Source organism: Pseudocitrobacter faecalis, from assembly GCF_965231525.1.
Classification (GTDB): domain Bacteria; phylum Pseudomonadota; class Gammaproteobacteria; order Enterobacterales; family Enterobacteriaceae; genus Pseudocitrobacter; species Pseudocitrobacter faecalis.
In genome coordinates this window covers 686458-744128 of sequence record NZ_CBDDNJ010000002.1, presented here as the reverse complement: position 1 = coordinate 744128, position 57671 = coordinate 686458, and the positions used below count along the sequence as shown (strand labels likewise).

The window sequence follows — 57671 nt, the reverse complement described above, 5'->3', positions numbered from 1 at the left end:
GGGCGGTGTGTACAAGGCCCGGGAACGTATTCACCGTAGCATTCTGATCTACGATTACTAGCGATTCCGACTTCATGGAGTCGAGTTGCAGACTCCAATCCGGACTACGACATACTTTATGAGGTCCGCTTGCTCTCGCGAGGTCGCTTCTCTTTGTATATGCCATTGTAGCACGTGTGTAGCCCTGGTCGTAAGGGCCATGATGACTTGACGTCATCCCCACCTTCCTCCAGTTTATCACTGGCAGTCTCCTTTGAGTTCCCGACCGAATCGCTGGCAACAAAGGATAAGGGTTGCGCTCGTTGCGGGACTTAACCCAACATTTCACAACACGAGCTGACGACAGCCATGCAGCACCTGTCTCACAGTTCCCGAAGGCACCAAAGCATCTCTGCTAAGTTCTGTGGATGTCAAGACCAGGTAAGGTTCTTCGCGTTGCATCGAATTAAACCACATGCTCCACCGCTTGTGCGGGCCCCCGTCAATTCATTTGAGTTTTAACCTTGCGGCCGTACTCCCCAGGCGGTCGACTTAACGCGTTAGCTCCGGAAGCCACGCCTCAAGGGCACAACCTCCAAGTCGACATCGTTTACAGCGTGGACTACCAGGGTATCTAATCCTGTTTGCTCCCCACGCTTTCGCACCTGAGCGTCAGTCTTCGTCCAGGGGGCCGCCTTCGCCACCGGTATTCCTCCAGATCTCTACGCATTTCACCGCTACACCTGGAATTCTACCCCCCTCTACGAGACTCAAGCTTGCCAGTTTCAAATGCAGTTCCCAGGTTGAGCCCGGGGATTTCACATCTGACTTAACAAACCGCCTGCGTGCGCTTTACGCCCAGTAATTCCGATTAACGCTTGCACCCTCCGTATTACCGCGGCTGCTGGCACGGAGTTAGCCGGTGCTTCTTCTGCGAGTAACGTCAATTGCTGTGGTTATTAACCACAACACCTTCCTCCTCGCTGAAAGTACTTTACAACCCGAAGGCCTTCTTCATACACGCGGCATGGCTGCATCAGGCTTGCGCCCATTGTGCAATATTCCCCACTGCTGCCTCCCGTAGGAGTCTGGACCGTGTCTCAGTTCCAGTGTGGCTGGTCATCCTCTCAGACCAGCTAGGGATCGTCGCCTAGGTGAGCCATTACCCCACCTACTAGCTAATCCCATCTGGGCACATCCGATGGCAAGAGGCCCGAAGGTCCCCCTCTTTGGTCTTGCGACATTATGCGGTATTAGCTACCGTTTCCAGTAGTTATCCCCCTCCATCAGGCAGTTTCCCAGACATTACTCACCCGTCCGCCACTCGTCAGCAAAGCAGCAAGCTGCTTTCTGTTACCGTTCGACTTGCATGTGTTAGGCCTGCCGCCAGCGTTCAATCTGAGCCATGATCAAACTCTTCAATTTAAGTTTGATGCTCGTGAATTAAACTTCGTAATGAATTACGTGTTCACTCAGAGACTTGGTATTCATTTATCGTCTTGCGACGTTAAGAATCCGTATCATTGAGTGCCCACACAGATTGTCTGATAAATTGTTAAAGAGCAGTGCCGCTTCGCTTTTTCTCAGCGGCGCGGGGTGTGCATATTAAGCCATCCCGCTACAGAGTCAAGTTTTATTTCACTTTTCTCTGCTGAAGTTCTCTTAAGAACCTCGCCGACCCGGCGGCTTGCGTGCCGTTGTTCCGTGTCAGTGGGGGCGCATTATAGGGCGTAATTGAGATCTCGCAAGCATAAAATACAAAAAACTTTTCACTCGCTCACTTTTCATTCAATTCACTTATTTTTGCCTGGTTTATAAACAAAAACGAGCCCCTGAGGGCCCGTTTTTGCATTTTTGTGACTTACTGCACTGCCACAATATGATCGTCTTTAACCTCCAGACGTATCGTTTTGCCAGGAACCAGCTCACCAGAAAGGATTTGCTGCGCCAGCGGGTTTTCAATTTGCTGCTGAATAGCGCGTTTCAAAGGCCGTGCCCCGTATACCGGGTCATAACCGTTTTTACTCAACAAACGCAGCGCTTCATCGGAAATCTGCGTTTCATAGCCACGCTCTTCCAGACGTTTGTACAGACGTTGCAGCTGAATCTGCGCAATTGAGGCAATATGCGCTTCACCCAGCGGATGGAACACAACCACTTCATCAATACGGTTGATGAATTCCGGACGGAAGCTCTGACTAACCACGCCGAGCACCACATCTTTCATGTGACCGTAATCCAGCTCGCCAAAGCGTTCCTGAATCAGATCGGAACCCAGGTTAGAGGTCATAATCACCACCGTATTACGGAAGTCGACCGTTCTCCCCTGCCCGTCTGTCAGACGACCATCATCGAGCACCTGCAGCAGAATGTTGAACACATCCGGGTGCGCTTTCTCAACTTCATCCAGCAGAATAACTGAGTAAGGGCGGCGGCGTACGGCTTCGGTTAGATAGCCACCTTCTTCATAACCGACATATCCCGGAGGCGCGCCAACCAGACGAGACACGGAGTGTTTCTCCATAAACTCGGACATATCAATACGCACCATCGCGTCATCGCTATCGAACATGAAGTTCGCCAGCGCCTTACACAGTTCCGTTTTACCGACACCGGTCGGCCCCAGGAACAGGAACGAACCGATTGGACGGTTAGGATCGGAAAGCCCTGCGCGGCTACGACGAATCGCGTTCGATACCGCTTCCACCGCTTCGTTCTGACCAATCACCCGACTATGCAGGTCTTGCTCCATTCGCAGCAGTTTTTCACGTTCGCCTTCCAGCATGCGCGCAACCGGGATCCCGGTCCAGCGCGCCAGCACTTCCGCGATTTCCGCATCCGTTACACGGTTACGCAGCAGTCGCATGGTTTTGCCTTCAGACTGAGTCGCGGCCGCCAGCTGTTTTTCCAGTTCCGGAATTTTACCGTACTGCAGTTCGGACATCCGGCCCAGATCACCCACACGGCGTGCCTGCTCGATGGCGATTTTCGCCTGCTCAAGCTCTGCTTTAATTGTTTGCGTCCCAGAAAGTGAGGCTTTCTCCGCTTTCCACTCTTCTTCTAATACCGAATACTGGCGTTCTTTATCTTCCAGCTCATCATTGAGCATATCGAGACGTTTCAGGCTGGCTTCGTCGGACTCTTTCTTCAGCGCCTGCTGTTCCAGTTTCAACTGAATGATGCGGCGGTCGAGTCGGTCGAGTTCTTCCGGCTTCGAGTCAATCTGCATACGGATGCTGGACGCGGCTTCATCAATCAGGTCAATCGCTTTATCCGGCAACTGACGGTCGGCAATATAACGATGCGAAAGCGTAGCCGCCGCCACGATTGCCGGGTCGGTGATTTGCACGTGGTGGTGTAGCTCATAACGTTCTTTCAGCCCACGCAGGATCGCGATGGTATCTTCAACGGACGGTTCTGCTACAAACACTTTCTGGAAACGACGTTCCAGCGCCGCATCTTTTTCAATGTACTGGCGATATTCATCAAGGGTGGTCGCGCCCACGCAGTGCAGTTCACCACGGGCCAGCGCCGGTTTCAGCATGTTCCCGGCGTCCATTGCGCCATCGGCTTTTCCTGCGCCCACCATGGTGTGTAGCTCGTCGATAAACAGAATGACGTTGCCTTCCTGTTTCGACAAATCGTTCAGCACACCTTTCAGACGCTCTTCGAACTCACCGCGATACTTCGCCCCGGCCACCAGCGCGCCCATATCCAGCGCCAGTACACGGCGGCCCTTCAGCCCTTCCGGCACTTCGCCGTTCACGATACGCTGCGCCAGCCCTTCGACGATCGCCGTTTTACCGACACCCGGCTCACCAATCAGCACCGGGTTGTTTTTAGTACGGCGTTGCAGCACCTGAATGGTGCGGCGAATTTCTTCATCACGACCGATGACCGGATCAAGCTTGCCCTGCTCGGCTCGCTCGGTCAGATCGACGGTATATTTTTTCAATGCCTGACGTTGGTCTTCGGCATTTTGATCGTTCACGCTCTCCCCCCCGCGCATCTGTTGAATCGCCTGAGTAATGTTGGCAGTCGTCGCCCCTGCGGATTTCAGCAGGTCGGCCAGTGAACCGCGAGACTCAAGCGCGGCCAGAACAAACAGTTCTGACGAAATAAAGTTGTCACCTTGTTTTTGCGCCAGCTTGTCGCAAAGATTCAGCACCCGTACCAGATCCTGTGAAGGCTGCACGTCGCCGCCGGTGCCTTCCACCTGCGGTAAACGGCTTAAAGCCTGATCGATAGCCGTGCGAAGCTGGCCCGCATTAATGCCAGCCGTGGTTAACAAAGGACGAATCGAACCCCCTTCCTGATTCAGTAAGGCGCTCATTAAATGAAGTGGTTCGATGAATTGGTTGTCGTGCCCCAGTGCGAGAGACTGGGCATCGGCGAGAGCAAGCTGGAATTTGTTAGTAAGACGATCCAGACGCATAATTCCTCCCATAACAGGTCAATTTTGCTACTGGAGATTAAATGAGGTCATCCCTCAATTATTCAAGGTTAATGACCTGTTCAATGTGAAAAATAAGTCAGCCTTCTGGATCGTCTTGATTCTTTAGGTTATATCAGCCAAATGAAACTTGCCATACGACCTGTAGTACGGTCGCGACGATATGAGAAAAAATCATCGTTTTGGCTGAAGGTACAGCGGTCACCGCCGTAGATGCGCTGCACACCGACATTTCCCAGACGCTGACGCGCCAGTAGATAAATATCAGCATAGTACTTTTCGCCCGCCGCGCGAAACGCGTTCTTCGCCTGAAGGTCTTTCGCCATAAAGGCATCGCGCACTTCCGGCCCCACTTCAAACGCCGTCGGGCCAATCGCCGGGCCAAGCCACGCCATAATATTTTCAGGGCGATCGTTAAAGCAGGCGACAGTCTCTTCCAGCACGCCTTCACACAGCCCGCGCCAGCCCGCATGCGCCGCTGCCACTTCTGTTCCGTCGAGATTACAGAACAGAACCGGCAAACAATCGGCAGTCATCACCGCACAAACGGTGCCTGGCGTATTACTGTAAGACGCGTCAGCGCGTTTCGAATCATACGGCCCGCCGCTTAAGCGCAGCACATCTTTACCATGAACCTGTTCAAGCCAGACCGGTTTTGCAGGTAAGCCGCCCGCCGCAAATAAACGGCGGCGATTCTCGTCTACGTCATCTGGATTATCACCGCAATGCGCGCCCAGATTCAGAGAATCGTAAGGCGCTTGACTCACACCGCCTTTACGGGTGGAACTACAGGATGCCACGCCCTTCGGCTGCGGCCACTGCGGGATAATCAATGACGTCATAACCAGTCCACATCGTCCTTATGCTCTTCAAAATCGGCGCGCATCGCATCAATAAGATCGACCATATCCTGCGGAATCGGCGCATGCCATTCCATTTCAATACCGGTGATCGGATGATAAAGACGCAGCATGGTGGCATGCAGTGCCTGACGGTCAAATTTACGCAGCGCAGTGATGAACTCATCCGACGCGCCTTTCGGTGGACGCGGACGCCCGCCATAAACCTGATCGCCCACCAGCGGGTGCGTAATATGGGCCATGTGCACGCGGATCTGGTGCGTACGTCCTGTTTCAAGACGCAGCCGCAGACGCGTGTGCACACGGAAGTGTTCCATGATGCGATAGTGCGTTACCGCCGGTTTACCCATTGGGTGCACCGCCATATGCGTACGTTTGGTTGGGTGACGGCTAATCGGTTCTTCAACCGTACCGCCCGCCGTCATATGACCAATTGCCACTGCTTCATATTCACGCGTGATTTCGCGCAGTTGCAGCGACTCCACCAGACGCGTTTGCGCCGGAACGGTTTTCGCCACGACCATCAGGCCCGTGGTGTCTTTATCCAGACGATGGACAATGCCCGCACGCGGCACATCGGCAATTGGCGGATAATAATGCAGCAGTGCGTTCAGCACCGTGCCGTCCGGGTTACCCGCGCCAGGGTGAACCACCAGATCGCGCGGTTTGTTGATAACAAGGATGTCATCATCTTCGTAGACGATGTTCAGCGGGATATCCTGAGGTTCAAAGCGGATATCTTCATCAATCTCAGCGTTGATCGCGACAGCCTCGCCGCCCAACACTTTTTCTTTCGGTTTGTCGCAAATTTGACCATTAACCTGCACGCGCTGGTCAAGAATCCACTCTTTTATGCGAGATCGCGAATAATCAGGGAACAATTCGGCCAAAGCTTGATCTAAGCGTTGACCAAGTTGGTTTTCGGAGACCGTTGCGGTGAGTTCTACTCGTTGTGCCATATACAGCTTCTTCGTTAACGTTGGGTTTTTACGGCTTCGCCGTTTAATATAGTGTGCTATTGTAGCTGGTCTTAATCGGGAACAGGAACTGCGAATATCCCGTACAAACATTTTGAGGAAAGTCAAAACGTCATGACGCGCATGAAATATCTGGTGGCAGCGGCCACGTTGAGCCTGGCTTTGGCGGGGTGCTCTGGTTCAAAGGAAGAGGTGCCTGATAATCCGCCTAACGAAATCTACGCAACTGCTCAGCAAAAGCTGCAGGACGGTAACTGGAAACAAGCGATAACGCAACTGGAAGCGTTGGATAACCGTTATCCGTTTGGCCCGTACTCTCAGCAGGTGCAGCTGGATCTGATCTACGCGTACTACAAAAATGCCGATCTGCCGTTGGCTCAGGCTGCCATTGATCGTTTTATCCGTCTTAACCCGACGCACCCGAACATTGATTATGTCATGTATATGCGTGGCCTGACCAATATGGCGCTGGATGACAGCGCGCTTCAGGGCTTCTTCGGGGTTGACCGTTCTGACCGCGATCCCCAGCACGCGCGTGACGCCTTCAATGACTTCTCTAAGCTGGTTCGCGGCTACCCGAACAGCCAGTACGTCACGGATGCGAACAAACGTCTGGTGTTCCTGAAAGATCGCCTGGCCAAGTACGAGCTGTCGGTCGTTGATTACTACACTGACCGTGGCGCGTGGGTTGCCGTGGTGAATCGCGTTGAAAACATGCTGCGCGATTTCCCGGATACACAAGCCACCCGTGATGCGCTGCCGAAGATGGAAAATGCGTACCGTCAGATGCAAATGACGGCACAGGCAGACAAAGTCGCGAAAATCATTGCGGCAAACAGCAGCAGCACGCAATCCTGATTTCGAATGCAAGCAAAACGGCAGCCCTGTGGCTGCCGTTTTTTTATCCGCTTAACCCGCCCGCTGAAGCGCTTTAGCGGCAAGTCATCTCATCAAATATGACCGCCTTTTTCCCTTTCGACAAGGAAAAGATCGCCTGTTCCTGCCCTGCCTCACAAAACAGTTTCCTTGACAAAAAGTGACAAAAAAACGTGATTTAAATCACACATTTTGACATTAGGAAAGGTATGCTGGAATCACCAAGACGGAAAGACAAGAGGTAAAATTTATGACAATGAACATTACCAGCAAACAAATGGAAATTACTCCGGCCATCCGCCAACATGTCGCAGACCGTCTAGCCAAATTAGAAAAATGGCAAACTCATATTATTAACCCGCACATCATCCTGTCCAAGGAGCCGCAGGGTTTTATCGCTGACGCCACCATGAACACGCCGAACGGGCTTCTGGTTGCCAGCGCCAAGCATGAAGATATGTATGCTGCAATCAACGAATTGATCAACAAGCTGGAACGGCAGCTCAATAAGGTGCAACACAAAGGGGAAGCCCGTCGCGCCACAACATCGGTGAAAGACGCAAGCTTCGAAGAAGTTGAAGAAGAGTAAAACTGAACTTTGAGTGTATCGCCAACGCGCCTTCGGGCGCGTTTTTTATTGACAGAAGGAAAACGGAGCAGGTACTGTTACCAGACACACTGTAAGGAATCATCATCCGTGAAATCTGTTCTGTTTTTCTTCGCATTCTTTTTTACCTTCCCCTGAACGGGAGGCGTTTCGTCGTAAGATAAAGAATGCGAAGACGAACAATAAGGCCTCCCACTCCGGGGGGCCTTTTTTATTGGCAAGATTGATAACAATAAAGGCACAACTATGACAGCGGAAAACCCGTTACTGGCTCTGCGCGATAAAATAAGCGCGCTGGATGAAAAATTACTGACGCTTCTGGCCGAGCGTCGCGGTCTGGCGGTGGAAGTGGGCAAAGCGAAGCTGGCCTCCCATCGCCCGGTACGTGATATCGACCGGGAACGCGATCTGCTGGAACGGCTGATTGCGCTGGGTAAAACGCACCATCTCGATGCGCACTACATTACCCGCCTGTTCCAGCTCATCATCGAAGATTCCGTTCTCACTCAGCAGGCGCTGCTGCAACAACATCTGAATAAAATCAATCCGCACTCTGCACGTATCGCTTTCCTCGGGCCAAAAGGCTCTTATTCACACCTTGCGGCGCGCCAGTATGCCGCACGCCATTTCGAGCAGTTTATTGAAAGTGGCTGCGCGAAATTTGCCGATATCTTCAATCATGTGGAAACGGGCCAGGCTGACTACGCCGTTGTGCCAATTGAAAACACCAGCTCCGGTGCGATCAACGATGTCTATGACCTGCTGCAACACACCAGTCTCTCGATCGTCGGTGAAATGACGATCGTTATCGATCACTGCGTACTGGTATCCGGATCAACGGATCTCGACACTATCGACACGGTTTACAGCCATCCGCAGCCGTTCCAGCAGTGCAGCAAATTCCTTGCCCGCTATCCGCACTGGAAAATTGAGTACACCGAAAGCACCTCAGCGGCGATGGAGAAAGTGGCGCAGGCCAATTCGCCATGCGTTGCAGCGCTGGGCAGCGAGGCGGGCGGTGCGCTGCACGGCTTACAGGTTCTGGAACGTATTGAAGCCAATCAGACGCAAAACATTACGCGCTTCATTGTGCTGGCGCGTAAAGCGATTGATGTTTCAGACCAGGTTCCGGCGAAAACCACACTGTTAATGGCGACCGGGCAACAGGCGGGCGCACTGGTAGAAGCGCTGCTGGTACTACGCAATCATCACCTGATCATGACCAAACTGGAATCCCGCCCGATTCACGGCAATCCGTGGGAGGAGATGTTTTATCTTGATATCCAGGCCAACCTGGAATCGGAATCAATGCAAAAAGCGCTTAAGGAGCTGGGCAAAATTACCCGCTCCATGAAAGTACTGGGTTGTTATCCGAGCGAGAACGTCGTTCCGGTTGACCCGGCTTAACGCTCAATAAACGGTAACTTCTTCATTCCTGCCACGTTCACTGGCAGGGTGAAGATGGCACCGGAAAGGGGATACTGCTGCACTTCTGCCGCTGACATGTTTTCCCGCGTGGTGGTAATAAAAAGCGTGCGCATATCCGCTCCGCCAAAACAGACCATCGTCGGGCAACGCACCGGCATCCGATACTCTTCCAGTTGTTCGCCTTCCGGGGAAAAACGCGCAATACGCCAGCCATCAAACAGCGCACTCCAGTAACAGCCTTCTTCATCCACCGCCGCGCCGTCCGGAATACCCTCTCCAGGGGCAAATTGATGGAAGATTCCGCGGCTGCCGGGCTCACCGTCGTCATCAAGTGGCGTTCGATAAATCACGCCGTTCGGGGTGTCTGATGTGTACATCCAGCGTTTATCCGCGCTGAACGCCAGGCCATTAGCGCCGTGGATATCGCACTGCACCACCTTCGGCTTCAGTTCATTATCGATGCGTACCAACAACGCACCGTTGTAATCGCCGGGCGCCCAGAAGGTTCCTGCATAGAAACGCCCGTCTCTGTCCGTTCCCCCATCGTTGAAGCGCGCCAACGCCGGATTGCTGGGGTTATCGCAAATTTTGCGCACCAGCAGACCATGTTTATCCGCCAGCCAGATGGCGCTGCGCAGCGCCACGATAAACCCGCCCTTTTCGCGTAATGCGAAACAGCCCACCTCTTCAGGAAACTGCAAAACCTGATGCTCACCGCTTTGCGGATAATATCGATGAATTTCGTATTCCAGAATATCCGCCCAGTACAGCGCCTGCTCCGATTCGCTCCAGGTGGGGCATTCCGGCAGATGTCCGGCGTAATCAAACAACGGTTGTGGCTCAGTCATACGTTTCATCCCTATAAAAAAAGCCAGCGGGCTACCCCACTGGCTTTTAAGTATATACAGAATTTGTTAACGCTATGTGTGACCGTGCTCTTAGGCGCGGCTATCGTTAGCCTGGCGCAACAATGTGCGGCTTTCACTCTGGAAGCGCTGGGCGTAATCGCCAAACCAGTGCTCCACTTTACGGAAGCTGTCGATAAACGCCTGCTTATCCCCCTGCTCCAGCAAACTGATCGCCTCGCCAAAACGCTGGTAGTAACGCTTAATCAGCGCCAGGTTATTGCCAGAGGACATAATGATATCGGCGTAAAGTTGCGGATCCTGAGCAAACAGTCGGCCAACCATCGCCAGTTCCAGGCGATAGATAGGCGAAGAGAGTGCCAGCAATTGTTCAAGCTGAACATTCTCTTCCGCCAGATGCAGGCCATAAGCAAAGGTCGCGAAGTGTCGCAAAGCCTGAATAAAGGCCATGTTCTGATCATGCTCGACAGCGCTGATGCGATGCAGACGCGCGCCCCACACCTGAATTTGCTCAAGGAACCACTGATACGCTTCCGGCTGACGCCCGTCGCAGTACACCACCACCTGTTTAGCCAGGCTACCGCTGTCCGGCCCGAACATCGGGTGCAAGCCAACAACCGGGCCCGGATGCGCTTCCAGCATCGCCTGTAACGGCCCGGCTTTCACCGATGCCAGGTCAACCAGAATGCAGTCGGCAGGCAGCGGCGGTAACTTCGCGATGATCTGCTCGGTGACATGAATCGGCACGCTGACGATCACCATGCCCGCATCGGCGACAATCTCCTGCGCCCGCGACCAGTCGTCACGTTCGAGGATACGCACCTGGTAGCCGGACAAATTCAGCATTTTTTCAAACAGCCGCCCCATCTGCCCGCCGCCGCCGACAATAACGACAGGGCGTAACGTTGGATGCAGCGTTTTGAAGCCTTTATCGTTTTCGCTGGAGTACGACTCACGCATCACACGACGCAGGACATCTTCTATCAAATCGGGCGGAACGCCAATCGAGGCGGCCTCCTCCCGGCGTGAGGCAAGCATGGTCGCTTCACGTTCGGGAACGTAAATCGGCAGGCCATATTTGCTTTTGACCTCGCCCACTTCAGCCACCAGTTCAAGACGGCGCGCCAGCAACCCCAGCAACGCCTTATCCACTTCATCAATTTGATCGCGCAGCGCGGTCAGTTCAGCAACCATACAATCCTCTTACGCCAGTCGTGCTGCCAGGTGGCCGCGTAAATCCTTGTCTAACTCACGCAGCAGCGCATCGGTGGTTTCCCAACTGATGCAGGCATCGGTCACCGAAACGCCGTATTTCATGTCGCAGCGCGGCTGTTCAGAAGACTGATTACCTTCGTGAATGTTACTTTCAATCATCAGGCCGATAATCGAACGATTACCGTCTTTGATCTGAGCGACAACGGATTCCGCCACCGCAGGCTGACGGCGGTAGTCTTTATTGGAATTCCCATGGCTGCAATCTACCATCAGCGACGGTTTCAGTCCCGCCTGTTCCATCTCTTTTTCGCACTGAGCAACATCTTCTGGCCCGTAGTTCGGTGATTTACCGCCGCGCAGGATCACGTGGCCATCCGGGTTACCCTGGGTTTGCAGTAAGCAAACCTGGCCGGCCTGGTTGATGCCCACAAAACGGTGCGGCATGGCAGCAGCGCGCATGGCGTTGATGGCGGTCGCCAGTGAGCCATCGGTACCGTTTTTAAAGCCCACCGGCATTGAGAGACCAGAGGCCATTTCACGGTGGGTTTGGGATTCGGTGGTACGCGCACCAATTGCAGACCAGCTAAACAGATCGCCCAGGTATTGCGGGCTGTTCGGGTCCAGCGCTTCCGTCGCCAGCGGCAGACCCATGTTGACCAGTTCCACCAACAGACGACGCGCAATTTTCAGGCCGCCTTCCACGTCAAACGAACCGTCCATATGCGGATCGTTGATCAGCCCTTTCCAGCCGACGGTCGTACGTGGTTTTTCAAAATAGACGCGCATCACCAGGTAGAGGCTATCGCTGACCTCCTCGGCAAGGCATTTAAATCGACGAGCATATTCGATGGCCGTTTCAGGGCAGTGAATCGAGCACGGGCCACACACTACCAGCAGACGAGGATCGCGCCCGGCGATGATGTCAGAGATGGTTTTGCGTGACTGCGCGATTTGCGCTTCCTGTTCAACACTCAGCGGGAATTCCGCTTTCAGTTGTTCTGGGGTGATCAGAATTTGTTCATCGGTAATATGTACGTTATTCAGCGCGTCTTTTTGCATGGTGGCTTACCTGTCTGGCTCGTTTGCGATAGTGGTTTCCTCGATGAGGTGAAGTAACAATATCATAAAAAGTAAAGATTTCAATCCAAATTACGTAAATATAACTTTACACCAACCTATTTCAGGCAAATTTTACCGCCAAAAACTGCAAACATATCGTTACACTCATAATCCTGCCTGTCATTCTCCTGATAACAGCGCTCATGAAAATAACTGATTGCCCCCCTAATCTGGCCTCTTTAACACCTCTGCAATTACAAAAAGAGTCCCTGCAAAATCAATTAAATAAGAGATAACCTTACATTTAATATATTTATTTCTAAGCATGTGATCGCCACCAAATCATTCAATCGAAATTTAACTTAACTAATACGTAATCCATTTCATGATCTAATGACGGGTCAGGCGAAAAATGATAGTCTGCACAGAGAATTTATGGACGCAAAAATCAAAGCTTTACGGCGGATTCCGATGAGCAACCCGTTCTTAAAAATTTCATACTCGCTTTTGCTGGTATTGATATTTTTTTCTCTTAGCAGACCACTTTTTGCCGCTGCGTTAACTGATATGGATAAATCGGTACGTTCAATGGTTTCCGGTATTATCAGCTACACTCGCTGGCCACAGCCTGAACAGCCGCCAACACTCTGCATTTTTAGCTCCGCGCGGTATCGCGATGCATTGATCACAGCCGAGGGGTCTCCCGTCACCTATCACCCGATAATGGTGCATTCCCACCGGGAGGCTCTTAACGCTGGTTGTGCTGCCATCTATTTTGGCTCGGAATCACCTGAACAACAGACAGAATTACAAAATATGCTTAACGCGAGGCCAACATTATTAATTTCAGAACAAAACGCCGAATGTCGTATTGGCAGTTCCTTCTGTCTGCTATTCAATACCGATAAAGTGACATTCGCCGTAAACCTCGATTCCCTTTCTCGTAGTGGCGTCAGGGTCAATCCGGATGTTTTGATGCTCGCACGGAATAAAAATCATGAATAAGGACTATTCAACCCCGCCGCGCCCGACGTTTAAGCGCACCCTACGGCGTATTAGCGTCACCAGCGTATTTATTACCATGACGCTAATTTGGCTACTATTGTGCGGCGCATCCATTGTGACGCTGAAACAATACGCGCAGAAAAATCTCGAGCTGACCGGTTCGACCATGAGCCATAGTCTGGAAGCTGCGCTGGTCTTTAATGACAATACCGCCGCCACTGAAACACTGGCGATGCTGGGCAAACAGGGCCATTTCGCTACCGCAGAAGTGGTTAGCACCGGCAACAAACGCTTTGCCTACTGGCACTATAATGCTTCTGGCGAGCGGGACACGCTCAACAGGTTAGTCAGCCAATGGCTGTTTCCTTTACCGGTCACGCAGCCCATCACTTACAACGGTCAGACCATTGGTGAGTTACGCTTAACGGCCCGCGACAGTTTGATCAGCCATTTCATCTGGTTATCACTTGGCGTTCTGACCGCCTGTATCGTCTTTGCATCAGCGGTCGCCCTACTGATTACGCGCCATCTGCATGAAGGGGTCGTCACCGCCCTGCAAAGTATTACCGACGTGGTACATGATGTGCGCACGAATCGTAACTTTTCTCGCCGTGTCAGCGCTGAACGTATTGATGAATTTCACCGTTTCGCTCTCGATTTCAACAGCCTGCTGGATGAAATGGAGGAGTGGCAGCTTAAGCTGCAAGCCAAAAACGCCCAACTCCTGCGCACCGCGCTGCACGATGCGCTGACGGGTCTACCCAACCGCGCGGCGTTTCGTACCCGCATTGCGTCGCTGATGAGCAATCCGCAGATGAAAGCCAGCTCGGCGCTACTGTTCCTCGACGGCGATAACTTTAAACGCATCAACGATACCTGGGGCCACGCCGCAGGCGATTGCGTGTTGATTGACGCAGCGAAACGGTTGATGGAGTTCAGCGGGAATCGCCATGCGGCGTATCGTCTGGGTGGTGATGAGTTTGCGGTCATTTTATCGGGGGTGAACAGCGAACATGAGGTGCAGCGGATCTGTGCCGCGCTGTCGCAACAATTCATTCGCCCCTTTGATTTACGCAATGGGCATTATGTGCCGCTGTCGCTGAGCGTCGGCTATGCCTTAACGTGGGAACATAATTCCGTCGAAGATTTACAGGAACTTGCCGATAAGAATATGTATGACATGAAAAATCAGCGTTCCAAAAACTCATTATGAGATGCAAGGAAAGAGTATGTTAAAGCGTTATATCGCCGCCGCGTTGCTATCAACCACTCTGCTGGCAGGTTGCCAGGCCCCTCAGGGGAAATTTACCCCGGAGCAGATCGCCGCAATGAAATCGTACGGATTTAGCGAAACCAACGGGGACTGGTCGCTTGGCCTCTCTGATACCATTCTGTTCGACAAAAATGATTTCCGTTTGCGCCCGGATAGCCAGCAGCAAATCCACACCATGGCTGCTCGCCTGGCATCAACCGGGATCACGCATTTGCGTATGGATGGACACACGGATAACTACGGGGAAGCGAGCTATAACGAAGCCCTCTCTCTGAAACGCGCCAACGCCGTCGCCGAAAGCTGGGCAGAAGGCGCGCGCATTCCGCGCAGCAACCTGACAACACAGGGGCTGGGGCAAAAATACCCGGTTGCCAGTAACAAAACCTCGCAAGGGCGCGCCGAAAACCGCCGCGTCGCGGTGGTGATCAGCGCCCCTTAAGGCTTATTGCACTGGCTGCGTTTGAGTCGCTTCCTGATGACTCCGCCAGCGCAGCCAGTCAATGACCACAAATAACAACAAACTAACGCCCATCACCGGCAGCGCCAGCCCCAACAGAATAGCCATCACAAGCGTCGTCAGACGTCCTGCCAGGGATAACGCCAGCCAGCTCTGAGACAAAGTCTGAAGCGGACTCGCAGCAGCCTGCGCCGGACGCTTAATCCACCACAGTCGATACCCCATCACGATCGCCACGCACAACGCCAGTCCGAAAGCGATCAGCAGCAATTGGTTCGGCAGACCGAACAGAATCCCCATATGAAAATCAACGCCCCAGCGGGTAAGCTTCGCCATCAGCGGGAAATCAGCAAAACGCGTGCGATCGCGGATCGCAAGGGATGCGCCATCTACCGCAACGGCATCCACCTGGGTCGGCCAGCGCCGATCGATTTCCGTCACCGTCCAGGCACGATCTTCACTGCGTGGCGGGCGAATCTCCACCAACGTCGCATCAATCCCCGCTCGCTGTGCTGCAGCCAGTACGGAATCAAACTTTTCTCCAGCAATAACCGGCGGCGTCATGCCAGGCATTGCCGCCATATGGCCCTTATGTTCCGCATGTGGATCTGCCATTTCCATTTTGCCGTGCAGTTGCGTATTCACCTGCGGCGTCATCCAGCCCAATGCCGCACGCATTTTATCGACGTTGCCGCCCGCCCACTGTGACCAGGTCAGCCCGGTTGCGGAGAAGAGCAGCATCCCCGCCAGCAACACCCAACCAAGCGTAACGTGCACACGACGTGTGTTCTGGAAGCGATTGTTAACACGGCGTTTGGGTCGGGTCACGGCCCACAGCGCAATACCCCCCAGCGCGGCAACCCACATCCATGATGCCGCCAGTTCGCTGTAGAGACGCCCAACATTGCCTAACAGTAATGAGCGGTGGGCGTAATCTATCCATTGACGCAGCGGCAATATGCCACTGGTACCGTAAACGGTCATATCCCCCGTCACCGCAAGCGTGACCGGGTCGATAAAAATCGCCCGACTTTCAGACTCGCCAAGAGCAGGATCGGCAAACATCACGCGGGTGGTTTCGCCCGCAGATAGCGCCGGGCGTACGGCATGCAGGCGAAGCTCACCGCCGGAGACCTGCTGCGCGACCGCAATTTGGTCGGCCAGTGCGTGACGTTCTCCGCTCATGGTGCCGTGCAGCGCGCGCTGGTAAAGCATATTTTCCAGTTGGGGCGTAGCGACATACAGTGTGCCGGTTAACGCCGCCACAAAGATAAACGGCCCGACAAACAGACCAATAAAAAAATGCAGGCGACGAAGCAGGTGTACCCATGCCGCCCGTGAGGTGCAGGTTGTCATACTTTTCCTTTTTAGATGCGAAAAGAGTCGTGGCGTATTACGCCATTTATAATGTTTTAACAGGAAAAAGCAGACAGGCGCGGCGGCGCGCGGGTATCAGGAAAGAGCCAGGGAAAATAGTGCCAGTGCTTTACAGCAGGCCGCACCAGCCTGACACGGCAGCGTAACAGCAGGCCACATAACAGGATAACCAGCGCCAGAATCAGCCCCGGTACGTGCGCCATTAAAACGCAGTAGCCGCAGGCCTCGGCGTGGTCGACCGGCATACTCTGAGAAGAGGAGTGATGCTCTGCATCCATACTCATCGCATGGTGCATACCGGGCATCGCGCTCATCGGGTCTTTTTGCAGCGAAACGGAGATCAGGGGCGCCACGATAATCAGCGCAATAGCGAACAGCGCGAGCCAGGCCGCGTGTCGTTTTAGCGCTGAACCATGAAACCGATTGCTGCTCACGATACCCTCCGATAAGGAGCGGATATTGTAAATGAATTATCTCAAAACAGTTAACACGGAGTGCCCCAGGCGATAAAAAAAGGGCCAGCCTTTCGGCCAGCCCTTTCTAACAGGATGTCGCTTACGCGAATCTTAGTTAAGACGCTCTTTGATACGAGCAGACTTACCAGTACGTTCACGCAGGTAGTACAGTTTAGCTTTACGCACAGCACCACGACGTTTAACAGCAATGCTGTCAACAACCGGAGAGTGAGTCTGGAAGACACGCTCAACGCCTTCGCCGTTGGAAATTTTACGAACAGTGAATGCAGAGTGCAGACCGCGGTTACGAATAGCGATAACCACGCCCTCGAATGCCTGCAGACGTTTTTTGGAACCTTCAACAACCCATACTTTCACTTCCACGGTATCACCCGGACGGAAGGAAGGTACGTCCTGCTTCATCTGTTCTTGTTCAAGTTGCTTAATAATGTTGCTCATAATTTAATCTCTTATCCTGGGTAAACTGATATATCGGGCGCGTATTACGCTTGCCCATCATGTTTATGTTGCTGTTGTGCGTGCTCCTTTTGGAACTCCGCCAGCAACCTTGCTTGCTCTTCAGTCAGAGCCAGGTTTTCCAGAAGTTCAGGTCTTCTAAGCCAGGAGCGGCCCAGCGACTGTTTCAAACGCCAGCGACGTATCTCGGCATGGTTCCCCGACAGTAACACTGGCGGTACTTCCATCCCTTCTAACACTTCAGGACGCGTATAGTGGGGGCAATCCAGCAACCCGTCAGCAAAGGAATCTTCCGTTGCCGATGCTTCGTGACCCAGTACACCCGGGATGAACCGGGAAACGGAGTCAATCAGCGTCATTGCCGGTAACTCACCACCGCTGAGAACGTAATCGCCGATTGACCATTCTTCGTCAATTTCGGTCTGAATCACGCGCTCATCAATACCTTCGTAGCGACCACACACCAGAATCAGTTTCTGATTCGTTGCCAGTTCGCTGACGCCTGCTTGATCAAGCTTGCGTCCCTGAGGTGAAAGATAAATCACCTTTGCGCCTTCACCTGCCGCGGCTTTTGCTGCATTGATGGCATCCCGTAAAGGTTGCACCATCATTAACATCCCCGGCCCGCCGCCGTAAGGACGATCGTCCACGGTACGGTGCCGGTCATGCGTGAAATCACGAGGACTCCAGCTCTGGATGCTCAGCAGGCCATTTTTTACTGCCCGGCCAGTTACCCCGTAATCGGTAATTGCGCGGAACATTTCAGGAAACAGGCTAATTATGCCAATCCACATAGCGCCGTCTTTTACCGTTTATCCGGTGGTTTAAAAACCAGGATCCCAATCTACTTCGATTGAACGAGTAGCGAGATCGACTTTCTTGATAACCTGCCCATCGAGGAACGGAACCAACCGCTCCTTGATACCAAACGCATCTTTCAGGTTTGCCTTAATGACGAGTACGTCATTCGAACCGGTCTCCATCATATCGATGACTTTACCGAGATCGTAACCTTCCGTTGTGACTACCTGGCAGCCCATCAGGTCTTTCCAGTAGTAATCACCCTCTTCCAGTGTTGGCAACTGCGATGAATCAACGATAATTTCGCAATTAGTCAGTAGATTCGCAGCATCGCGATCATCAACGCCTTTCAGCTTAATGATGATGTCCTGATTGTGGTGGCGCCAGCTTTCCAGCTCAACGACCTGCCACTGACCCGCCTTCTGGATTAACCAGGGCTGATAGTCAAAAATGCTTTCGGCGTCTTCGGTGGAGGAAAACACTCTGAGCCAACCACGGATACCGTAGGAAGAACCCATTTTGCCCAATACGATGGGATCAACAGGTGCCTGTGCGGTGAGTTGCTTGCTCATCATGACCACCGTGACAGATTAAGCTGCTTTTTTAGCTTCTTTGATCAGCGCAGATACGCGATCAGAGATAGTTGCGCCCTGGCCAACCCAGTGCTCGATGCGATCCAGATCCAGGCGAGTGCCTTCTTCTTTTTCGCTCGCGATCGGGTTGAAGAAACCAACGCGCTCGATGAAGCGACCGTTACGTGCATTACGGCTGTCAGTCACAACAACCTGGTAGAACGGACGCTTTTTAGCGCCGTGACGAGCTAAACGAATAGTTACCATAACATCCTCTTGTGTGAATAGAACAACCGGGCCCCATCGAGGGAAGGGGCCCGGTGTCATATTAAAAGCCCGAAAATTTTACTCATTTTTGCGGAAATTGCAATCAACAGTTATTAACTCTGCTGTAAAAGGCCGTCGGCGGTGCAGCCAGTTTGGTGCCGGAGTGCGCGCAGTCACCGGAGCGTACACGCAGTACGTGAGGATGACGAGCACACCCCGGTGCCAAAATGGCAAACAAGCCAGGCCGATTAGCGGCCTGGGAAGCCTGGGGGCATCATACCTTTCATCCCGCGCATCATCTTCGCCATGCCGCCCTTCTTCATTTTCTTCATCATGCGCTGCATGTCGTCGAACTGTTTCAGAAGGCGGTTGACGTCCTGAACCTGCATACCGCAACCAGCAGCAATACGGCGTTTACGGGAACCTTTAATGATTTCCGGCTTCGCGCGCTCTTTCAGGGTCATGGAGTTGATGATGGCTTCCATACGCACCAGCACTTTGTCATCCATCTGTGCTTTTACGTTGTCCGGGATCTGGCCCATACCTGGCAGCTTGCCCATCAGGCTGGCCATGCCGCCCATGTTTTTCATCTGGCGCAACTGCTCCAGGAAGTCAGTCAGGTCAAAGCCGTCGCCTTTTTTCAGCTTGGAGGCCAGTTTCTCAGCCTGCGCGCGGTCAACTTTGCTTTCGATATCTTCGATAAGCGACAACACATCGCCCATGCCGAGGATACGCGAAGCGATACGATCCGGGTGGAACGGCTCCAGCGCTTCGGTTTTTTCGCCGACGCCGAGGAATTTAATCGGTTTACCGGTGATGTGACGAATCGAGAGCGCCGCACCGCCACGGGCATCGCCGTCGACTTTGGTCAACACCACGCCAGTCAGCGGCAGCGCTTCGTTGAAGGCTTTCGCGGTATTCGCCGCATCCTGACCGGTCATGGCATCAACGACAAACAGGGTTTCTACCGGATTAATCGCGGCATGCACCTGTTTGATTTCGTCCATCATCGCTTCGTCTACGTGCAGACGACCGGCGGTATCCACCAGCAGTACGTCGTAGAATTTCAGCTTCGCTTCTTTCAGTGCCGCATTGACGATGTCGATAGGTTTTTGGCCGACATCGGACGGGAAGAAGTCCACACCAACCTGTTCAGCCAGCGTTTCCAGCTGTTTGATCGCCGCCGGGCGATACACGTCGGCAGAGACAACCAGCACTTTCTTCTTGTGTTTCTCGCGCAGGAATTTACCAAGCTTACCGACGCTGGTTGTTTTACCCGCCCCCTGCAAGCCCGCCATCAGCACCACGGCTGGCGGCTGTGCGGCCAGATTCAGCATCTGGTTCTCTTCGCCCATCGCCGAAACCAGTTCGTTGCGGACGATTTTGACGAATTCCTGACCCGGGGTCAGGCTTTTGTTAACTTCATGACCAACCGCTTTCTCTTTTACGCGGTTGATAAACTCACGCACCACCGGCAACGCGACGTCGGCTTCAAGCAGCGCCATGCGCACTTCGCGCAGCGTCTCTTTGACGTTGTCTTCGGTGAGGCGGCCACGCCCGCTGATGTTACGCAGCGTCCGTGACAAACGATCGGTTAAATTATCAAACATTGTCTCTCGCCTAAGGTGGAAACGGTTGGTCGCGGTGCGACACAAAAATAGAAATTTGCCGGAGTATAACACGACAGCGCCCGAGTTGTGATGCCGCGGTTTGCCTCAAAGCGCCCGATGTTTTGCACAACGCCCCGCACCTTGATACAACTTGAATGATTTTGCGTATATACTGCCCTTCTTACACTTTTATTGACGATTGCCGACACACTCTATGCCCGTTTTTGCCCTGCTCGCGCTTGTCGCCTACTCCATCAGCCTGGCGCTGATCATCCCCGGTTTGCTGCAAAAAAACAGCGGCTGGCGGCGTATGGCTATTCTTTCTGCCGTTATCGCGCTCGTCTGCCACGCTTTCGCGCTTGAAGCCCGTATCCTGCCTGGCGGCGAGAATGGCCAAAACCTGAGCCTGCTCAACGTCGGTTCGCTGGTCAGCTTGATGATTTGTACGGTGATGACGATTGTCGCCTCACGCAATCGCGGCTGGCTGCTGTTGCCGATTGTTTACGCTTTTGCATTGATTAATCTGGCTTTTGCGACGTTTGTTCCGAATGAATACATCACGCATCTGGAAGCCACGCCGGGCATGATGGTGCATATTGGCCTGTCGCTGTTCGCTTATGCGACGCTGATTATCGCGGCCCTCTACGCACTTCAACTAGCATGGATTGACTACCAGCTGAAAAACAAGAAGCTGGCTTTCAGCCACGAAATGCCGCCGCTAATGAGCATTGAACGTAAAATGTTTCATATCACGCAGGTGGGCGTGGTTCTGCTTACGCTTACCCTGTGCACTGGCCTGTTTTACATGCATAACCTCTTTAGCATGGAAAACATCGACAAAGCGGTGCTCTCAATCGTGGCCTGGTTTGTCTACATTGTGCTGCTATGGGGCCACTATCATGAAGGATGGCGTGGACGCCGCGTCGTGTGGTTTAACGTCGCTGGCGCAGGCATTCTGACCATGGCGTATTTTGGTAGCCGGGTCATTCAACAGCTTGTCGGCTAGACACAACTAAGGAACACCTTTTGGAACATATCTCCACCACCACACTGATCGTCACACTGATCATTATGGTGGTCATCTCCGCCTATTTCTCCGGTTCGGAGACTGGCATGATGACACTCAACCGCTATCGTCTGCGTCATCTTGCCAAACAGGGCAATCGCCAGGCGAAGCGCGTAGAAAAACTGCTGCGTAAGCCCGATCGCTTAATTAGCCTGGTCCTGATTGGCAATAACCTGGTCAACATTCTGGCCTCCGCGCTGGGCACCATCGTCGGGATGCGTCTTTATGGCGATGCGGGCGTAGCCATTGCGACCGGTGTTTTAACGTTCGTGGTGCTGGTGTTTGCTGAAGTCTTGCCGAAAACCATCGCCGCGCTTTACCCGGAAAAAGTGGCCTATCCCAGCAGTATCCTGCTCGCCCCGTTACAAATTCTGATGATGCCGCTGGTGTGGCTGCTCAATATGATCACCCGCCTGCTGATGCGCATGATGGGGATAAAAACTGACACTGTGATGAGCAGCTCGTTGAGCAAAGACGAACTGCGCACGCTGGTAAATGAATCGCGCTCGCAAATTTCGCGTCGCAATCAGGACATGCTGCTATCGGTGCTGGATCTCGAAAAAGTGAGCGTCGATGACATCATGGTGCCGCGCAATGAAATCGTCGGTATCGACATCAACGATGACTGGAAGTCGATTGTTCGTCAGCTCACCCACTCCCCGCATGGCCGTATCGTCCTGTACCGCGACTCGCTGGACGATGCCATCAGCATGCTGCGCGTCCGCGAAGCCTGGCGCTTAATGCAGGAGAAAAAAGAGTTCACCAAAGAAGTGATGCTGCGCGCCGCCGATGAAATTTACTATGTGCCGGAAGGCACGCCGCTCAGCATTCAGTTGGTAAAATTCCAGCGTAATAAAAAGAAGGTTGGTCTGGTAGTCGATGAATACGGCGATATTCAGGGACTGGTAACGGTTGAAGACATTCTCGAAGAGATTGTCGGCGACTTCACGACCTCGATGTCACCCACTCTGGCGGAAGAAGTGACGCCGCAGAATGACGGCTCGGTAATTATTGATGGCAGCGCCAACGTTCGTGAACTGAACAAAGCCTTTAACTGGCATATGCCGGAAGACGAAGCGCGTACGATTAACGGCATGATCCTCGAAGCGCTGGAAGAGATCCCGGCAGCAGGTACCCGCGTGCGCATTGGCCAGTACGATATTGATATTCTCGACGTACAGGACAACATGATTAAGCAGGTGAAAGTGATGCCGGTGAAACCCTTACGTGAAAGCGTGCAGTCCTGAAAATACCAAAAAGGCCTCTCGGGGCCGTATAGATGGCTGACAAAGTGCGCGTTGTTCTTGCCGGATGGGCGTAAACGCCTTATCCGACCTACAAAACATTGCAGAAACCTTGTAGGCCGGATAAGCGTATCGCATCAGGCGACTTTGCGCGTGTTATATCCACTTCTGCAGCCACGCTTCCAGCTCTATTGCCGTTTTAGGACGCGCAAAGAAATAGCCCTGCGCTTCATCGCACGCATAGTCACTGATAATCTGCGCGGTGGTTTCATCTTCCACCCCTTCCGCGAGCACCCGATAACCCAACTCCTTCAGCATACGAATCACGTTACGCACAATGACACGCCGTGAAGGCTCTTTGAGCAGATCGTCAATCAATGATTTATCCAGCTTGATCGTATCGAGCGGAATACGCAGCAGGTAATTGAGGTTGCTGTAACCCGCGCCAAAATCGTCCAGCGAGACAGAGAAACCTTTATGGCGCAGTAAGCGTAACTCTTCCAGCACCTGAGAGCTGGCCAGCAGCTTTTCTGTTTCCAGACACTCAACCCCCAGCATGCCATTATCCAGCCCGGCCTGCGCCATTTTATCGTGCAATCGTTGGGTAAAGCGATCGCGCGTCAGGTCCAGCACGCTGATATTGATCGAGGCGGGTAACGCGATACCTTTTTTCTCCCATTCAGCCAACTGGGCAATCGCATGATCAATCACCCAGTCAGTCAGTTCAACCATCAAACTGGTATTCTCAATCAGCGGCAAAAAGCTTCCGGGTGGAATGATCCCGCGATCCGGATGATTCCAGCGGATCAGTGCTTCCAGCGCCACCGGCTGCCCGGCAGGCAGGGACACCTTCGGTTGCCAGACCAGATAGAGCCCGCGATCTTTACGAATGGCTTCAGTCAGGTCGTTAAGCAGATAAAAATCTTCGTTACGACGGCAATCATCGTCCTGATTGTAAATCCCCCATCGCAGCCGGTTATGCCGGGCTTCGTATAGCGCACTCTCAGCCTGACGCAGAATTTCATGTCCGGAACAGATAGGCAACGTAATCGCCGTTTCGCCGACGTAAATCTTCAAATCAATGGTAACGGCATCAGAAAGATGCGCCTGCAGGGCCATGAGCTGCTGCTCACGCCGCTGACGGTCAGCAGGCGTCAGGGGTTTTGAATAGAGCGCAAAGCGCCCGGCGCTCAGCATATACAGCTTTTCACACTGCGAGAGTTGCAACACCCGCAGCAGCGCCTGGCTAATATCTCTCACCAGCGTATTCAACCGGCTGGTGCCCATCACGCGGGCAATGTCATCAGATTGCGTCACGCCAATACACTCGATCACCATCAGCGAGTTGCCGGGGCACTCTTCCGCGAACGTCTCATCCTGTAAATCATTAATCAGTTGATGCATGTTTGGCAGGCCGCTATTGAGATCGGTCAGCGCCACATCCAGCCACGACTCAATAAAGCTGGAAACCAGTTCGGCAATGAAGTTCAGCGAGGCCAGCTCGTCGCAGGTGAGATCGCGTGGAATCGTATCGACCACGCAATAGGTTCCCATTGTGCAGCCGTTTTTAAAAGTCAGCGGCATGCCCGCGTAAAAGCGCAACCCAGGGTCGCCCACCACCATCGGGTGGTCACAAAAACGGGCATCCAGCAGCGTATCAGGCACAATGACCGGTTTTAGGGTATCGACCACATATTGGCAAAACGTGAACTGTCGTGGCTTCGGTGCCATCGAAATCTGATGCGATACGATCACATTGCGTGTCTTGTCATCCAGCACAGAAATGTAACCCGCTGGCATATGGAAAAGTGATGTGGTGAGTTGCAAGAAATGACGAAGAACATCGTCACGAGTTTTATCCTGACGTACTAATACCCCCATTTCTTCGGGGGGAAGCGCCCGGGTCTTTACAGCCGACTCCAGCATAAATGTCCCTCTTCATGTGAGCCTGTGAAGAGGCAGTATAAAACGCCAGCAACGGTGGACAAATATCAGGCCTAAGCCATCTAAAGCAAAAAGCCCTCACGAGGAGGGCTTCTGGAACAGGGCGACTTTTCGGTTACGCTTTCGCTTTCGCAACGGAAACCATCGCGGCGCGAATAGTGCGGCCATTCAGCGTGTAGCCTTTCTGCATCACCATCAGTACATTACCCGGTGCGATGTCTTCAGACTCCACCATCGCAATCGCCTGGTGTACGTTCGGATCCATCGGCACGTCGATCGCGTCAACAACCTGAACGCCGAATTTACCCACCACGTCGAGCATGGATTTACGGGTCAGTTCGATACCTTCGATCATCGCCGCCATATCGGTGTTATCTTTGTCCGCCACTTCCAGCGCACGGTCGAGGCTATCCAGCACCGGCAGCAGTTCGTTGACGAATTTTTCCAGCGCAAATTTATGCGCTTTTTCGACGTCGAGTTCAGTACGGCGACGCAGGTTTTCCATTTCCGCTTTGATACGCAACACACCATCACGCTCACGCGTCTGGGATTCCGCTAACTGAGCTTCCAGATTCGCAATTTTTTCATCGCGCGGATCCACCTGCTCAGCAGACGCGTCAGACTCTACAGCTTCAACGTCATCATGCTGTTCCGTGATAATTTCTTCCGGGGCTTGCCCCTCAGGCGTTTTCTGTTCTTTACTGCTCATGAATTTCTCCGCGTTTTTTTCGCAATCATCTCGCTAACTTGGCTTATTATGGGGATAAGATTCCGCGTTTCAAGGGAAGCTCTCACATTGTCATCAATCTTCGGCACAAGGACCTTCAGAAAATGAACAATCATTTCAAGTGTATCGGTATCGTAGGGCACCCTCGCCATCCGACCGCGCTGACCACACATGAAATGCTCTATCGCTGGCTGAGCGCCAAAGGCTATGAAGTGATTGTTGAACGCCAGATTGCAAAAGAGCTGAAACTGGAAAACGTGCAAACCGGCACGCTGGCCGAAATTGGTCAAAAAGCCTGCCTTGCCGTGGTGGTCGGCGGCGATGGCAATATGCTGGGGGCGGCGCGCACCCTGGCCCGTTACGATATAAAAGTGATCGGTATAAACCGTGGCAATCTCGGTTTCCTTACCGACCTCGACCCGGACAACGCGCACCAGCAATTAGCCGACGTGCTGGAAGGCAATTACATCACCGAGAAGCGTTTTCTGCTGGAAGCGCAGGTTTGCCAGCAGGATTGCCAGAAGCGCATCAGCACCGCCATTAATGAGGTGGTTCTGCATCCCGGTAAAGTGGCGCATATGATTGAGTTCGAAGTGTATATTGATGAAACCTTCGCCTTCTCGCAGCGATCAGATGGCCTGATTATCTCGACGCCGACCGGTTCTACCGCCTACTCCCTTTCGGCAGGCGGCCCGATTCTGACGCCTTCACTGGATGCCATCACCCTGGTGCCCATGTTCCCGCACACGCTCTCAGCGCGTCCGTTGGTAATTAACAGCAGCAGCACCATTCGTCTGCGTTTCTCGCATCGTCGCAACGACCTGGAGATCAGCTGCGACAGCCAGATTGCCCTGCCGATTCAGGAAGGTGAAGATGTGTTAATTCGCCGAAGCGATTATCACCTCAATCTTATTCACCCAAAAGATTACAGCTATTTCAACACATTAAGCACTAAACTGGGCTGGTCAAAAAAATTGTTCTAAATTTACCAACAGCACTTTACTGTATAAAAAACCAGTTTATACTGTATGAAAACACAGTTATGGTTTTTCATACAGGAAAGCAGCTATGTTGGCACAACTGACCATCAGCAACTTTGCAATCGTTCGTGAACTTGAAATCGACTTTAACGGCGGCATGACGGCCATCACCGGTGAAACCGGGGCCGGTAAATCTATTGCTATCGATGCCCTCGGTCTGTGCCTCGGTGGCCGCGCGGAAGGCGATATGGTGCGCGCGGGTGCCAGCCGTGCCGACCTCTGCGCTCGCTTCGCCCTGAAAGACACGCCAGCCGCGCTGCGCTGGCTTGAAGAAAACCAGCTTGAAGATGGCCGCGAATGCCTGCTGCGCCGCGTTATCAGCAGTGACGGGCGCTCTCGTGGTTTTATCAACGGCACCGCCGTGCCACTCTCACAGCTCCGTGAATTGGGACAGTTGCTGATTCAAATCCATGGTCAGCACGCGCACCAGCTTCTGGTTAAACCCGAACATCAGAAAACCCTGCTCGACGGCTATACGGGCGAATCTACCCTTATCCGACAGATGGCTGAGCATTACCGTCTGTGGCATCAAAGCTGCCGGGATTTAGCACAGCATCAGCAACAAAGCCAGGAACGCGCCGCGCGCGCCGAACTGCTGCAATATCAGCTTAAAGAGCTTATCGAGTTCAACCCGCAGCCCGGCGAATATGAGCAAATAGACGAAGAGTACAAGCGTCTGGCGAACAGTGGGCAATTGCTCTCCACCAGCCAGCATGCACTGGCGCTGCTCGCCGACGGAGAAGACGCCAACCTGCTAAGCCAACTCTATACTGCTAAGCAGCTCACTACTGAGTTGGTCGGTATGGACAACAAACTCGCCAGCGTGCTCAATATGCTGGAAGAAGCGTCTATCCAGCTCAGCGAAGCCAGCGATGAACTGCGTCACTACTGCGACCGGCTCGATCTCGACCCGAATCGCCTGTATGAACTGGAACAACGCCTGTCGCGGCAAATCGCGCTGGCGCGTAAACACCATATTTCGCCCGAAGCGTTGCCCGACTTCTACCAGTCGCTGCTTGATGAACAACAACAGCTTGACGATCAAAGCGACTCACTGGAAACCCTGAAGCACGCGGTGGAACGCCATCACCAGTTGGCGCTGGAAACCGCGCGTCAGCTTCATACTTTGCGCCTCAACAGCGCACAGGAGCTTGCGGGGCTTATCACTGACAGCATGCATGCGCTCTCTATGCCGCACGGCGTCTTCACCATTGACGTCAGCTTTGAAGAACAGCACCTCACGGCAGACGGCGCAGACCGCATTGAATTTCGCGTCACCACCAACCCAGGCCAACCGCTCCAGCCCATTGCGAAAGTGGCCTCTGGTGGCGAACTGTCGCGTATTGCGCTGGCAATCCAGGTAATCACCGCGCGTAAAATGGAAACCCCGGCGCTTATCTTCGATGAAGTGGATGTGGGGATCAGCGGCCCGACCGCCGCTGTTGTCGGGCGCTTGCTCCGTCAGCTTGGCGAATCAACGCAGGTTATGTGTGTCACTCACCTGCCGCAGGTGGCCGGTTGTGGTCATCATCACTTCTTTGTCAGCAAAGAAACCGACGGTGAAATGACCGAAACGCACATGCAGGTGCTGGATAAACGCGCGCGCTTGCAGGAGCTGGCGCGTCTGCTTGGCGGCAGCGAAGTCACACGAAACACGCTGGCAAACGCGAAAGAGTTGCTGGCAGCGTAAACTTTTTCGCATCCCCGGAGTCTGAGTTCACAATAAAAACGCCGTGTGACCTGACAGCAAAAGGTTTTAAACTGACGTCATGTCTATTATCATCGGCATATTACATATGAGCCGCGTACTGCTCGGGCCCGAAAAGGAATGAAATCACTATGCGCTGTAAAACGCTGACTGCTGCCGCAGCGGTTCTTCTGATGTTGACCGCAGGCTGTTCCACTCTGGAGCGAGTGGTTTACCGTCCTGACATCAATCAGGGAAACTATCTGGCACCTAACGATATTTCAAAAATCCGCATCGGCATGACCCAACAACAGGTCGCTTATGCATTAGGTACCCCGATGATGTCCGATCCGTTCGGCACGAATACCTGGTTCTACGTGTTCCGCCAACAGCCGGGTCATGAAAAAGTGACGCAGCAAACGCTGACGCTCACCTTCAACAGCAGCGGTGTGCTGACCAACATCGACAACAAACCTGCACTGACCGGCGAGTAAGTCCAGGCAATAAAAAAAGCGCTCAAAGAGCGCTTTTTTTGTTTCTGGCGGCTGAAGAGTGACATCAGTCTTTCCCGGCTGACTTCTCCGCACGCTGGCGACGCAGCTCTTTCGGGTCGGCAATCAGCGGACGATAAATCTCGACCCGGTCGCCATCCTGCACCACGTCCTGTAACTTCACCGGGCGGCTGTAGATACCAACTTTATTCTTCGCAAGATCGATATCGTCACGCAACGCCAGAATACCGCTTGCCAGAATGGCTTGCTCGACGGTCGCGCCCTCTTCCAGCGTCACACGTTGCAAATACTGTTTTTGCGGCAGCGCGTAGGCCACTTCAACCACAACCTTACCCGGCACTGTAAACCTCTCTGGCGCGCATCGTGAATGCCTGAACCATGTTCAGCGCCAGCTCTTTGAAGATGCGTCCAAAGGCCATCTCAATCAATTTATTGGTAAATTCGAAATCAAGATGGAACTCGATTTTACAGGCATCCTGACTGAGCGGGATGAACTTCCAGCCGCCAATCAGTTTCTTAAATGGCCCATCCACCAGCTGCATCAAAATGCTCTGGTTGCTGGTAAGGATATTCCTCGTCGTGAACGTCTTGCTGATACCGGCCTTCGACACGTCCACCGCCGCCGTCATTTGCGTCGGGCCCGACTCCAGCACGCGACTTCCGGTGCAGCCAGGCAGGAAATCAGGATAAGCATTAACGTCGTTGACGAGGGTATACATTTGCTCCGCGCTATAGGGTACCAGCGCAGTACGGCTAATCTGAGGCATAGCAATTTCCATGTTCGAACACGGGCTAAATAGTATCATTTATCTACGGTTAAAAAAAACGTTCCGCGGCAACTCGTGCTAAGATAGCGCATTGCGCCTCGCGGGAGCTTGAGGCAGATGTGTACGAACTGCGATGACTTCAGGATATTATGACTAAGAAAAAAGCACACAAACCTGGATCGGCCACCATTGCGCTGAACAAACGCGCCCGCCACGATTACTTTATCGAAGAAGAGTACGAAGCGGGCCTCGCGCTGCAGGGCTGGGAAGTAAAATCCCTGCGTGCCGGTAAAGCCAACATTGGCGATAGCTACGTGATCCTGAAAGATGGCGAAGCCTACCTCTTCGGCGCAAACTTCACGCCGCTGACGGTCGCGTCATCCCACTACGTTTGCGACCCAACCCGTACCCGCAAACTGTTACTGAATCAGCGTGAGCTGGATACCCTCATTGGCCAGATCAACCGTGACGGTTATACGGTTGTTGCCCTCTCACTGTACTGGAAGAACGCCTGGTGCAAAGTCAAAATCGGTGTGGCAAAAGGTAAGCAGCAACACGATAAGCGTAACGATGTGAAAGATCGTGAGTGGAAGCTGGATAAAGCGCGCATCATGAAAAACGCCGGGCGCTAAAAGGTTATGCACCCGTATCCTGAAGAGGTACGGGTGTTCTTCAAAGACTCGTCCCGCCTTTGTTATTCCCTCATAAGAACCCTGAAACCCTCATGTTAGAGAATATATTCTTTTCCTTATTTCTCAGTAATGAATAATTCATGACTTAATTTCATAATATGTTTTATGCCCTTAGACACACCCCACAAATTAAAAATAATTACGCGCAGGCATCAATTACGCGCGCGATCACGAATATATCATATATTTTCATCATGATTTTCAGTTAATAAATAATGAAAAATGCCTGAAATATGAATTCAGACATTTCCTAAAACGCCCCTTTCCTCCCTTTTTTTACACCATATTCCCGTGACTTACCTAAAATCATTAACCGTCCCCCCCTCGTCTGGGTAAATATAAAAACATACAAATTCATGGTGTTAAAAAATGGTACCTCTGCTTTCTACATTAATACCCCCACCAACAAGAGCGCTATTAACCCTGCATAAATTGCTGGTTTAACTGATAATTAGCATGCTTGCGATTCCTCGCCTGTTTGCGATTTATCTTATATCTGGCTATATCAACAACAGTGCTTCAACGTTTAAATGATAATTTAGAGCAAGGAATTAAATTTCAGAGAGAAATTATTTAACTATTCGCCAGTCAATATTTTAAGAATATTCCTAATCACTATTTCGATAGTGGGCGCTACCGCTTTGCCTGAATTTCTGGCGAGTTGAATATCATAACAAATATGCCGGCGTAAAAGTCCTGAGCTGCTGAATAACCGAATATCGCCATTGCGATCAACCTGTTCACCTCGAATGGAGTGACACCATGCGTTCTGTATCGATTATTTCGAAAATGACTACCGTCGCCACCACGGCTGAAACCGACAGCGTGACGTTGAATGCCCCATCAATTGTCAAAATTAAGGTCGATCGCGCCGATATCGCCTCGATGCAGCGTACCAATCAGGATTTGGTTATCACCCTGAAAGATGGGGAAACCGTAACGGTAAAAAACTTTTACGCCACTTCAGCTTTAGGGCAGAGCCAACTAGTACTGGAAGATGCGAACGGCGCGCTCTGGTGGGTGCAGGACACGGACGGTGCATTCCACTTCCAGCAAATCAGCAGCATTGATGAACTGCTGGTTGCCGGAGAAGCCAGCAACGAAAGTGGCGGTGCCGCCTGGGCGTGGATTCTGGGCGGAGCCGCGGCGGCGGCCGGAATTGGTATCGCCGCATCCAACAGTAACGGCAGTGGTAGCCATGATCATGATGATGGCGGCAATGGCGGAACCGATCCGGGAAATCCGCAACCGCCCGTAGATACCACCCCGCCCAACGCGCCAACCAATCTTGCCATTTCACCGGATGGTAAAACAGTCACCGGCAGCGCGGAACCTGGCAGCACCATTATCATTCGCGATCCTGACGGCAACATTATCGGTACCGGGAAAACCGGCGATGACGGCAAATTCACCGTCGGCCTCGATAAGCCGCAGTCTAACGGTGAACACCTGACCGTTGAGGCAAAAGATCCGTCTAATAACACCGGGCCGTCCACGCCAATCACCGCGCCAGATACTACGCCGCCTGATGCGCCAACCGATGTTACCGTATCAAACGATGGTAAAACCGTCACCGGGAATGCCGAGCCCGGCAGCACCGTCACCATCCGCGACCCCAATGGTAATGTTATTGGCACCGGCACCGCCGGCAGCGATGGGAAATTTACCGTCGACCTGAACAAACCGCAGACCAACGGCGAGCAACTGACAGCGGAAGCGAAAGATCCCGCCGGAAATACCAGCCCCACCACCAGCGTCACCGCGCATGATACTACCGCGCCGGGCGCGCCGAGCGACCTGAATATTAACGCTGAAGGCACAACGCTTACCGGGAAAGCGGAAGCCGGCAGTACGGTAAAAATCACCGACAGCGAAGGCAATGTGCTGGGCACCGGAAAAGCCGACGGGAACGGCAACTTCACGATTACCCTGACTTCGCCGCAAACCGATGGCGAGCGTCTCTCGGTAACGGCAACCGATGCCGCAGGAAACCAAAGTTCGCCTTCGAATATTACCGCCCCCACTGTGGTTGAAGAAGCCATTAACCTGCTACGCAGCGTGGTCGATGACGTGGGTTCCATCACCGGGGCACTCACATCCGGGCAGAGCACCGATGATTCCCGTCCGACCTTCAGTGGACGCGGCACGGCCGGCACAACCATCAATATTTTCGATAACGGCGTAAAAATCGGCTCCGTACAGGTTGGCAGCGACGGCAACTGGAGCTACACCCCAACAACGCCGCTGAAGGATGGCAACCACTCCATCGTGGCGACCGGGGCGTCTGCGCCTGACAGTTCCGTTACCGGTTTTGGGTTTACCGTCGATACCATTAAGCCTGCCGCACCGACCGATCTGGTCACCGCCGCCGATGGCGCATCCATTAGCGGGAAAGCGGAAGCGGGAAGTACAGTGGTCATTAAAGACGCCGATGGAACGATTATCGGGAGGGGCACCGCAGGCAGCAACGGCAGCTTTACGATCGCACTCAACCCGGCGCAAATCACCGGCGAGCAGCTTAGCGCAACGGCAGCAGACAAAGCAGGTAACGTTAGCGATCCGGCAACCGCCCTTTCGCCCGATAAAACTGCACCCAATGAGCCAACCATTGCCGAAGTTTTTGATAATCAGGGTTCCATCACCGGTGCAATCACCAGTGGTCAATCAACGGATGACACCTCGCCGACTTTCCAGGGCAGAGCGGAACCCAACAGCACCATCACCATTTATGGTAATAACAGCGTTCTCGGGACCGTCAAAGCGGATGGCTCGGGCAACTGGAGCTTTACGCCTGACACCCCGTTAACGGATGGCAACTGGGTGATTAATACCACGGCAAAAGATGCCGCAGGAAATATCAGCGGCAAATCACCGGATTTCATCATCAAAGTCGATACCACACCGCCTGACGCCCCGACATACTCCTCAGTGACGGGTAATGACGTCAACGTCGCAAACGGCGGGGTCACCAACGATTCAACGCCAACCATTAGCGGGCGAGCAGAAGCCGGAAGCACGGTGACGCTGTGGGCGACGCTTAACGGCGATCGCATTGAACTCGGCACCGTGAAAGCCGACGCCCAGGGCAACTGGACATTGACAGTCAGCACACCGCTGGCCGAAGGCGTCTACACCCTGACCGCCACCGCAACGGACAGCGCGGGCAACGTCAGCGTTGAAGCCGGGCAACAAACCTTCACCATCGATTTGAGCGCCCCGAATGCGCCAACCGGATTAATTATTTCCGAAGATGGCAGCACGGTCACCGGTAGTGCAGAAGCCAACAGCACGGTCACCATCAAAGATGCGAACGGCAATATTCTTGGATCAGATACCGCGGATGGCGAGGGCAATTTCAGCATCACGCTGACCCCCGTGCAGAATAATAACCAGATCCTTTCCGTCACCGCCACCGACAGCGCCGGTAATATCAGCCAGCCGAGCGGTATTCAGGCACCCGACCTGATTGCCCCGGATGCGCCCGGTAACCTGCTGGTATCCGGGGATGGCACAAAAGTGACCGGTACGGCAGAACCCGGCAGCACCGTCGCCATTACCGACGCTAACGGCAACTCGCTGGGCAACGCCACCGCCGGCACCGATGGTAAATTCGAAGTGGTTCTGACCACGCCGCAAAAAAATGGCGAGCAGTTGACGGCAATCGCCACCGATAACGCCGGGAACGACAGCGATAGCGCGACGGTCGATGCGCCTGATATCACTGCGCCATCAATTCCGGTCTTCGGCGATGTCATCGATGATGTGCCAGAAGGTGAAGGCGTGCTCACCAGCGGGCAAACCACGAACGATCCGCGCCCAACCTTTAACGGCGAAACGGAAGCAAACGCGACGATCAGCATCTACGACAATGGCGTCAAAATTGGCGAAGCTGTGGCTAACGATCAGGGCGTATGGACTTTCACACCAGAGAGCGATCTGAGCCCGGGTAGCCATACCTTCACCCTGACATCCACCGATGAAAGCGGCAACACCAGCGACAAATCGGGCTCCTTCAATATCATCGTTGATACTGCCGCGCCAACTCTGCCGGTTATCACGCACCTGACAGACGATCAAACTCCGAACACGGGCTTTGTGAACAACGGGCAATCCACCAACGATGATTTACCGCAGATTAACGGGACGGGCGCGGTCGGCTCGACGATCTCTGTTTTCGAAGGCAATAATCTGCTGGGCACTGCCGTTGTCGATACCAATGGCACCTGGACTTTACAGCTGACCGAGCCGCTGGGCGAAGGCCCGCATAACCTGACCCTGAGCGCAACAAATGCCGCCGGGAATACGATTGCAAACGACACGCCATTCACTTTTACCGTCGATACCGAAGCACCGGATGCGCCGAGCATTATTCTGGTCACCGACGATGTTGGAACCTATCAGGGCGAACTGAAAAGCGGTGACACCACCGATGACCGTCGTCCCACCTTCTCCGGTACGGCGGAGCCCAATACGCAGGTCAAAATCTATGATGGCCAGACGCTGCTCGGCACGGCAACGGTGGGCAGCAACGGTGAATGGTCTCTGACGCCAACCCTCCCATTAGCAGAGGGTGAGCATGATCTGCGCTTTGTGACCGTGGATGGCGCAGGCAACGTTGGGGTTGAAACACCGTTTACCTTAACGGTCGATACCAGCGCCGCCGTCGCCCCGGCCATTACTTCCATTGCCGATGATTTCGGTCTGTATAAGGGCAATCTGGCTAATAATCAGGTGACCGATGACACTCTGCCGACGCTGAACGGCACGGGTGAGGAAGGGGCGACTATCACCATCTACGACAATGGTCAGGAGATTGGCACCGCTACGGTAGAAGGCGGTGTCTGGAACTTTACCCCTGATACGGCACTGGAAGGCGGGGAGCATATCTTCACCGTAACCTCCACCAACGCCGCGGGTAACGTCAGCCCGGCCTCTCCGCCGTTCACCATCAACATTGATGTGGACGCCCCCACAAAACCGGCGATTGGCGAAGTTACCGATAGCGTTGATGAAAACACTGGCCCGCTGGCCTCTGGCGATGAGACCAACGATCCTCTGCCCACGGTGAGCGGCACCGGCAACGAAGGCGACACCATCACTCTCTACAATGGCAACACGGTGCTGGGTACGACGGTTGTGGGCGAAGATGGCCGCTGGAGCCTGACGCCGGATAACCCGTTGACGGAGGGAACCTACCAACTGCACGTGACGGCGACCGATCCGGCAGGTAACGTCAGCGATCCGTCGGAGGCGTTTGAAATCCGGGTCGATCTCTCCGCACCTGCAGATCCTGTGCTGGTCAGCGTGGAAGATAACACCAACACCACTCCCGTTCCGATAGATAGCGGCGATCGCACCGTGGATTCCACACCGCTGCTGACCGGCACCGCTGAGGGGAATACGCTGATTACCATTCTGGTGGATGGCGTGGCGGTGGGTACCACCACGTCCGATGCCAACGGCGACTGGACCTTTACACCGCCGACGGCGCTCACCGATGGACCACACACCATCACCCTTACCGCGACGGACTCTGCGGGTAACACCACCCAGCCAGTCGGTAACTTCACATTAACGGTTGATACGACCGGCCCGGATCTGCCGGTTATTAACAGCATTACCGATAACGTAGGCGGCATTACCGATCCATTAGATGACGGCAGCCTGACGGATGACAATAAGCCGACCTTCACCGGCACCGCCGAAGCGAATGGTCTGGTAATCATTTACGCCAACGGCGTAGAAATTGGCCGCGCGGAAGTCAGCGGCACGGGGCAATGGACCTTTACCCCGGCGGATGAAAACCCCCTCCCCGATGGCGATAACGTTATCACCTTCCAGGCCGTCGACGACCTGGGCAATGTCGGCCCGGAATCCGATGGCATTACCCTGCGCGTAGATACCGATGCGCCGGATGCGCCCACCAACATTCAGCTTGGCAACGATGGCGGTACCATTACGGGGCAGGCCGAGCCGAACAGTACGGTTATTATTCTTAACGATGCTGGCACCGAAATTGGCCGCACAACCACCACCGGGCTGGGTTACTTCCAGACGACCCTCAACCCTGTTCCTGCGGAAGGAAGCCAGATCAGCGTCACCGCACAGGATGAAGCGGGGAATATCAGTCCCCCCGCGCAAATTAGCGTCGTGCCGCCGACCGAGCCGGCTGTACCTATCATCATTAACATTGAAGATAACGTTGGCCCACAACAAGGCTCACTCAACAGTGGCGACAGCACCGATGACCCGGCTCCGGTGATCACCGGTACCGCCGCGGTAGGTTCTATTGTATTTGTCACGATTGATGGTGTGCAATCTGGCCCCATCGAGACGGATGGAACAGGTGCATGGACTTTTACCCCCAACCCAGCAATGACCGAAGGCACGCACACCATTTCCGCCCATGCAGAAATCGGCGGTCAGCTTAGTGCGGAATCCTCGGTGATCACCCTCATCGTTGATGTCACACCGCCTGCGGTCGCCACTATCACCAGCGTCACCGACGATGTCGGCACCGTCACCGGGCCGGTACTGAGCGGGGGCGCAACGGATGATACCCAGCCAACCCTGCGCGGTACGGCAGCAGGTAGCGCCCGTGTCGATATCTACAATGGCGATGATTTGATTGGCTCAGCCACCGTCAACGCCCAGGGTAACTGGGTCTTCACGCCGGGCTCTGCGTTGGGTAACGGCACATACACCTTCACCGCCGTCGCCGTCGATGCCGCAGGTAACACCGCCGCGGAGTCCAACACCTGGGCCGTTACCATTGATACCACCACGCCAACAGCGCCAACGCTGAACACCGTGCTGGATAACGTTGGCACGGTTACCGGTGAACTCAGCAGCAACGACCGCACCGACGACACACAGCCTGCCCTGAGTGGCACGGCGGCAACGGGATCGGTCATTATCATTTATGATAATAACGTCGAAATTGGCCGTACAACCGCAGTAAATGGCGCATGGAGTTTCACGCCAACGACGCCGCTGGCTGAAGGCAGCCACAGCCTGACGCTGACCGCCACCAATGGGGCGGGCAACACCAGCGCGCCGAGCAATCCGTTTGTGCTGGTCGTGGATACCGTCGCGCCAAACCGTCCGGTGCTGACGGGGGTGACCGATGATGAGGGGCCGGTGACGGGGCCTCTGCTGAACAATCAGGCCACCAACGATACTCAGCCAACCTTCAGCGGCACCGCGGAAGCGGGCTCTACGGTGACGATATTTGACAATGGTGTCGAGGTGGACACCGTTCTGGTTCCGTCATCCGGAAACTGGAGCTGGACACCGACGGATCCACTCTCGGAAGGCCCACATGCCATTACATTAACCACCACCGATGTCGCCGGGAACAGCAGCACTCCCACCGCGCCGTTTACCGTCGTGGTCGATACGGCGGCACCGGCTGCGCCATCCGCCATCACCGCTCAGGACAGCGTTGATCCGACCACCGGGCCAATCACCGAAGGCCAGCAAACCAATGAAAACCGCCCTACCCTGAGCGGCACCGTGGAGCCCAATGCCACGGTACAGATTCTGGATAACGGCAACGTCATCGGTAGCGTGAAAGCCAACGCCTCGGGTAACTGGAGCTTTACCCCCACCAGCGATCTTGCGGATGGCAACCATCAGTTGACCGTCACCGCCACCGACAGCGCCGGAAACGTGAGCGCTCCGTCGCCCGCACTTAACTTTGTCGTCGATACCGCTGGGCCTGCCGCACCGATTATTGTTGATGCGACGGATAACGTCGGCAGCATTACCGCCCCACTGGTCAGCGGCAATACCACCGATGACAACACCCCGACGCTGAACGGAACGACGGACGCCTTCGCCACGGTCGCGGTACTGGATAACGGTATACAAATTGGCACTGCTGTCGCCGACGAAAACGGCAACTGGTCCTTCACGCCGCAAACGCCATTAGGTAACGGCAGCCACGCCTTCACCACCGTCGCCACCGATCTGGCGGGCAACGTCGGAGCGACATCGCCAGCCTTTACGCTGATTGTCGATACCGCCCCGCCAGCCGCTCCCGTTATCGTTCAGGCGGCGGATAACGCCGGCACCGTTCAGTCGCCGCTGTTATCCAATCAGTCGACCGACGACACGACCCCGACCCTGAGCGGTACCGGGGAAGCTGGCGCGACTATCACCATTCGTGACAACGGTAACGTTATAGGCACCGCCGTGGTGGGCAGCAACAACAGCTGGACCTTCACGCCGGATCCGGCGTTGACGGAAGGCAACCATATCTTTACCGCCACGGCGACAGACGCCGCAGGCAACACCGGCCCGGCGTCGGGCAACTTTGTGCTGAACGTCGACCTTACGCCCCCTGCTGCACCAGCCATTACCGCTGCGGCGGATGATGTCGGCACGGTAACCGGGCCATTAACCAACGGCCAGGTCACCGACGACGCGCGTCCGACATTAAGCGGAACCGGTGAAGCGGGTGCGACAATCACCGTCTATGACAACGGCACGCTGCTCGGCACGACAACCGTCGGAAGCGGTGGCACCTGGACGTTCACGCCGCCACGCGATTTAACCACCGGTTCACACGATCTCACGGCCACCGCAACCGATCCGGCAGGAAATACCGGAGCCGCCTCTGGCGCGTGGAATGTGAAGATCGATACCACCGCGCCGAACGCGCCTGTTATCTCAACCGTCACGGATAATCAGGGCGCTGTTACAGGAAGCGTTGGAATTGGGCAAGCCACCGATGACACCACGCCGACGCTCAGCGGCACCGCAGAAGCTAACTCGACCATTAGCATCTTCGATAATGGCGTAGTGATTGGCACCGCTCAGGCCGATGGTGCGGGCAACTGGAGCTTTACCACACCGACATTAACGGAGGGCACGCATACCTTCACCGCCAGAGCGACCGATGCGGTAGGCAATACCAGCGCCGCCTCGACGGTCACGACCGTGAATGTTGACCTCACGCCGCCTGCGGCGCCTACCGATTTGGTTGTTAACGGTACCGGTACGCAAGTATCCGGCCATGCGGAAGCGGGCAGCACCGTGACGATACTGAGCTCCACCGGCACCGTGCTGGGCACTGGCGTTGCCGACGGGCTTGGCAACTTTACCGCCACCCTTACCCCAAGCCAGACCAACGGTCAGACGTTGCAGGCTTATGCAACCGACGTCGCGGGTAACCAGGGTCTGCCGGCAAACGTCACCGCACCGTTCACCGGCCTGCCCGCCACACCAGTCATCACCACCATTTTTGATGACGTCGGCACGATTCAGGGGAACGTAGGGAACAACCAGAGTACGAACGATAGCCGTCCGGATATCAGCGGCACCGCGCAGGCGCGTTCGACCGTTAACATCTACAACAACGGCGTACTGCTGGCGACCGTGGTCGCTAATGACGCTGGCGTATGGAGTTACACGCCAACCACGCCGCTGACGGAGGGGCTGCACGCCATCACCGCCACGGCAACCAACCCGAATGGCACCAGCAGCCCGTCAACCGCCATCAATATTACGGTGGATACTGTCGCGCCGACCGCACCAACGGCGACCATCAGCGCTGATGGCTTTACGGTCAGCGGCACGGCGGAAGCCAACAGCACCGTGAGCGTCACCGTACCGGGCCAGGCGACGCCGCTAACCGTCACAACGGATGCGAACGGTAACTGGATGCTTGGCCTGCCAACGCGCTTAATCAATGGCGAGCAGGTGACGGCTATTGCCACCGATGCCGCAGGCAACAGCTCAACGCAGGGTCTGGCGACGGCGCCAACGCTGCCTGTGGCCGCCAGCGATAACGTGGTGAATCTGGAACTGAACACCACCGCGACGGTAACCAGCGAAGAACACAGCGATTACGGCCTCCTGCTGGTGGGGGCGCTGGGTAACGTGGCGTCAGTTCTGGGTGATGATACCGCGCAGGTGACATTCAATATCGACGCTGGCGGAAGCGGTAGCGCCGTGATTGAAGCGGCGGCGACCGGGGCTGTACTGTCGCTGCTGAACTCGCTTGAAATCGCCGTTCAGAAATATGATACCGACCTGCAGGCCTGGGTTACCATCATTGATACCTCTTTGCCGCAGTTCGCCAACCTGCTGACGCTGGGTGCCTCTGGTGTACGTCTGGCGCTGGACAATCTTGATGGCGGCCAATATCGCGTTATCAGCTATAACACCAGCCTGCTGGCGGTAGGGTCTTACACCAGCCTGGATGTGTCGCTGGTGAAAACCAGTGCGGGTACGGTAACTGCCGGAGCCACTGAAAATGGCAACGTCATCACCGATGTCGACCCAAACAACGGCGGCGATGTCGCCCCGGCAGGCACACAGGTCACCTCCATCACTAACGCCAATAACGTGACGACGGTGGTGGGTGCGGGCGGCGCAGATATCGCAGGTAAATACGGCACCCTGCATATCAACCAGGACGGTAGCTATACCTACACGCTGACCAACAACAGCGTGTCCGTCGTCGGGCGTTCAGAAAGCTTCGTCTATACCATTACCCAGGGGGCGAATAGCTCCTCGGCCAACCTGGTTATCACGCTGGGCTCTACTGTACCGCCAAGTTCAGTTACCGCCGCGGATGACACTGCCAGCCTGCAATTTGACACCTCGGTTGCCGCGATAAACAACGGCCCAAGTTCCACCACCGGCTTTACGCTCGTTGGGCTGAATCTGGGGAACGTGATTGACGTCGGCCTGCTGAACAACATGCAGAACCCGATTATCTACAATGTGGATGCAGGTACCACGCGTACGCTCTCACTGGGCGCAAGCGTCGGCGGGGTAGCGGTTGGCGCGGTCTTTGACCTGTATGTCTATCGCTATAACCCGGCAACCGGAAATTACGAGCAATATCGCCACGTTCCGAGCTGGGTACAGGCGGCGTTGCTGGGCGGCTCGACGGCTGAGGATCTGGTTATAACCCTGCCGGATGGTAAGTATCTGTTTGCACTGAATACGGTTTCCGGCCTGACCGTGGCAACCGGTTTTACGCTGAGCGTCAACGCCGACCACACCTACAGCGTGAAGAGCGCGGGAGCCAGCACAACTGGCGACGTGCTGGATAATGATGCCGGTGCGGCAAACGGTCATGTCACCGAGGTGAACGGCGTGGCAGTGGCGGCAAATGGCACCACCACGATTAATGGCCTGTACGGCACTCTGACCATTGATGCGCAGGGGCATTACACCTACACCCTGAAATCCGGCCTTGGTGCCGACAGCATCAAAACACCGGACACCTTCGTATATACGGTAACCGCGGCGAATGGCGACACCAGCACAGCGTCGCTAAACGTACAGCCGACCGCGAAACCGGTCGATGCCGTGAATGACACCAGCAGCACGATGGCGCTGGCAACCAACCAGGTTACAAGCAGCTATACGGACACGAGCGTTGGTTCTGCCACCATTGCGCAAGGTAGCCGGAGTGCAACGGGGAGTGGCACCTTTGATGTGGCTGATGGGACGGCATTGAAGGCCATCTCCGTAACCTTTAATACCTCCGCGTCCGGATTAGCCGGGGTTGGTGGGTTGAGTGTGGCGTGGTCGATTCTGGAAAACGGTCAAACCGTCTATACCGGTACAACGCTGCCTTCCGGAACGTTCGGCTTACTGAATGGTTCCAGAACGGTGACCCTCAGTGGGTTTGAACTGGATGCCGGCACGTATACCCTTGCCATCACCACCAATTTGACCAGTACCCAACTGGGTACCGTCAGCGTTACCCCTGTGGTGAACGCAACCTCGTACGATCTGGATAACTTCCTGATCAACAACAACGCCCACACGGTGACCGGCAACATCTACAACGGCCACGACTCCGCAGGTGCCGTCGATCAGATTGCTTCCGCGCAAACCGTGCTGACGGTCAGCGGGAACAACAGCACGCAGACCCTCAACCCGACGGTTGACAGCAACGGTGCGGCAACGGTTCAGGGCACCTACGGCTCGCTGCGCATCGCCATCGACGGTTCGTACACCTATACCCTGAAAGCGGGTCTGCACCCCGGCGACATCACCACGAAGGAGACCTTCACCTACACCCTTAACGATCAAAAAGGCCATACGGATAGCGCGACCTTAACCATCAACATGAACCCGCAGTTCACCAGCACGTCGCAGTCAGATGTGATCCACGGCTCGGCCTACGGTGACACTTTAATTTATGACCTGCTGAATAATGCCGATAACAGAGGAGGCAACGGGGCCGATCGCTGGGATAACTTCTCGCTCGCTCAGGGCGACAAAATTGATATTGGCGACCTGCTGGTCGGCTGGAACGGTCAGGAGTCGTCGCTCGGCAATTACCTGAGCGTGACCACCAGCGGCGGCAACACGGTGATTTCCATCGACCGTGATGGCACCGGCACCGCCCATAGTTCAGCCACGTTAATCACTCTGGAGAACGTACAAACCACACTGAATGAACTGATCGAACAGAACCACATTGTGACCTGATAGTTAACAAAACCCCGGGCGCGAAGACGCCCGGGGTAATAACAAATACACCTGCGCTATTTTGAAAGGGATCGACAATGGGAAAGTTAACACCTATCGCATGGGGGCTGGCGATCTGTCTTTGTTCAGCCGCCCTTCACGCCGAAGAGACGCCACGTTTTATCTCTTCGCAGACATTACACGAACAGCAGGAGCTACCGTCGTTATCCGGCAAAGTGGATCTGCCGCTCGACCCTGCCGCGCCGGGTACATTAACGCTAAATAACGCCGTCGATCGCGCGGTGAGCTGGCATCCCTCTATTCAGGAAGCCGTTGGCAAACTGCTCGCGCAGAATGAGCAGGTCGACGTCGCTAAATCAAAATACTATCCGCAGATCAGCGCGGGCATGAACAACGGCTACGCCAATAACTATGTCGACCACGGTTTCAGCCCGTCGCTGGTGGTGTCGCTGTCGCAGATGCTTTATGACTTCGGCAAAGTGGCAAGCCAGGTGCGCGCCGAAAGCGCGGGCGTTGCGCAAGAGCAGGCGAACGTGCTGGTCAGTATTGATAACGTGGGCTACAGCACCGCCGTCGCCATGGTGCAGGTGCAAACCTGGCAACAAATGGTGGACGTCGCCGAGGAGCAACTCACCGCGCTGAATCATATCGGCGGGTTGATTCGTCAGCGCAGCGACGAAGGCGCTGCATCGCAGTCTGATGCGGTGCAAACGGACGCGCGTATTGAGTCCGCACGCTCGCAACTGATTCAGTATCAGGCAACGCGCGATAGCGCCGAGGCCACGCTGATGAGCTGGCTCGGCTGGAATACTCTCAACGGCATCAGCAACGACTTCCCCGACAAACTGGCGCAAAGCTGCAATATCGCGCAACCGGACGACCGCCTGGTGCCATCGGTGCTGGCGGCGTGGGCGCAAACGAACGTTGCGCAGGCCAATGTCGATTACGCCAACGCGCAAATGACGCCGACTATCTCCCTGGAACCGCAGGTTCAACACTATCTCAACGACAAATATCCCAGCCATGAAGTGCTGGATCGCACGCAGTATTCGGCGTGGGTGAAAGTGGAGATGCCCATCTACCAGGGCGGCGCAATGACCGCCCGACGCAATGCCGCCAACTATGCGTTAAGTGCGGCGCAAGCGACCATCCAGCGCGTGCGTCTTGAAGTGCGGCAAAAACTGCTGGAGTCACAAAGTCAGGTAATGAGCCTGATGAGCTCTTTACAAGTACAGCGCCGTCAGCAGGAGTACAGTGCGCGCACCCGCGAACTCTATCAACAGCAGTATCTTGAGCTGGGCTCGCGCCCGCTGCTGGACGTTCTGAACGCCGAGCAGGAAGTGTATCAGGCGCGCTTTTCCGAGCTGCAAACCCTGAATCAGCTGCATCAGCTTGAGCTGAATTGCCTCTACAACACCGGACGCCTGCGCAACGCGTTCCGCCTGGAAAATCGCAGCATTCAGTCAGTGGAGATCCAGCCATGAACAACGCCGATACCGCCGACACCTTTTTAACCGAACAGACGCTGCAACGCTGGGCGCTGGCGATAAGCCATATAGCCAACCACTACCGCATCGCCTGCTCGCCGGGCACCATTCAGGCCAATGCCCCGTGGTTTCACGATAAAAGCCTGCTGCCCGCGCTGACCCAGCTCTCTCGTCAGGGCGGGCTGTCATTTCGCCTGCTGGAAGCCAACACGCAAACCCTTAACAGCTGGCGTCTTCCGGTTGTCGCCGCGCTGAATAACGGCGAGCTGGTGATCGTCGAACGCTTCGATGGCGACAACACCGTCGAGGTGCGTTTTGTCGATGACACCTCGCACATCAACCGCCTGTCGATGGACGAACTGCTCGGCAAAATCGACTATCTCGCCGCCCTGCGTCCGCTTTCCGCAATGCGCGATAGCCGGGTCGACAACTATATTTCCCGCTTCCGCCCCGACTGGCTGAAATCGCTGGTATTGCAGGACATCCGCCCCTATGGCCCGGTGATGTTCGCCGCCTTTCTGGTGAACGTGCTGTCGCTCGGCGGCATTGTGTTCTCAATGCAGGTCTATGACCGGGTGATCCCCGCGCAGTCTTACCCGACACTTTATGTGCTGGCATTCGGCGTACTGCTGTCGGTAATTTTCGGCTTTCTGCTGCGCGTGGCGCGCGGACATATCATGGATGTGCTCGGCAAACGCGCCGACATGCGCGTCTCTGACCGCGTGTTCAGCCACGCGCTGCGCCTGCGTAACAGCGCCATCCCGCGATCGACCGGCAGCTTTATTTCGCAGTTGCGCGAGCTGGAGCAGATTCGTGAGATGATCACCTCCTCGACGATCTCGACGATCGTCGATCTGCCCTTCTTTTTCCTGTTCGTGATTGTACTGGCGATCATCTCGCCGCAACTGGCGTGGATCGCGCCCGTCGCCGCCGTGATGATGGTGCTGCCGGGTATTCTGTTGCAGAAAAAGCTGGCGGTGCTCGCCAACCAGGCCGCGCACGAATCAACGCTGCGCAACTCGGTGCTGGTGGAGAGCGTTCAGGGGCTGGAAGATATCAAACTGATGCAGGCGGAGAACCGCTTCCTGCAACAGTGGAACAGCTATATTCGCATTACCGCCGAATCCGGCCTGCGTACTCGCCAAATCTCCCAGGGGTTGATCAGTTGGGGGATCACCGTGCAAAGCCTGGTCTATAGCGCGGTGATCCTGTTTGGCGCACCGAAGGTGATCGAAGGCGAAATGACGACCGGTGCGGTCGTTGCCGCGTCGATGCTGGCATCGCGTATGATCGCCCCAATGGCGACTCTCTGTGGCGTACTCGCGCGCTGGCAGCAGGTGAAAGCCGCCAAATCGGGCCTCGACAGCATTATGCAGCTTCCTACGGAAACCCAACGCGACGACAGCGTGGTACATCGCGATATTTTCCACGGCCACTATCTTTTTGAAAACGCACAGTTTCGCTATCACAACGACGATCAGAACGTGCCCCTCAAAATTAGCCGCCTTGAGATTCAACAGGGCGAACGGATCGCTCTGCTTGGGCGTAACGGTGCAGGCAAATCAACCCTGCTTCAGGCAATGGCGGGCGGCGTTGAACTGGTAAGCGGTGAAGCGCGGCTCGACTCCCTGAGCATCGCCCAAATTGATATGGCCGATTTACGCCGTAACGTCGGCATGCTCAGCCAGAACGCGCGCCTGTTCTTCGGCACCCTGCGCGAAAACCTGATGCTGGGCGCACCGCGCGCCAGCGATGACGACATCTTTGCCACCCTTGAAGTGTGCGGCGCGGCAGGCTTTGTGCGCCAGTTGGCGAAAGGTCTCGATCATCCGATTATGGAAGGCGGCGCAGGCCTGTCCGGCGGCCAGCGGCAGTCGATTCTGCTGGCGCGCATGCTGCTGCGCTCGCCCAACATCGTCCTGCTCGACGAACCCACCGCATCTCTCGACGACCACACCGAACGCGAGTTCATTCAACGGCTGAATCAGTGGCTCGGCAACCGCACGCTGATTGTTGCCACACACCGCGTACCGGTGCTCGAACTGGTGGAGCGCGTGGTGGTGCTGAAAGATGGGCAAGTTGTGATGGATGCCCCCAAAACGCAGGCGCTGGGCGGTAACCGTATAAGCACACCGGCAACCGGACGGGAGTGGAAAAATGAAAACCAATCAGCATGATGTGGTGATGGATGACCCGGACATCAGCCGCGAACGTGAGTTCTCCGGGGCCAGCCGCATTATTATTATCAGCACCGTGTTATTCGTACTGCTCGGCATCTGGGCATGGTTTGGCACGCTCGATGAAGTTTCGACCGGCACAGGGAAAGTCGTGCCCAGCTCGCGCGAGCAGGTTTTACAATCGCTCGACGGCGGCATTCTGGCAGAACTGATGGTACGTGAAGGCGACAAAGTGCAGGCCGGGCAAATCGTCGCCCGCATGGACCCGACGCGTTCAGAGTCCAACGTGGGTGAAAGCGCCGCGCGCTATCGCGCATCGCTGGCCTCCAGCGTCCGGCTTTATGCGGAGGTGAACGACCAGCCTCTCGTTTTCCCTGACTCACTGAAAGCCTGGCCCGATCTCCTCGCCAGCGAAACCCGCCTCTACCGCTCACGCCGCGCGCAGCTGGCGGACTCCGAAGCAGAGATTAAAGACGCGATGGTCTCGGTTAACAAAGAGCTGGCGATCACCCAGCGGCTGGAAAAAAGCGGTGCGGCAAGTCACGTGGAAGTGCTGCGCCTGCAACGCCAGCGCAGTGACCTCAGCCTGAAACTCACGGATTTACGCTCGCAATATTACGTGCAGGCGCGAGAGGCGCTCTCCAAGGCGAACGCTGAAGTCGACATGTTGCTGGCAATCATCAAAGGCCGCGAAGACTCCGTCACCCGTCTGACCATCCGCTCACCGGTGCGCGGCATAGTGAAAAACATCCAGGTCACTACCCTGAACGGCGTCATCCCGCCCAACGGCGACCTGATGGAGATTGTCCCGGTAGACGACCGCCTGTTGATAGAAGCGCGACTCTCGCCGCGCGACATCGCCTTTATTCACCCCGGCCAGCGCGCGCTGGTGAAAATCACCGCCTATGATTACGCCATCTACGGCGGGCTGGAGGGCGAAGTAGAAACCATCTCCCCGGACACCATCCAGGACAAAGCCAAGCCGGAAGTTTTCTACTACCGCGTATTCATCCGCACCCACCAGGATTATCTGGTGAACAAAGCCGGGCACCATTTCTCCATCGTGCCGGGGATGATCGCCACCGTGGACATCAAAACCGGTGAAAAAACCATCGTCGACTACCTGATCAAACCGTTTAACCGGGCGAAAGAGGCGCTGCGTGAGCGATAAATGAACGACTATCTGCCTGTTGGCACTGGATTTTTGCCCAGAATGCAGGCACAGAGTATTTATGCTGGGGGGTGGCAGAGCGCATAGCAACTCTGTTATACTTGCTGCAACACTATTGGGGCTGATTCTGGATTCGACGGGATTTGCGAAACCCAAGGTGCATGCCGAGGGGCGGTTTGCCTCGTAAAAAGCCGCAAAAAAATAGTCGCAAACGACGAAAACTACGCTTTAGCAGCTTAATAACCTGCTCTGAGCCCTCTCTCCCTAGCTTCCGCTCTTAAGACGGGGATCAAAGAGAGGTCAAACCCAAAAGAGATCGCGTGGATGCCCTGCCTGGGGTTGAAGCGTTAAAACCAATCAGGCTAGTTTGTTAGTGGCGTGTCTGTCCGCAGCTGGCAAGCGAATGTAAAGACTGACTAAGCATGTAGTGCCGAGGATGTAGGAATTTCGGACGCGGGTTCAACTCCCGCCAGCTCCACCACTTTTGTTAGGACTGCAACCGGACAGCGGCAATAAAAACAGTCACTTACGGACACTGACCAGACAGCAGGCAGACCGAGAAAAGACAAAAATATGCACGTGAAATGCACGTGCACTTTAAAAGAACCCCAGATCTCACACCCTGGGGTTTTTCTATTTGTAACTAAGGGTAATAAAAACCTTTCATCATTTTGCACTCTACTCGCCTCGGGGCTGTTTTTTTCACAGCAAGCGCTGTATATAATCACAGTCATATTAAAGCAGCGTTCGATGACTGATTTATTAAAGGTGCACAAACTTGTTGTCAAAGTATTGACCAGACGTTGACATTCTCAGTACTAATAACCGAGATTTTTGCTTCATCGGAAGTTGAAATAACCTCCCTCCACAAACTGACACGACATGCCCTGCCGCCAGCAATTCATCTAAGGTCATATAAACAGACGGATATAACTCTTATTTAATCATTAATAAACGACGCTAATCGCCTAACCGAATTACCTGACCACCCAACCATTCTTGTTTATACATTAACTGTCTAACAAATTCATAACCCATGCCTACAAAACCATTACTTTTATCAGGTACAGAATCCGTTAAATTAACCAACTCAACAATAGCGTGTTTTTTGCATATTGCTGTAGTTACTTTATGTAAGGCATCCAGTCTGCGCCTGCTTGACCTTGCTTTTATGCTATCAATTTTCTTTTTAGTTTTTAGCCAATTACTGCTGTTTTTTACTTTTCTGCCTAGTGTATTATTAAGGTTCCTTAGTTTTTTATTACCTTCCATGCTGGTAAATTGCTCGACCAGGCTCTCATTCGATGTAATTTGCACAATACATTCATTATTTAGCAAAATTTTGGCTTTGCTAAATGATGGATGAACGGGTTCAGGAACAACTGCTTCTGTATTAAAACTTATATACCATTTATCAAGCTTTCTTGAAATAGTAACGTTCTTTAATACCCCTGTTATCTCTCGGCTTTTGCGATACTTAACCCACCCTAGTTTGGGTAATGATACCAAATGTTTTTCTTGATCCAGCCTGACTCTTTGGCATGGCACTCTAAAAGAATCATTACGACCTTTCTTTTTTAATCGAGGGTACTGTGATTTTCCCGAAAAGAAATTTTTAAACGCTTTATCCAGATCCCTTAATGATTGTTGCAAGCACTGAGATGGAGCTATTTTTAGCCATGCAAGGCACTCTTCATTTTTCCAATTAACTAATTCTGACGCCAGTTGGTTGTAGTTTAAGAATTTCCCACCCGAATCATAATTCTCATTAATAAGAGCGAGTCCTTTATTGTATACAAATCGACAGGAACCTGCGAAAAATAAAAATTCATTGATATGATTTTTATTCGGCTCAAGCAAAAATTTAAACGCCTGTTTCTTAATCACAAGAGGACCCATACACGCTCAATTTGGAAAATACAATTTTAAATTATGATCGGCTTTTTTATCGAATGAATATGACGTCTATTTTCAGCTATATTCATTCGATTAAAAAGCCCTGCATGTGCAGAGCTTTACGGTTCAGTAGTGCAAAATTAGCCCTGCAGCAGAGACAGAACCTGCTGAGGAACCTGGTTAGCTTTAGCCAACACGGAGTTACCGGCCTGCTGGATGATCTGCGCTTTAGACATATTTGACACTTCGGTCGCATAGTCGGCGTCCTGAATACGGGACTGCGCTTCAGACAAGTTGGTGGTGGTGTTGTTCAGGTTGGTGACCGCAGAATCCAGACGGTTCTGTACAGCACCCAGTGAAGAACGGAATTTGTCGATCTGGCTGATTGCATCGTCCAGTGCTTTCAGTGGATCGGCAGTAGAGGTGGATGCGGTAGATTCTTCAGAAGTCAATTTACCATCAGCAGTTTCATAAATGGTACCGCCAGTGCTGTTGGTGATAGCACCATTGCTTTGTGCATAAAGAGTTTTAGTAGCGGTATCGGTAAATGCACCGTTATCACCTACGAAAACATCATTACCACCTGTTTGTACATCGCCAGAAGCATCCACAGCATAAGCGGTGGAAACTGTGCCTACTTTAATATTTGCAGTAAACGCCTGACCATCAGTAACATTTGCCATAGCGTCAGCGCTAATGTGTGCACCAGTAACCTCAACGACCGATTTTTCAGCTGTAAAGGTAGTATTGCCTGTACCCCCAATGGAATCATAAACTTTGCCTGCATCTGCACCTGAAGTAACGGTGAGAGTCGAGGCCACGGCACCACCCGAAGCATCATTTGCAGCCAATGAATCTAACGTTGCGGCAGTGTTACCTGTATCGGTAGTGGTGAGCGCGCCAGTAGTATTATCTAAGTATAAAGCTGCGCCAGCTGCATCAGAGATCGTACCATCAGCTGCAACTTTAACTGCGGTAGGTGTACCGCCAATATTAATTGAAGCATCAAAAGCGCCATGCGCCGTGATAGTAGAAGTATTTACCTGTTGTGTTGTTGGAACATGGTTCCCAGTATATTTCACTTCCATGCCAGATGCCGCACCGGAAGTTACTTTAATTGATGTATCGACTTTAGCGCCGGTGTCTTTATTGGTGTTAGAAGTTAAACCATCCCATGTTGCTTCAGCATCGCTGCCAGCATTAGTTTTGGTCAGGTTACCCTGCTTATCTAAATACAGTTTGGCGTTATCATCCGCAGCGGTAATTTTACCATCCTGGGAGATATTAACTTTCTGCACTTTACCACCAATGGTCACCGTGGCCTGAGAGACATCCCCCGCTCCTGGATTGATAACACTCAGCGCTTTCGATGTATCAACACTAGTTGCGTCAAAGCTGTATGATTTGGTCGCGGAATTGTATGTGTATGTAGTAGCGGCAGCATCTAAACCGTTTGCTGTACCACCAAACCCAGTGATAGTTGAGCCATCAGTGATCTGTGCCAGCACATTTGATGCTTTTGCAGCAGCATTCCCTTCATCATTAGTGTAGACAGTAACGCCGTTAGCATCAGTATTACCAGCTTTATAACCTGCAAGCTTCAGATCGTCGGCCGTTGCTTTAGTATTGGCTACTTCACCTTTACCGTTTACATTAAACCCAGTCAGGTTTAGCGTAGAGGAGTCGATTTTCTTCAGGTCGATAGAGATAGTCTGCCCATCATTCGCACCAACCTGAATTTTCATGGTACCGTCTTTAGCCAGAACGTTTACGCCATTGAACTGGGTCTGACCGGAAACGCGATCTATTTCGTCTAAACGAGATTTGATCTCGTCTTGGATGGAGTCCAAGTCTGATTCGGAATTGGTGCCGGTGGTCGCCTGAACGGTCAGTTCACGCACACGCTGTAAGTTGTTGTTGATCTCGGATAGCGCGCCCTCGGTGGTCTGTGCCAGAGATATACCGTCGTTGGCATTACGCGCCGCCTGGGTCAAGCCTTTGATATTGGAGGTGAAGCGGTTAGCTATTGCCTGTCCTGCTGCATCATCTTTGGCGCTGTTAATACGCAGGCCGGAAGAGAGGCGTTCGATTGAGGTAGACAGCGCGGACTGGTTTTTGTTGATGTTATTCTGAGTGATCAGCGAGAGGCTGTTGGTATTAATAACTTGTGCCATGGTTACAATTCCTGTTTGACTGGTCGTAATAAAAATTTACGGCATCCACCTGTAGGCTCTGGGCCGTTAAATTTACTATCGGCAAGCCCTTCCGAATCTTTAGAGGAAAATGGCAAAATTAAAAGGAGTAATTTACGTATTGTCTGACCCCAACAATTTTAAAACATAGATGAATTTGTATTACAACACTCCATTCTGGTTGTAGATCATGAAGGTTTACGCTTGGTTCTAGTTCGGCGAGTTACCTCAGAACCTTGCTACATGGCACTCGTCCACTAGTTAAAGTTCTTTAAATCTGCGTCAACTGACCGTCATCATCAGCATGACAAAGCCCTAGTCAAAACCGTAGGGTACCTGATAGTGGCGCGAAAGAGACCTTCCATATTTATTCTGCTTGACTTATCTCTTACACTCTCTGTGTATATGGTGATTTAAACACCCTACCCACGCCATCTTCAGACATGCTCACCTTCGCCGTAATTAGAGAAGAGCAGGAGTTATCCGACTACTTTCTGATGATCCACAAAGATGGGAGATGGGGTCTGGCTACCGCACGATTATTCAAAGAACCGGCTGAAGCCATCAGTACGGCAACCAAAATCGCGCAAAATATGTGGTGAGCGCATTATAAACTTATACAGTTTCTGCCCGAGCCAAGGCATGAACACCAGCCCCTCTGCCGCCGCCTGTTCTTACATATGATGGGCGACGGTATCCTTTACTCTCCGTTAGCAACTACTATACTCATTTTTTCAATTGTGAACATTTACGTTTTCAAAGAGTCAAATAAGGACACTAATCAGATAGGACTCACAATGACAATATTTATAATCGGTTCAGCCATGGCAGTAACTCTTGGTTTAATGGTATTTAGCCTGGCAAAAATTTGGGTCAGCACATCGAATAACCCGGACAAGTGGTAGCGTATATAGACCTCCTGAATCTAAAACACTCCGAATTTATATACTGACCGAATAAGTACCAATCGGAGCATTGCAGTTAGTAACGACGTTAACTATGACTGTACTTGTTTCGCGCTGCTACTGCTCACTATCTTATGAGTGATTCCTGTCGCAGATTTCTTGATTGCACTATTAAAGGCAATGATTGTTACAGGTTTTTTTGCTGTACCGACCCTGTTTGAGTGACTCTGAAAAATATAAATATCCTCAGGGTTATTCTTCCTTCGTCTGTATATAATTTTCCGTATATTTTCAGGTATTTCTATAATTCTCCGGCCACCATCTCTACCATGTTCAATAAACAGTCGAGCCCCTTTGACCGAAGAATAGCGTAGACCAATCAATTCGCCTATACCAATTGGCAGATCGCTCAGACAAATCCACAGATCTGCCCATGTGTCACTAACTCGTCTCAGGGACTCATAGATGGCAGAAAATTCAGATAAGGTGAGCATAAAGTTAGCAAGTAAGCGAGGTCTAAGGTTTGTCTTATAGTAACTGCTCAATTACAAAAGTTAAAGCTAAAGAAGTATTACGGGGAAATCAATTAACTCTGCATTCTTTTACCCCATTTATCAAGCCTCATAAATCCATTCACTGAAAATTAACAACCTAGCCTGCGCCCACTATTCAGGTGATAACTTAGGTCTACACCCGCCGATACGCCCTTTCGCTCTCGCAGCAGCCAAACCTGCTCGGGTACGCTCGACAATTAATTCACGTTCCATTTCAGCCAGCGCAGACATTATGTGGAAGATAAACCGCCCCATCGGGCTAGAGGTATCAATACTGTCCGTGAGACTCTTAAAGTGAATACCGCGCTGGCGTAGTTCGTCTACCAGCAGCACCAAATTACGCATACTGCGACCGAGGCGATCCAATTTCCAAACCACAAGGGTATCGCCCTCCTGAAGGGTACGTAACAACCTTTTAAGTGCTGGACGATTCGCCACAGTTCCGCTCATTTTTTCTTCAAATATCTGCTCACATCCTGCGCGTTCTAAAGCATTTCTTTGAAGGTCTGTATTTTGGTCATTTGTTGACACCCTGACATAGCCAATTTGCATGTTTTTTCACCGTCTTTTTTCTTCCAAAAATCTTGCGACGGTATCGATCATCATTCAGAACGGCAACCTATAAAACGTCGGTTTAGGAAGTAGTGCTACAAGGGATGCTGGAACTGCGGGAGGGAACGTCATGATTGTCGGGGCATTTGGCCTAGGAACTCAATCTACGCAAAATTATGACAGGGACAAGGGTGGCTTTTCATGGATGTCTTCAGGTAATAGCTTTAACCCGGAGCCAGTATATGGGTATGGACATATTCATAACGCAATTTCGCCAACATATAATGTTGGAATAGCAATTCGCTATGCAGCATTTCCGAGAGTCTTTTTTCAGTCGACACAGGGCGATACAAAATCATGGGCAGAAGCCTACACAACCGCAAATACAACGAAAGCCTCTGATGGAACGCTGAAAGCGGCGTCTCCGATAGTGCAAATATTTGCTGATGGCTCATATGAATTAAATGATGAATCAGAAGGTTGTATCGTTACACGCTTGGAAACTGGAGAATATTTGATTGAGGGCTGCACTGGCCTGAACGCTGACGCTGCATGGTGTGGCATAGATGGCGGTTTTGATATCCCTACTGATCGCAATAAGCAACCCTTGATCTGGCTCGATTACGAAGTGAATGCCGATGGATCAATTCTGGTAAAAACTTATCACAGAACGCACCCGGCTGCGCCAGCATTCGCTCGTAACGAAATTACTGGTCTCTCCAATGGTGAACCTATCGATATTCCGAAAGACCAGTTCATTAGCGTGCGAGTTGAAATGTCTGAGAGCAGCATCTGGAATCAGAAACAGAAAGCTATACCTGAGAAATGCGAAGTGATTTCTGATTAAAAATTGAGTCTTCAGGCATATCAAGGCGGACATCGATCCAGCTATTTGGCGGAACGTCGATGGGCTCGCCTTTTATTTTCACTATTTCGCCTTCATCACTGAGCATGTATTTTCGCCTGTAAAGGCGGATTATAATATTACCGCTTTCAGTTTCTTCAGCCTCGACAACTCCTAGTTCCCCCATGCCACCGGGGTCCATCGGTGCCAAAAGTTGCCACCCTTCGGAGGCTAAGCCAGCAGCACCAGATAGCAGGTAAACTCCCGTATCCTGCCTTAAAACATTGATACCCTCTGCTTCGGCATTCGCCGTGCCACAACCGCACCATTCAAAGCCCGGTTCATCAATATCTGATCGTTGACATTCCTCCTGGCTATGAATTATGCGAGCGACAGGCGAGGCCGCTTTGAGTGTACCGTCACTGGATTTAGTTGTGTTGCCGGTTCCATACATTTCATAGACATAAATATCGCCTGCAACATTTTTTGCTACTTGCATTGTGTTTCTTGTGTAGTTCACGTACGACATCACTGATGCTACGCTGCCTAGATTATAGTGAGTGCCTCCACCGATACCAGCAAACAGCCCATAACCAGAGGTTCCATTCTGGCGGAAAAAACCAGTCGAGTAATGTTCTTGCAGTACACCTGTTCCAGCAAGAGGTATTGGATTATTCACAGTGCATCCAATGCCAAAATCACTTACAGAAAGAATATCTCCGGATGTGCTGTAAGCATTGCGTGTAGCGCTACTTCCTAAACCGAGGTTTGTGCGAGCGTCTGCGGCTGTCTTTGCGCCCGTTCCCCCCTGGGCAATGCTCAGTGCTGTAGTTAACCCTTTCAGCTCTGTGATATCGCTGTTTGCCCCTTTCCGGGCGAGGCCACCGATGGCTGGAATGCTGAGGCTGGTGCCGTTGATTGTCACAGTGACAAGCTGGTTCGCTGAGGTGCTGGCGAACGTCTCCCATGCTCCAATGTTCTCGTCATACTCGTTAATGAGCTGCGACATACTTTGCGCCAGGCCATCGACGGAGAGGCTGTCGGTAACGAGGATGCCGTACTTCTGTCCGCTCAGTGCCGGTGAAGCAGCCGGGGTAACGGTTAACGATGTGCCACTGTTGATAGCGGTAATCTGAAACATCTGGACCGGGTTAGAGAGCACAATAATGGTCTGGCTCACGCGAATCTGGCTCGCCGCTGCTGTCCAGTTCGTCCCGGTGCCGGTTGCGGTATTCCCGTTGATGCTGATGGTTCCGGTGTTATAAATCATATTTTCTCCAGGCATAAAAAAAACCCGCCGGAGCGGGTTTGAAGTTTAATAAATGTTTGAACCGACTATATCGTTATAGATTCGGCAGAATAGCGAATGGGATTTTCAGTCCGTATGGCTTTAAGGTATTTGCCCACGATACCTGATTTCGATTTATCCAGACAGCCTGCAACATTCCTCCCGAGAATTTAAAAAACAAACCTGAATACCCTGAAACAGTACCGTCAGTATTGAGATTCCCCGGACAATCGCTGGCCAGTAACCAGCTGTTTGTTCCAATGCTCTGTGAATAGGCTTTATTGTCTAAATCATAATTTGCAGGTATTTCAAAGAAGCCTGTCACGCGCGGGATTTTTGCAGCTGTCACGGCTGACCAGACAAGTTTTCCCTGCGCGTTGAACACATCGACATAGCCACTTGTGGTTGTGACATCATAGCCAGTACGAGCCATTGTTCCCGCATTAGCCGTCATGTAGGGATAACCGAAGATAACCTTCGCATTGTTATTGAACTTGAACCACTGCAAATCGTTATTGTAAGGAAATGGATTTATTGCAAACCCCATATCCGTACCGTTTCCAAGTGGCGTTGAAATTTCGAAATAGCCAGTATCGGAAATGGTCGAGTAAACTTTTGAATCACGATAATAAGTACCGTAAAATTCAGAGTCGACCACCTTCGCGCCTGCTGTATTAAAGGACTGGAATCCGCTCATATGAATGCGTACACATTAACAGTAACTGTATGGGCATAAGCATATTTTAAAAGAATAAATGTTCTTATTCCTCCATCGTATGCCCGACAGTAGTAATAACCAATTTCACGGCCCGCTGATACCGATACTGGCACCGCAAAGTAACCAGCTGCTGTTGCACCTGCATAACTTGTGGTAACGACCGTCGCACTTGCAGGGACTGAAATAACAAGAGAGCCCACATAACGACAGTTATAATCACCAATGTCAGCGACAAGATTGCCTGATGCATCCCAGCATTGTACCCCTTGAGGCATAATCAACTCCTTACCATAAGCCCATACGAACGCGCAGCACGTTGTTGTTATCGTAAATCTGGATCAATGTGTTACTGATAACCATCCGACCGGTTCCCGCGCTGCCATTTATATAAAATGTTCCGGCTTTATTGATGTGCCAGCCGCTGGTGTTCGCGACATAGTTATTGGACTGAATGTAGTTACCGATTTTGGCGTTGCTGATAGTTCCATCACCGATTACCGTATCCCGGATTATCGTCTGCCCGTTCTGAATAACGAACGGTAACGTCGTCACGCCGCCTACAGCAGTGGTCACTGCAAAGCGGTCCGCGAGGAAAACAACCTGCGACTGCATGCCGCTGGGCGTGTTCTCAACGCCGAACCCCATGCCCGCCGCGTAGTATTGCCCGTTGCTGGCCAGGCCGACTTTGATTGAATACAGCGCGGATAAATCACCGTTGATACCTGCAATGGCCTGGGCGTTCGTCGTGATGGATGAGGTATGCCCTTCCACCGTTGCGGTGATGGCGTTGATTTGTGTGGCCGTCGCCTGCTGATAATTCGAAACAGTCTGGCTCAGGCTGTTAATGGAAGCTTTGTTACCGGCGACATCCGTCTCAAGACTCAGCAGTGATTCTGCAGTGGCCTGCTTCTCATCGACGATAACCTGATCGATACGGTCCAGTTGCGCGCTGTTTCCGGCAACCGTGGCTGAGAGCGTTTTCCGCGTGGCGACCTGCGCCAGATTACCCTGAATAATCGCGATGGCGGAGTTCTTCATCTGCCCGGTCACGCCGTCCATACTTAGCGCGATCTCATCGATTTTTACTTCAGCCTGCGCCAGCCCGTCGGCGTTATCCTGAATATCCTTAGCC

Annotated in this window: 41 protein-coding genes, 1 rRNA gene, 1 other RNA gene, 2 pseudogenes and 1 other annotated feature (2 of these 46 only partly in view); of the genes and pseudogenes, 20 read left to right on the top strand and 25 right to left on the bottom strand. The window is 53.2% G+C overall.

Annotation, left to right across the window (positions count from 1 at the left end):
• The 4 genes from ACOXYR_RS04195 to rluD form a co-directional block, all read right to left on the bottom strand.
• Positions 1-1404 (bottom strand): 16S ribosomal RNA (locus ACOXYR_RS04195) (it extends 138 nt beyond the left edge of the window).
• A gap of 436 nt (positions 1405-1840) precedes the next feature.
• Positions 1841-4414, bottom strand: a complete 2574-nt coding sequence (clpB, locus tag ACOXYR_RS04190) for an ATP-dependent chaperone ClpB (RefSeq protein ID WP_189623995.1) — start codon at positions 4412-4414, stop codon at positions 1841-1843.
• A gap of 128 nt (positions 4415-4542) precedes the next feature.
• On the bottom strand, positions 4543-5274 hold the full coding sequence (gene yfiH / locus ACOXYR_RS04185) for a purine nucleoside phosphorylase YfiH (RefSeq protein WP_108477042.1): 732 nt from the start codon (positions 5272-5274) through the stop codon (positions 4543-4545).
• Complete coding sequence (gene rluD / locus ACOXYR_RS04180) at positions 5271-6251, bottom strand: 23S rRNA pseudouridine(1911/1915/1917) synthase RluD (protein WP_108477041.1); 981 nt, start codon at positions 6249-6251, stop codon at positions 5271-5273. Before rluD ends, yfiH begins: the two co-directional genes overlap by 4 nt.
• Before the next feature lie 132 nt (positions 6252-6383).
• On the opposite strand from rluD, the gene bamD reads away from it, so the two are divergent.
• The 4 genes from bamD to pheA all read left to right on the top strand — a co-directional run bounded on the left by bamD (position 6384) and on the right by pheA (position 9159).
• The gene (gene bamD, locus ACOXYR_RS04175) at positions 6384-7127 is read left to right on the top strand and encodes an outer membrane protein assembly factor BamD (RefSeq protein ID WP_015963371.1); all 744 of its coding nucleotides are present in this window, start codon (positions 6384-6386) and stop codon (positions 7125-7127) included.
• A gap of 268 nt (positions 7128-7395) precedes the next feature.
• Positions 7396-7734 carry a ribosome-associated translation inhibitor RaiA gene (gene raiA / locus ACOXYR_RS04170; protein ID WP_015963370.1) on the top strand — a complete coding sequence of 113 codons (339 nt, stop codon included), beginning with the start codon at positions 7396-7398 and terminating at the stop codon, positions 7732-7734.
• A 107-nt stretch (positions 7735-7841) separates the two neighbouring features.
• Positions 7842-7967 (top strand) — a sequence feature (Phe leader region).
• A complete protein-coding gene (gene pheL, locus ACOXYR_RS04165) occupies positions 7843-7890 on the top strand; it encodes a pheA operon leader peptide PheL (protein ID WP_199538682.1) in 48 nt (15 codons plus the stop codon). Its footprint overlaps the feature before it by 48 nt.
• 31 nt (positions 7968-7998) lie before the next feature.
• Entirely contained in the window at positions 7999-9159 is a 1161-nt protein-coding gene (gene pheA, locus ACOXYR_RS04160) for a bifunctional chorismate mutase/prephenate dehydratase (protein ID WP_108477040.1), read from the top strand.
• On the opposite strand, the gene ACOXYR_RS04155 is transcribed toward pheA, so the two are convergent.
• From ACOXYR_RS04155 to aroF, 3 genes are all read right to left on the bottom strand, one after another.
• Positions 9156-10028, bottom strand: a complete 873-nt coding sequence (locus ACOXYR_RS04155; RefSeq protein WP_350435889.1) for an SMP-30/gluconolactonase/LRE family protein — start codon at positions 10026-10028, stop codon at positions 9156-9158. The genes pheA and ACOXYR_RS04155 overlap by 4 nt on opposite strands.
• A gap of 90 nt (positions 10029-10118) precedes the next feature.
• Complete coding sequence (gene tyrA / locus ACOXYR_RS04150; RefSeq protein ID WP_108477039.1) at positions 10119-11240, bottom strand: bifunctional chorismate mutase/prephenate dehydrogenase; 1122 nt, start codon at positions 11238-11240, stop codon at positions 10119-10121.
• A 9-nt stretch (positions 11241-11249) separates the two neighbouring features.
• Positions 11250-12320 carry a 3-deoxy-7-phosphoheptulonate synthase AroF gene (gene aroF / locus ACOXYR_RS04145; protein WP_421356229.1) on the bottom strand — a complete coding sequence of 357 codons (1071 nt, stop codon included), beginning with the start codon at positions 12318-12320 and terminating at the stop codon, positions 11250-11252.
• 435 nt (positions 12321-12755) lie between these two features.
• Between aroF and yfiR the strand changes: the two genes are divergently transcribed.
• From yfiR to ACOXYR_RS04130, 3 genes are read left to right on the top strand one after another with little or no spacing between them, the layout of a single operon-like run.
• On the top strand, positions 12756-13325 hold the full coding sequence (gene yfiR / locus ACOXYR_RS04140) for a regulatory sequestration protein YfiR (RefSeq protein WP_108477045.1): 570 nt from the start codon (positions 12756-12758) through the stop codon (positions 13323-13325).
• A complete protein-coding gene (dgcN, locus tag ACOXYR_RS04135) occupies positions 13318-14538 on the top strand; it encodes a diguanylate cyclase DgcN/YfiN (protein ID WP_113857592.1) in 1221 nt (406 codons plus the stop codon). The genes yfiR and dgcN overlap by 8 nt, the downstream gene beginning before the upstream one ends.
• 16 nt (positions 14539-14554) lie before the next feature.
• On the top strand, positions 14555-15037 hold the full coding sequence (locus tag ACOXYR_RS04130; RefSeq protein ID WP_108477036.1) for an OmpA family protein: 483 nt from the start codon (positions 14555-14557) through the stop codon (positions 15035-15037).
• Between the two features lie 3 nt (positions 15038-15040).
• Here ACOXYR_RS04130 and ACOXYR_RS04125 read toward each other — a convergent pair whose 3' ends face one another.
• From ACOXYR_RS04125 to ffh, 7 genes are all read right to left on the bottom strand, one after another.
• Positions 15041-16411: a PepSY-associated TM helix domain-containing protein gene (locus tag ACOXYR_RS04125; protein ID WP_421356230.1), complete on the bottom strand. Its 1371-nt coding sequence runs from the start codon at positions 16409-16411 to the stop codon at positions 15041-15043.
• Positions 16412-16467: 56 nt separating this feature from the next.
• Positions 16468-16866 carry a DUF2946 domain-containing protein gene (locus ACOXYR_RS04120; protein WP_350435890.1) on the bottom strand — a complete coding sequence of 133 codons (399 nt, stop codon included), beginning with the start codon at positions 16864-16866 and terminating at the stop codon, positions 16468-16470.
• A gap of 132 nt (positions 16867-16998) precedes the next feature.
• Complete coding sequence (gene rplS, locus ACOXYR_RS04115) at positions 16999-17346, bottom strand: 50S ribosomal protein L19 (protein ID WP_002914145.1); 348 nt, start codon at positions 17344-17346, stop codon at positions 16999-17001.
• A 44-nt stretch (positions 17347-17390) separates the two neighbouring features.
• Complete coding sequence (trmD, locus tag ACOXYR_RS04110) at positions 17391-18158, bottom strand: tRNA (guanosine(37)-N1)-methyltransferase TrmD (RefSeq protein ID WP_015963360.1); 768 nt, start codon at positions 18156-18158, stop codon at positions 17391-17393.
• A gap of 30 nt (positions 18159-18188) precedes the next feature.
• On the bottom strand, positions 18189-18737 hold the full coding sequence (gene rimM / locus ACOXYR_RS04105) for a ribosome maturation factor RimM (protein ID WP_108477033.1): 549 nt from the start codon (positions 18735-18737) through the stop codon (positions 18189-18191).
• Between the two features lie 18 nt (positions 18738-18755).
• Entirely contained in the window at positions 18756-19004 is a 249-nt protein-coding gene (gene rpsP / locus ACOXYR_RS04100; protein ID WP_041686193.1) for a 30S ribosomal protein S16, read from the bottom strand.
• Between the two features lie 248 nt (positions 19005-19252).
• Positions 19253-20614 (bottom strand): signal recognition particle protein, encoded by a 1362-nt coding sequence (gene ffh / locus ACOXYR_RS04095; protein WP_108477032.1) that lies wholly within the window; start codon positions 20612-20614, stop codon positions 19253-19255.
• A 214-nt stretch (positions 20615-20828) separates the two neighbouring features.
• Here ffh and ACOXYR_RS04090 point away from each other — a divergent pair, with 214 nt between their 5' ends.
• Both ACOXYR_RS04090 and ACOXYR_RS04085 read left to right on the top strand, forming a co-directional pair.
• The gene (locus ACOXYR_RS04090; RefSeq protein ID WP_015963356.1) at positions 20829-21620 is read left to right on the top strand and encodes a cytochrome C assembly family protein; all 792 of its coding nucleotides are present in this window, start codon (positions 20829-20831) and stop codon (positions 21618-21620) included.
• A 20-nt stretch (positions 21621-21640) separates the two neighbouring features.
• Positions 21641-22927, top strand: coding sequence for an HlyC/CorC family transporter (locus tag ACOXYR_RS04085; RefSeq protein ID WP_421356231.1), 1287 nt, complete (start codon positions 21641-21643; stop codon positions 22925-22927).
• A gap of 153 nt (positions 22928-23080) precedes the next feature.
• Here the strand turns inward: ACOXYR_RS04085 and ACOXYR_RS04080 are convergent, their stop codons facing one another.
• Entirely contained in the window at positions 23081-24850 is a 1770-nt protein-coding gene (locus tag ACOXYR_RS04080) for a sensor domain-containing diguanylate cyclase (protein ID WP_421356232.1), read from the bottom strand.
• Positions 24851-24983: 133 nt separating this feature from the next.
• A complete protein-coding gene (gene grpE, locus ACOXYR_RS04075) occupies positions 24984-25577 on the bottom strand; it encodes a nucleotide exchange factor GrpE (protein ID WP_146745493.1) in 594 nt (197 codons plus the stop codon).
• 122 nt (positions 25578-25699) lie between these two features.
• On the opposite strand from grpE, the gene nadK reads away from it, so the two are divergent.
• The 3 genes from nadK (at position 25700) to bamE (ending at position 28816) form a co-directional block, all read left to right on the top strand.
• On the top strand, positions 25700-26578 hold the full coding sequence (nadK, locus tag ACOXYR_RS04070; RefSeq protein ID WP_113857594.1) for an NAD(+) kinase: 879 nt from the start codon (positions 25700-25702) through the stop codon (positions 26576-26578).
• Between the two features lie 85 nt (positions 26579-26663).
• Entirely contained in the window at positions 26664-28325 is a 1662-nt protein-coding gene (gene recN, locus ACOXYR_RS04065) for a DNA repair protein RecN (protein ID WP_189623989.1), read from the top strand.
• 149 nt (positions 28326-28474) lie between these two features.
• On the top strand, positions 28475-28816 hold the full coding sequence (gene bamE / locus ACOXYR_RS04060) for an outer membrane protein assembly factor BamE (RefSeq protein ID WP_015963350.1): 342 nt from the start codon (positions 28475-28477) through the stop codon (positions 28814-28816).
• Between the two features lie 64 nt (positions 28817-28880).
• On the opposite strand, the gene ACOXYR_RS04055 is transcribed toward bamE, so the two are convergent.
• Both ACOXYR_RS04055 and ACOXYR_RS04050 read right to left on the bottom strand, forming a co-directional pair.
• Positions 28881-29174, bottom strand: a complete 294-nt coding sequence (locus tag ACOXYR_RS04055) for an RnfH family protein (RefSeq protein ID WP_421356233.1) — start codon at positions 29172-29174, stop codon at positions 28881-28883.
• On the bottom strand, positions 29164-29601 hold the full coding sequence (locus ACOXYR_RS04050) for a type II toxin-antitoxin system RatA family toxin (RefSeq protein ID WP_015963348.1): 438 nt from the start codon (positions 29599-29601) through the stop codon (positions 29164-29166). The genes ACOXYR_RS04055 and ACOXYR_RS04050 overlap by 11 nt, the downstream gene beginning before the upstream one ends.
• A 149-nt stretch (positions 29602-29750) precedes the next feature.
• Here ACOXYR_RS04050 and smpB point away from each other — a divergent pair, with 149 nt between their 5' ends.
• The 6 genes from smpB (at position 29751) to ssrA (ending at position 48071) form a co-directional block, all read left to right on the top strand.
• Complete coding sequence (gene smpB, locus ACOXYR_RS04045; RefSeq protein WP_015963347.1) at positions 29751-30233, top strand: SsrA-binding protein SmpB; 483 nt, start codon at positions 29751-29753, stop codon at positions 30231-30233.
• A gap of 822 nt (positions 30234-31055) precedes the next feature.
• Complete coding sequence (locus tag ACOXYR_RS04040) at positions 31056-42755, top strand: BapA/Bap/LapF family large adhesin (RefSeq protein WP_421356234.1); 11700 nt, start codon at positions 31056-31058, stop codon at positions 42753-42755.
• Positions 42756-42832: 77 nt separating this feature from the next.
• On the top strand, positions 42833-44239 hold the full coding sequence (locus ACOXYR_RS04035; RefSeq protein ID WP_108477024.1) for a TolC family outer membrane protein: 1407 nt from the start codon (positions 42833-42835) through the stop codon (positions 44237-44239).
• Entirely contained in the window at positions 44236-46419 is a 2184-nt protein-coding gene (locus ACOXYR_RS04030) for a type I secretion system permease/ATPase (RefSeq protein WP_421356235.1), read from the top strand. Before ACOXYR_RS04035 ends, ACOXYR_RS04030 begins: the two co-directional genes overlap by 4 nt.
• A 7-nt stretch (positions 46420-46426) precedes the next feature.
• Positions 46427-47590: a beta-barrel domain-containing protein gene (locus ACOXYR_RS04025; protein WP_108477044.1), complete on the top strand. Its 1164-nt coding sequence runs from the start codon at positions 46427-46429 to the stop codon at positions 47588-47590.
• Between the two features lie 117 nt (positions 47591-47707).
• Positions 47708-48071: a transfer-messenger RNA gene (gene ssrA / locus ACOXYR_RS04020) on the top strand.
• A 479-nt stretch (positions 48072-48550) separates the two neighbouring features.
• On the opposite strand, the gene ACOXYR_RS04015 is transcribed toward ssrA, so the two are convergent.
• Positions 48551-49477: an RNA-guided endonuclease InsQ/TnpB family protein gene (locus tag ACOXYR_RS04015; protein ID WP_113857807.1), complete on the bottom strand. Its 927-nt coding sequence runs from the start codon at positions 49475-49477 to the stop codon at positions 48551-48553.
• Positions 49478-49626: 149 nt separating this feature from the next.
• Positions 49627-51660, bottom strand: a complete 2034-nt coding sequence (locus ACOXYR_RS04010) for a flagellin N-terminal helical domain-containing protein (RefSeq protein WP_113857599.1) — start codon at positions 51658-51660, stop codon at positions 49627-49629.
• 698 nt (positions 51661-52358) lie between these two features.
• Between ACOXYR_RS04010 and ACOXYR_RS04005 the strand changes: the two genes are divergently transcribed.
• Complete coding sequence (locus tag ACOXYR_RS04005) at positions 52359-52583, top strand: YnaM/YnfT family protein (protein ID WP_113857600.1); 225 nt, start codon at positions 52359-52361, stop codon at positions 52581-52583.
• 668 nt (positions 52584-53251) lie between these two features.
• On the opposite strand, the pseudogene ACOXYR_RS04000 reads toward ACOXYR_RS04005, so the two are convergent.
• Positions 53252-53689, bottom strand: a pseudogene (locus ACOXYR_RS04000) (recombinase family protein); the annotation flags it as partial.
• Between the two features lie 370 nt (positions 53690-54059).
• On the opposite strand from ACOXYR_RS04000, the pseudogene ACOXYR_RS03995 reads away from it, so the two are divergent.
• Positions 54060-54536: pseudogene (locus ACOXYR_RS03995) on the top strand (phage tail fiber protein); the annotation flags it as partial.
• On the opposite strand, the gene ACOXYR_RS03990 reads toward ACOXYR_RS03995, so the two are convergent.
• The 4 genes from ACOXYR_RS03990 to ACOXYR_RS03975 all read right to left on the bottom strand — a co-directional run.
• Complete coding sequence (locus ACOXYR_RS03990) at positions 54502-55803, bottom strand: phage tail fiber protein (protein ID WP_421356236.1); 1302 nt, start codon at positions 55801-55803, stop codon at positions 54502-54504. The pseudogene ACOXYR_RS03995 and the gene ACOXYR_RS03990 overlap by 35 nt on opposite strands.
• A 73-nt stretch (positions 55804-55876) precedes the next feature.
• Positions 55877-56479, bottom strand: coding sequence for a hypothetical protein (locus tag ACOXYR_RS03985; RefSeq protein WP_421356237.1), 603 nt, complete (start codon positions 56477-56479; stop codon positions 55877-55879).
• Between the two features lie 35 nt (positions 56480-56514).
• Positions 56515-56814, bottom strand: a complete 300-nt coding sequence (locus ACOXYR_RS03980) for a hypothetical protein (RefSeq protein ID WP_147251875.1) — start codon at positions 56812-56814, stop codon at positions 56515-56517.
• Between the two features lie 10 nt (positions 56815-56824).
• Positions 56825-57671, bottom strand: partial view of a TipJ family phage tail tip protein gene (locus ACOXYR_RS03975; RefSeq protein WP_113857604.1) — the 3' end only. The gene runs 2594 nt beyond the window's last position; 847 of the gene's 3441 nt are visible here — the last part of the coding sequence; its start codon lies off the right edge, out of view — the gene reads right to left on this strand; it ends in the stop codon at positions 56825-56827.

Excerpts from the sequence above, each read along its gene's own strand:
- ffh (WP_108477032.1), bottom strand. The coding sequence starts at position 20,614 with ATGTTTGATAATTTAACCGATCGTTTGTCACGGACGCTGCGTAACATC.
- bamD (WP_015963371.1), top strand. The coding sequence starts at position 6,384 with ATGACGCGCATGAAATATCTGGTGGCAGCGGCCACGTTGAGCCTGGCT.
- pheA (WP_108477040.1), top strand. The coding sequence starts at position 7,999 with ATGACAGCGGAAAACCCGTTACTGGCTCTGCGCGATAAAATAAGCGCG.
- ACOXYR_RS04010 (WP_113857599.1), bottom strand. The coding sequence starts at position 51,660 with ATGGCACAAGTTATTAATACCAACAGCCTCTCGCTGATCACTCAGAAT.
- dgcN (WP_113857592.1), top strand. The coding sequence starts at position 13,318 with ATGAATAAGGACTATTCAACCCCGCCGCGCCCGACGTTTAAGCGCACC.
- trmD (WP_015963360.1), bottom strand. The coding sequence starts at position 18,158 with ATGTGGATTGGCATAATTAGCCTGTTTCCTGAAATGTTCCGCGCAATT.
- ACOXYR_RS04155 (WP_350435889.1), bottom strand. The coding sequence starts at position 10,028 with ATGACTGAGCCACAACCGTTGTTTGATTACGCCGGACATCTGCCGGAA.
- smpB (WP_015963347.1), top strand. The coding sequence starts at position 29,751 with ATGACTAAGAAAAAAGCACACAAACCTGGATCGGCCACCATTGCGCTG.
- grpE (WP_146745493.1), bottom strand. The coding sequence starts at position 25,577 with ATGAGCAGTAAAGAACAGAAAACGCCTGAGGGGCAAGCCCCGGAAGAA.
- rimM (WP_108477033.1), bottom strand. The coding sequence starts at position 18,737 with ATGAGCAAGCAACTCACCGCACAGGCACCTGTTGATCCCATCGTATTG.
- ACOXYR_RS04035 (WP_108477024.1), top strand. The coding sequence starts at position 42,833 with ATGGGAAAGTTAACACCTATCGCATGGGGGCTGGCGATCTGTCTTTGT.
- nadK (WP_113857594.1), top strand. The coding sequence starts at position 25,700 with ATGAACAATCATTTCAAGTGTATCGGTATCGTAGGGCACCCTCGCCAT.
- recN (WP_189623989.1), top strand. The coding sequence starts at position 26,664 with ATGTTGGCACAACTGACCATCAGCAACTTTGCAATCGTTCGTGAACTT.
- ACOXYR_RS04090 (WP_015963356.1), top strand. The coding sequence starts at position 20,829 with ATGCCCGTTTTTGCCCTGCTCGCGCTTGTCGCCTACTCCATCAGCCTG.
- bamE (WP_015963350.1), top strand. The coding sequence starts at position 28,475 with ATGCGCTGTAAAACGCTGACTGCTGCCGCAGCGGTTCTTCTGATGTTG.
- clpB (WP_189623995.1), bottom strand. The coding sequence starts at position 4,414 with ATGCGTCTGGATCGTCTTACTAACAAATTCCAGCTTGCTCTCGCCGAT.
- ACOXYR_RS03980 (WP_147251875.1), bottom strand. The coding sequence starts at position 56,814 with ATGCCTCAAGGGGTACAATGCTGGGATGCATCAGGCAATCTTGTCGCT.
- tyrA (WP_108477039.1), bottom strand. The coding sequence starts at position 11,240 with ATGGTTGCTGAACTGACCGCGCTGCGCGATCAAATTGATGAAGTGGAT.
- ACOXYR_RS04040 (WP_421356234.1), top strand. The coding sequence starts at position 31,056 with ATGCGTTCTGTATCGATTATTTCGAAAATGACTACCGTCGCCACCACG.
- ACOXYR_RS04005 (WP_113857600.1), top strand. The coding sequence starts at position 52,359 with ATGATGGGCGACGGTATCCTTTACTCTCCGTTAGCAACTACTATACTC.
- ACOXYR_RS04130 (WP_108477036.1), top strand. The coding sequence starts at position 14,555 with ATGTTAAAGCGTTATATCGCCGCCGCGTTGCTATCAACCACTCTGCTG.
- yfiR (WP_108477045.1), top strand. The coding sequence starts at position 12,756 with ATGGACGCAAAAATCAAAGCTTTACGGCGGATTCCGATGAGCAACCCG.
- aroF (WP_421356229.1), bottom strand. The coding sequence starts at position 12,320 with ATGCAAAAAGACGCGCTGAATAACGTACATATTACCGATGAACAAATT.
- ACOXYR_RS04080 (WP_421356232.1), bottom strand. The coding sequence starts at position 24,850 with ATGCTGGAGTCGGCTGTAAAGACCCGGGCGCTTCCCCCCGAAGAAATG.
- ACOXYR_RS04050 (WP_015963348.1), bottom strand. The coding sequence starts at position 29,601 with ATGCCTCAGATTAGCCGTACTGCGCTGGTACCCTATAGCGCGGAGCAA.
- ACOXYR_RS03990 (WP_421356236.1), bottom strand. The coding sequence starts at position 55,803 with ATGATTTATAACACCGGAACCATCAGCATCAACGGGAATACCGCAACC.
- ACOXYR_RS04025 (WP_108477044.1), top strand. The coding sequence starts at position 46,427 with ATGGATGACCCGGACATCAGCCGCGAACGTGAGTTCTCCGGGGCCAGC.
- ACOXYR_RS04125 (WP_421356230.1), bottom strand. The coding sequence starts at position 16,411 with ATGACAACCTGCACCTCACGGGCGGCATGGGTACACCTGCTTCGTCGC.
- ACOXYR_RS04030 (WP_421356235.1), top strand. The coding sequence starts at position 44,236 with ATGAACAACGCCGATACCGCCGACACCTTTTTAACCGAACAGACGCTG.
- raiA (WP_015963370.1), top strand. The coding sequence starts at position 7,396 with ATGACAATGAACATTACCAGCAAACAAATGGAAATTACTCCGGCCATC.
- rpsP (WP_041686193.1), bottom strand. The coding sequence starts at position 19,004 with ATGGTAACTATTCGTTTAGCTCGTCACGGCGCTAAAAAGCGTCCGTTC.
- rluD (WP_108477041.1), bottom strand. The coding sequence starts at position 6,251 with ATGGCACAACGAGTAGAACTCACCGCAACGGTCTCCGAAAACCAACTT.
- rplS (WP_002914145.1), bottom strand. The coding sequence starts at position 17,346 with ATGAGCAACATTATTAAGCAACTTGAACAAGAACAGATGAAGCAGGAC.
- yfiH (WP_108477042.1), bottom strand. The coding sequence starts at position 5,274 with ATGACGTCATTGATTATCCCGCAGTGGCCGCAGCCGAAGGGCGTGGCA.